This is a genomic window from Lacinutrix algicola (genome assembly GCF_001418085.1).
In the GTDB taxonomy this organism is placed as follows: Bacteria; Bacteroidota; Bacteroidia; order Flavobacteriales; family Flavobacteriaceae; genus Lacinutrix; species Lacinutrix algicola.
The window spans coordinates 1-57671 of the sequence record NZ_LIQH01000044.1; the positions used below are offsets into that span (position 1 = coordinate 1).

At 30.6% G+C, this 57671-nt stretch carries 64 protein-coding genes (1 of these 64 running past the window's edge); 2 read left to right on the plus strand and 62 right to left on the minus strand.

The annotated features are described in order from the left end of the window. Window positions 1-38: 38 nt before the first annotated feature. Together ASC41_RS15790 and ASC41_RS15795 are read right to left on the minus strand one after the other, a co-directional pair. A complete protein-coding gene (locus ASC41_RS15790; RefSeq protein WP_055437631.1) occupies window positions 39-701 on the minus strand; it encodes an ABC transporter ATP-binding protein in 663 nt (220 codons plus the stop codon). Window positions 702-760: 59 nt separating this feature from the next. Continuing rightward, the gene (locus tag ASC41_RS15795) at window positions 761-3199 is read right to left on the minus strand and encodes a DUF5916 domain-containing protein (protein ID WP_055437632.1); all 2439 of its coding nucleotides are present in this window, start codon (window positions 3197-3199) and stop codon (window positions 761-763) included. Window positions 3200-3386: 187 nt separating this feature from the next. Between ASC41_RS15795 and msrA the strand changes: the two genes are divergently transcribed. Together msrA and ASC41_RS15805 are read left to right on the plus strand one after the other, a co-directional pair. Beyond that, entirely contained in the window at window positions 3387-3929 is a 543-nt protein-coding gene (gene msrA, locus ASC41_RS15800; protein WP_055437633.1) for a peptide-methionine (S)-S-oxide reductase MsrA, read from the plus strand. Window positions 3930-4133: 204 nt separating this feature from the next. Beyond that, window positions 4134-4436: a hypothetical protein gene (locus tag ASC41_RS15805; RefSeq protein ID WP_055437634.1), complete on the plus strand. Its 303-nt coding sequence runs from the start codon at window positions 4134-4136 to the stop codon at window positions 4434-4436. A gap of 320 nt (window positions 4437-4756) precedes the next feature. Here the strand turns inward: ASC41_RS15805 and ASC41_RS16860 are convergent, their stop codons facing one another. From ASC41_RS16860 to ASC41_RS16105, 60 genes are all read right to left on the minus strand, one after another. After that, the gene (locus ASC41_RS16860) at window positions 4757-5077 is read right to left on the minus strand and encodes an integrase core domain-containing protein (RefSeq protein ID WP_152971497.1); all 321 of its coding nucleotides are present in this window, start codon (window positions 5075-5077) and stop codon (window positions 4757-4759) included. Next, on the minus strand, window positions 5064-5336 hold the full coding sequence (locus tag ASC41_RS16865; protein ID WP_055437636.1) for a DDE-type integrase/transposase/recombinase: 273 nt from the start codon (window positions 5334-5336) through the stop codon (window positions 5064-5066). Before ASC41_RS16865 ends, ASC41_RS16860 begins: the two co-directional genes overlap by 14 nt. Before the next feature lie 286 nt (window positions 5337-5622). Then, window positions 5623-5979, minus strand: coding sequence for a transposase (locus ASC41_RS15820; protein ID WP_083477103.1), 357 nt, complete (start codon window positions 5977-5979; stop codon window positions 5623-5625). Between the two features lie 183 nt (window positions 5980-6162). Next, window positions 6163-6678, minus strand: a complete 516-nt coding sequence (locus ASC41_RS15825) for a hypothetical protein (RefSeq protein WP_152971498.1) — start codon at window positions 6676-6678, stop codon at window positions 6163-6165. 790 nt (window positions 6679-7468) lie between these two features. Continuing rightward, window positions 7469-8125: a type II CAAX endopeptidase family protein gene (locus ASC41_RS15835; protein ID WP_055437639.1), complete on the minus strand. Its 657-nt coding sequence runs from the start codon at window positions 8123-8125 to the stop codon at window positions 7469-7471. A gap of 775 nt (window positions 8126-8900) precedes the next feature. Then, the gene (locus ASC41_RS15840) at window positions 8901-10157 is read right to left on the minus strand and encodes an FRG domain-containing protein (RefSeq protein WP_055437640.1); all 1257 of its coding nucleotides are present in this window, start codon (window positions 10155-10157) and stop codon (window positions 8901-8903) included. 919 nt (window positions 10158-11076) lie between these two features. Continuing rightward, a complete protein-coding gene (locus ASC41_RS15845; RefSeq protein WP_160318803.1) occupies window positions 11077-11892 on the minus strand; it encodes an IS3 family transposase in 816 nt (271 codons plus the stop codon). Between the two features lie 35 nt (window positions 11893-11927). Further along, window positions 11928-12299, minus strand: a complete 372-nt coding sequence (locus ASC41_RS15850; RefSeq protein WP_055434618.1) for a transposase — start codon at window positions 12297-12299, stop codon at window positions 11928-11930. Window positions 12300-12488: 189 nt separating this feature from the next. Then, entirely contained in the window at window positions 12489-13016 is a 528-nt protein-coding gene (locus tag ASC41_RS15855; RefSeq protein ID WP_055437641.1) for a hypothetical protein, read from the minus strand. A 231-nt stretch (window positions 13017-13247) separates the two neighbouring features. After that, window positions 13248-14219, minus strand: coding sequence for a hypothetical protein (locus ASC41_RS15860; protein ID WP_055437642.1), 972 nt, complete (start codon window positions 14217-14219; stop codon window positions 13248-13250). 226 nt (window positions 14220-14445) lie between these two features. Beyond that, on the minus strand, window positions 14446-14949 hold the full coding sequence (locus ASC41_RS15865) for a hypothetical protein (protein WP_055437643.1): 504 nt from the start codon (window positions 14947-14949) through the stop codon (window positions 14446-14448). 498 nt (window positions 14950-15447) lie between these two features. Next, window positions 15448-16302: a hypothetical protein gene (locus ASC41_RS15870; protein ID WP_055437644.1), complete on the minus strand. Its 855-nt coding sequence runs from the start codon at window positions 16300-16302 to the stop codon at window positions 15448-15450. Window positions 16303-16786: 484 nt separating this feature from the next. Continuing rightward, window positions 16787-17029 carry a hypothetical protein gene (locus tag ASC41_RS15875; protein ID WP_055437645.1) on the minus strand — a complete coding sequence of 81 codons (243 nt, stop codon included), beginning with the start codon at window positions 17027-17029 and terminating at the stop codon, window positions 16787-16789. Window positions 17030-17079: 50 nt separating this feature from the next. Beyond that, window positions 17080-17601, minus strand: a complete 522-nt coding sequence (locus ASC41_RS17035) for a hypothetical protein (protein ID WP_193786903.1) — start codon at window positions 17599-17601, stop codon at window positions 17080-17082. A gap of 1443 nt (window positions 17602-19044) precedes the next feature. Further along, the gene (locus tag ASC41_RS15885) at window positions 19045-19293 is read right to left on the minus strand and encodes a hypothetical protein (protein ID WP_152971499.1); all 249 of its coding nucleotides are present in this window, start codon (window positions 19291-19293) and stop codon (window positions 19045-19047) included. An 881-nt stretch (window positions 19294-20174) separates the two neighbouring features. After that, entirely contained in the window at window positions 20175-20588 is a 414-nt protein-coding gene (locus ASC41_RS15890; protein WP_055437647.1) for a hypothetical protein, read from the minus strand. A 4-nt stretch (window positions 20589-20592) separates the two neighbouring features. Next, window positions 20593-20907, minus strand: a complete 315-nt coding sequence (locus ASC41_RS15895; protein WP_055437648.1) for a hypothetical protein — start codon at window positions 20905-20907, stop codon at window positions 20593-20595. A 569-nt stretch (window positions 20908-21476) separates the two neighbouring features. Beyond that, the gene (locus tag ASC41_RS15900) at window positions 21477-22139 is read right to left on the minus strand and encodes a CPBP family intramembrane glutamic endopeptidase (RefSeq protein WP_055437649.1); all 663 of its coding nucleotides are present in this window, start codon (window positions 22137-22139) and stop codon (window positions 21477-21479) included. Between the two features lie 125 nt (window positions 22140-22264). Further along, a complete protein-coding gene (locus ASC41_RS15905; protein WP_055437650.1) occupies window positions 22265-23101 on the minus strand; it encodes a LytR/AlgR family response regulator transcription factor in 837 nt (278 codons plus the stop codon). Window positions 23102-23377: 276 nt separating this feature from the next. Continuing rightward, window positions 23378-23872 carry a hypothetical protein gene (locus ASC41_RS15910; protein ID WP_152971500.1) on the minus strand — a complete coding sequence of 165 codons (495 nt, stop codon included), beginning with the start codon at window positions 23870-23872 and terminating at the stop codon, window positions 23378-23380. Between the two features lie 566 nt (window positions 23873-24438). Beyond that, window positions 24439-24984, minus strand: coding sequence for an NUMOD4 domain-containing protein (locus tag ASC41_RS15915; RefSeq protein WP_055437651.1), 546 nt, complete (start codon window positions 24982-24984; stop codon window positions 24439-24441). 55 nt (window positions 24985-25039) lie between these two features. Beyond that, window positions 25040-25855, minus strand: a complete 816-nt coding sequence (locus ASC41_RS15920) for an IS3 family transposase (protein ID WP_160318803.1) — start codon at window positions 25853-25855, stop codon at window positions 25040-25042. A gap of 35 nt (window positions 25856-25890) precedes the next feature. After that, a complete protein-coding gene (locus ASC41_RS17215; protein WP_241489687.1) occupies window positions 25891-26094 on the minus strand; it encodes a hypothetical protein in 204 nt (67 codons plus the stop codon). A 13-nt stretch (window positions 26095-26107) separates the two neighbouring features. Continuing rightward, window positions 26108-26263: a hypothetical protein gene (locus ASC41_RS17220; protein ID WP_241489688.1), complete on the minus strand. Its 156-nt coding sequence runs from the start codon at window positions 26261-26263 to the stop codon at window positions 26108-26110. A 188-nt stretch (window positions 26264-26451) separates the two neighbouring features. Further along, window positions 26452-27024 (minus strand): hypothetical protein, encoded by a 573-nt coding sequence (locus tag ASC41_RS15930; protein WP_055437652.1) that lies wholly within the window; start codon window positions 27022-27024, stop codon window positions 26452-26454. A 165-nt stretch (window positions 27025-27189) separates the two neighbouring features. Then, window positions 27190-27549, minus strand: coding sequence for a hypothetical protein (locus ASC41_RS15935; protein ID WP_152971501.1), 360 nt, complete (start codon window positions 27547-27549; stop codon window positions 27190-27192). 270 nt (window positions 27550-27819) lie between these two features. Next, window positions 27820-28215, minus strand: a complete 396-nt coding sequence (locus ASC41_RS15940) for a hypothetical protein (RefSeq protein ID WP_055437654.1) — start codon at window positions 28213-28215, stop codon at window positions 27820-27822. Window positions 28216-28457: 242 nt separating this feature from the next. Beyond that, window positions 28458-28976, minus strand: coding sequence for a hypothetical protein (locus tag ASC41_RS15945; RefSeq protein ID WP_055437655.1), 519 nt, complete (start codon window positions 28974-28976; stop codon window positions 28458-28460). Between the two features lie 146 nt (window positions 28977-29122). Further along, window positions 29123-29737, minus strand: coding sequence for a hypothetical protein (locus ASC41_RS15950; protein ID WP_055437656.1), 615 nt, complete (start codon window positions 29735-29737; stop codon window positions 29123-29125). Window positions 29738-31102: 1365 nt separating this feature from the next. Beyond that, window positions 31103-31546, minus strand: coding sequence for a hypothetical protein (locus ASC41_RS15955; protein WP_152971502.1), 444 nt, complete (start codon window positions 31544-31546; stop codon window positions 31103-31105). Between the two features lie 153 nt (window positions 31547-31699). After that, the gene (locus tag ASC41_RS16870; RefSeq protein ID WP_152971503.1) at window positions 31700-32020 is read right to left on the minus strand and encodes an integrase core domain-containing protein; all 321 of its coding nucleotides are present in this window, start codon (window positions 32018-32020) and stop codon (window positions 31700-31702) included. Window positions 32021-32024: 4 nt separating this feature from the next. Beyond that, window positions 32025-32516 carry a DDE-type integrase/transposase/recombinase gene (locus ASC41_RS16875; RefSeq protein WP_055437658.1) on the minus strand — a complete coding sequence of 164 codons (492 nt, stop codon included), beginning with the start codon at window positions 32514-32516 and terminating at the stop codon, window positions 32025-32027. 35 nt (window positions 32517-32551) lie between these two features. Beyond that, on the minus strand, window positions 32552-32923 hold the full coding sequence (locus tag ASC41_RS15970; RefSeq protein ID WP_055434618.1) for a transposase: 372 nt from the start codon (window positions 32921-32923) through the stop codon (window positions 32552-32554). Between the two features lie 256 nt (window positions 32924-33179). After that, on the minus strand, window positions 33180-33476 hold the full coding sequence (locus ASC41_RS15975; RefSeq protein ID WP_055437659.1) for a type II toxin-antitoxin system RelE/ParE family toxin: 297 nt from the start codon (window positions 33474-33476) through the stop codon (window positions 33180-33182). Next, entirely contained in the window at window positions 33469-33717 is a 249-nt protein-coding gene (locus tag ASC41_RS15980; RefSeq protein ID WP_055437660.1) for a hypothetical protein, read from the minus strand. Before ASC41_RS15980 ends, ASC41_RS15975 begins: the two co-directional genes overlap by 8 nt. Before the next feature lie 210 nt (window positions 33718-33927). Further along, the gene (locus ASC41_RS15985) at window positions 33928-36330 is read right to left on the minus strand and encodes an erythromycin esterase family protein (RefSeq protein WP_055437661.1); all 2403 of its coding nucleotides are present in this window, start codon (window positions 36328-36330) and stop codon (window positions 33928-33930) included. A 260-nt stretch (window positions 36331-36590) separates the two neighbouring features. Then, entirely contained in the window at window positions 36591-37160 is a 570-nt protein-coding gene (locus ASC41_RS15990; protein WP_055437662.1) for a hypothetical protein, read from the minus strand. A gap of 169 nt (window positions 37161-37329) precedes the next feature. Next, on the minus strand, window positions 37330-37824 hold the full coding sequence (locus ASC41_RS15995; protein ID WP_055437663.1) for a hypothetical protein: 495 nt from the start codon (window positions 37822-37824) through the stop codon (window positions 37330-37332). A gap of 197 nt (window positions 37825-38021) precedes the next feature. Further along, window positions 38022-39068 carry a hypothetical protein gene (locus ASC41_RS16000; RefSeq protein WP_055437664.1) on the minus strand — a complete coding sequence of 349 codons (1047 nt, stop codon included), beginning with the start codon at window positions 39066-39068 and terminating at the stop codon, window positions 38022-38024. Between the two features lie 1301 nt (window positions 39069-40369). Further along, window positions 40370-40807, minus strand: coding sequence for a hypothetical protein (locus ASC41_RS16005; RefSeq protein ID WP_055437665.1), 438 nt, complete (start codon window positions 40805-40807; stop codon window positions 40370-40372). A gap of 393 nt (window positions 40808-41200) precedes the next feature. Further along, window positions 41201-41449 carry a hypothetical protein gene (locus ASC41_RS16010; protein WP_055437666.1) on the minus strand — a complete coding sequence of 83 codons (249 nt, stop codon included), beginning with the start codon at window positions 41447-41449 and terminating at the stop codon, window positions 41201-41203. A gap of 1210 nt (window positions 41450-42659) precedes the next feature. Next, the gene (locus tag ASC41_RS16015) at window positions 42660-43733 is read right to left on the minus strand and encodes a nucleotidyl transferase AbiEii/AbiGii toxin family protein (RefSeq protein ID WP_241489689.1); all 1074 of its coding nucleotides are present in this window, start codon (window positions 43731-43733) and stop codon (window positions 42660-42662) included. Between the two features lie 25 nt (window positions 43734-43758). Then, window positions 43759-44523 (minus strand): DUF6577 family protein, encoded by a 765-nt coding sequence (locus ASC41_RS16020; RefSeq protein ID WP_055437667.1) that lies wholly within the window; start codon window positions 44521-44523, stop codon window positions 43759-43761. 237 nt (window positions 44524-44760) lie between these two features. Beyond that, a complete protein-coding gene (locus ASC41_RS16025) occupies window positions 44761-45576 on the minus strand; it encodes an IS3 family transposase (RefSeq protein WP_160318803.1) in 816 nt (271 codons plus the stop codon). 35 nt (window positions 45577-45611) lie between these two features. Beyond that, on the minus strand, window positions 45612-45983 hold the full coding sequence (locus ASC41_RS16030) for a transposase (protein WP_055434618.1): 372 nt from the start codon (window positions 45981-45983) through the stop codon (window positions 45612-45614). A gap of 187 nt (window positions 45984-46170) precedes the next feature. Further along, window positions 46171-47019 (minus strand): HAD family hydrolase, encoded by an 849-nt coding sequence (locus ASC41_RS16035; RefSeq protein WP_055437668.1) that lies wholly within the window; start codon window positions 47017-47019, stop codon window positions 46171-46173. A 216-nt stretch (window positions 47020-47235) separates the two neighbouring features. Further along, window positions 47236-47709 (minus strand): hypothetical protein, encoded by a 474-nt coding sequence (locus tag ASC41_RS16040; protein ID WP_055437669.1) that lies wholly within the window; start codon window positions 47707-47709, stop codon window positions 47236-47238. Window positions 47710-47888: 179 nt separating this feature from the next. After that, the gene (locus ASC41_RS16045; protein ID WP_055437670.1) at window positions 47889-48227 is read right to left on the minus strand and encodes a hypothetical protein; all 339 of its coding nucleotides are present in this window, start codon (window positions 48225-48227) and stop codon (window positions 47889-47891) included. A 161-nt stretch (window positions 48228-48388) separates the two neighbouring features. Next, window positions 48389-49000: a hypothetical protein gene (locus ASC41_RS16050; RefSeq protein WP_055437671.1), complete on the minus strand. Its 612-nt coding sequence runs from the start codon at window positions 48998-49000 to the stop codon at window positions 48389-48391. Between the two features lie 139 nt (window positions 49001-49139). Further along, window positions 49140-49661, minus strand: coding sequence for a hypothetical protein (locus ASC41_RS16055; protein ID WP_152971504.1), 522 nt, complete (start codon window positions 49659-49661; stop codon window positions 49140-49142). Window positions 49662-49707: 46 nt separating this feature from the next. Then, window positions 49708-50523 (minus strand): IS3 family transposase, encoded by an 816-nt coding sequence (locus tag ASC41_RS16060; RefSeq protein ID WP_160318803.1) that lies wholly within the window; start codon window positions 50521-50523, stop codon window positions 49708-49710. Between the two features lie 35 nt (window positions 50524-50558). Further along, the gene (locus tag ASC41_RS16065; protein WP_055434618.1) at window positions 50559-50930 is read right to left on the minus strand and encodes a transposase; all 372 of its coding nucleotides are present in this window, start codon (window positions 50928-50930) and stop codon (window positions 50559-50561) included. A 187-nt stretch (window positions 50931-51117) separates the two neighbouring features. After that, window positions 51118-52359 (minus strand): hypothetical protein, encoded by a 1242-nt coding sequence (locus ASC41_RS16070; RefSeq protein WP_055437673.1) that lies wholly within the window; start codon window positions 52357-52359, stop codon window positions 51118-51120. Window positions 52360-52512: 153 nt separating this feature from the next. Next, window positions 52513-53088: a hypothetical protein gene (locus tag ASC41_RS16075; RefSeq protein ID WP_055437674.1), complete on the minus strand. Its 576-nt coding sequence runs from the start codon at window positions 53086-53088 to the stop codon at window positions 52513-52515. Between the two features lie 161 nt (window positions 53089-53249). Then, window positions 53250-53942, minus strand: a complete 693-nt coding sequence (locus ASC41_RS16080) for a hypothetical protein (protein ID WP_055437675.1) — start codon at window positions 53940-53942, stop codon at window positions 53250-53252. Window positions 53943-53981: 39 nt separating this feature from the next. Continuing rightward, window positions 53982-54797, minus strand: coding sequence for an IS3 family transposase (locus ASC41_RS16085; protein ID WP_160318803.1), 816 nt, complete (start codon window positions 54795-54797; stop codon window positions 53982-53984). Between the two features lie 35 nt (window positions 54798-54832). Then, the gene (locus ASC41_RS16090) at window positions 54833-55204 is read right to left on the minus strand and encodes a transposase (RefSeq protein WP_055434618.1); all 372 of its coding nucleotides are present in this window, start codon (window positions 55202-55204) and stop codon (window positions 54833-54835) included. A gap of 161 nt (window positions 55205-55365) precedes the next feature. Next, complete coding sequence (locus tag ASC41_RS16095; protein WP_152971506.1) at window positions 55366-55887, minus strand: hypothetical protein; 522 nt, start codon at window positions 55885-55887, stop codon at window positions 55366-55368. A 152-nt stretch (window positions 55888-56039) separates the two neighbouring features. After that, the gene (locus ASC41_RS16100) at window positions 56040-56741 is read right to left on the minus strand and encodes a hypothetical protein (protein WP_055437677.1); all 702 of its coding nucleotides are present in this window, start codon (window positions 56739-56741) and stop codon (window positions 56040-56042) included. A 900-nt stretch (window positions 56742-57641) separates the two neighbouring features. Next, window positions 57642-57671 carry the 3' end of a hypothetical protein gene (locus tag ASC41_RS16105; protein ID WP_241489690.1) on the minus strand. The gene runs 285 nt beyond the window's last position, so 30 of the gene's 315 nt are visible here — the last part of the coding sequence; the start codon falls outside the window, past its right edge — the gene reads right to left on this strand; the stop codon is at window positions 57642-57644.

The window sequence follows — 57671 nt, forward strand, 5'->3', positions numbered from 1 at the left end:
CTTTTTTTTTATATTAAAATTAGGATTGAATTAATCTGTTAATTACTAATAACACCATCTACCATCACTAATTTTCTATCTGCTAAATCTGCCAGTTCTTCGTTATGAGTTACAATAACAAAGGTTTGTCCAAATTCGTCGCGTAGTTTAAAAAATAAGCTGTGTAGGTTTTCTGCACTTTCACTATCCAGATTTCCCGAAGGCTCATCGGCAAAAATAAGACTAGGGTTATTAATTAATGCTCTAGCAACCGCAACACGCTGTTGTTCTCCACCAGACAATTCGTTTGGTTTGTGGTTATATCTATGAGATAAACCTAAGAAGTCTAATAGTTCTTTAGCACGTTTTGTAGCTTCAGCTTTAGGTGTTTTTTTTATAAATGCAGGAATACATACATTTTCAATAGCTGTAAATTCTGGTAATAATTGATGAAACTGAAAAATAAAACCAATATGCTCATTCCTAAATTTTGCTAATTGTTTTTCAGAAAGCGAACTAATGTTTTTACCATTAATTATTAGTGAAGAATCATCGGTTTTCGAGATGGTATCTAAAGTTCCTAAAATTTGTAATAAGGTTGTTTTTCCTGCTCCCGAAGAACCAACAATAGAAACTACTTCACCTTTTTTAATGTGCACATTTACACCTTTTAAAACGTGTAAATCGTCGTAATACTTGTGGATGTTTTCAGCTTTAATCATATAAAAAAATAAGAAGTTGAAATTACCACTTTACAAAGTAATGTACAACTTTATAGGGTTTAAGATTTTCTTTTAAATACATTTTTTAAATTACTGTAATCTATAAAGTAAACCATTTTAAGAGAGAACGTGTTGCCATTTGGTTGGTCGAATAGGTCTTCTAAACTGTCATTAAATGCCTGTGCACCATCATTACTATAATTAAAAATACGGTTACGGTATTGTGCAGTTAAAAAGCTTCCAGGAGCAAATTGTAAAGAGTAGGTTAAGTTTAAATTCCAAGTACTAAAGTTTACATCTGGATCGTCTATATCGTCTTTTGTGTAATTATCGTCTCTATTTAGCCTTCCATTATCACCCAATCCATAAATATCATTTTCATATTGTACAGCACTCCAATAGTTTCTAAAACTTAAGGTTAAGCTATTCATAGCATTAAAATTATAACTTGTAGAGATGCTATTTTCTATAGTAATTTGGTCGCGTTGACCATAAATAATATCGTCACCAATAAAATCTATAAAACCTCTTTCTCTAAGTTCTTGATCCCAATCAAAAGAATAAATAACTATAAAATTCTCGTTAAATTTTACTCTAGGACTTATGCTAAAAAACACACTTTCATAATTTCGTTCCTCTTCAAATAAGGTTTCGTAACCAAGGTTAATATCTAGAGCAAAAGTTTTGTTGTAGTTTGAAGATATATAAACTCCAGTATTTAGCCAATCTTCTGTAATAAAATAACGACCATCTACTCGTGGTCCAAAATAATCGAATTGTTTACCAGGTTGTACATTAAAATTACCACCATAAGACATTAAACTCTTTTTTCCAACGGCATTTACTTGCCCTCCAAAATTGAATCCTGTAAAAGTGCCGGGTCTGTATAAGCTATTGTAGTTTGTCCAAGCATTAAAACTGAGGTTGTTATGTTTCTCGGTAGGTTCAAAAATTTGGTAGCCAAAATCGGCACTAAAATTATTGTAATTATTTTTAAATTGGATTCCCATATCATTAATATCATAATCCTTGTCTGCTAATTCATGACTAACACTCCAGTTATATTTTCCGCTTATTTTACCAAAACCGGCACGTGTACTAAGTCCTGTTTGTGTACCATCTAATAAATTAATGTTACTCATTTTTACTTCAGCAATAGCTCCGTAAGTATTTTTTTTATTCTTTAGATCGAATAATAGACCTGTTACATTAGCGTCTCTAAATCCAGAACCATTTCTTGTCACATTAGTATTAATTAAACTTACTGAAGAGTTTTTATTAAACTGTTGGTCTACCACAAGAATATTGTAGTTTGTAATAGGTTCTACAGTTTCTCTACGTTTTTCACCAGTTACAGTATTTAAAATATCTACATCAGTTTCCTCGGTAACAGCATTAAAAAATCCAATTCCTAAACCATTTTTTGTTCTTCCGGAAACTTTAACGGCATTTAATAATGCAGTTTTTTGAGGGAATTTGCCATTAATCTCTTCGTTAATTCCTAGCGTTGGATCTCCTATTGGAGCGCTACCAATACGTCTTGTGTAAAATAAGTTTCCTTTGGTAAATAAATCAGTTCCTTCTGTAAAAAATTGTCTTTGCTCAGAAAATTGTTGCTCAAAAGGTCCTAGATTTAATTGTACATCGTCGAAACCAACTTGACTAAAATCAGGAATTAAAGTAGCATCTAATGTGAAATTTTCTGTAATTCCGTATTTTATATCTAATCCTGCATTAAAATCATTAATTTTCTTATCATCAAAATGATCGGCTACAAAAGAAGCGAAAGGATAAAAGCTTAAACGTGTTGGTGGTTCTAGATTTTTTAATCCGTTTAATTCTCCGTTAAAATAACCAATACCAGCACCACTAGTAATATCTACCGCATTCCAAGTTGCTTGTTCGCGTGTATCTCTATAATGCCTATGAAACTGGATTCCCCAAGTTGGGTTTTCTTGTTGCGTAAAACGTAAAGCTCTATATGGAATTTTCATTTCAACTATCCATCCATCTTCCACCGTTTTAACTGCGCTTTCCCAAACAGCATTCCACCCAAAATCTTCTCCGCTAGTTGGATTTTCGGTTGCGTCTGCTTGAGTCCCAGAGCTGAAAACAAAAAATTCAGTGTTATTTTGGGCATCGTTATTCGGATTAAAAATAGCTTCAAAAAAATCTGATTGTCCAAAATCATCACGCTGTGTAAATTGCTTCATCATGTCTTCTGGATTGTCGTATAAATAAGCCGAAATATAAATGCCAGAATCGTCGTAAGTCATTTTAACTTCAGTACGCTTATTCTCAGGCATTGTTTTACCAACTGTGGGTCTAAATTCTACAAAATCTGTAGCTATTTGTGCCGTTTTCCATGCCTCGTCGTTTAATATGCCATCAATTTTTGGTGAAATCTCCGTACGTTCAATAGTGTATGATTTCTTGTCTTGAGCGGTAACTTGAAATGCAAATAATAGCGTTAAGGTTAATAGAGAAAAGAGTTTCATTAGTTTAGTCGTTAAGGTAGGCAGTTAGTAAAATACAGTCTAAAGACTTTAATAGTTTTGGTTTGTTACAGTTTTTTTTGACAAAACTACTTTTACAAGCCCTTTTTTATCTTAATTTAAAGTTAAAATAGCTGTCTTATGTAAGGAAAACCTTAGTAAATGGACTTTTTTTAAGTAAATTTAAATAATGGAAAAGAATAATTTAAAGATTGCGACTTTCGCAAATGGATGTTTTTGGTGTACAGAAGCTGTATTTAATAGAGTAATAGGTGTAGAAAAGGTTGTTTCTGGTTTTACAGGAGGTAACATTAAAAACCCAGCTTATCGCGAAATAACTACAGGACGTACCGGTCATGCCGAAGGAATACAGATTCTTTATAACGAAGCACTAATTAGTTATATTGAATTGCTTGAAATCTTTTTTGCAACTCACGATCCAACAACATTAAATAGGCAAGGTCATGATGTTGGTACACAGTATAGATCGGCAGTTTTTTATCATTCTGAAGATCAAAAGCATCAAGCTGAAGCTTTTATTACACATTTAGATTCAGAACATGTTTTCGATAGTAAAATTGTAACCGAGGTTACAGCTTTCGATGTTTTTTATAATGCTGAAGCAGATCACCATGAGTATTACGAACGTAATTCGGGAAATTCGTATTGTCAATTTGTAATTCACCCAAAGCTTAAAAAGTTGAATACATATTATAGCGATAAGTTAAAGTAAGATACCTAAAACTCAAAATAGTATGTTAAGCTAAAACGATGTTGTGTTGCGTAAAAAAGTAAATGATTTGAGTTTTTTTTGTAACAAAACACCTAAAAGACTTACTTATAGTTAAATAGTGGTTTTTGTTTTAGAATAAATTTTTAAAATTCTAAAAAAAATGGAACGCTATTTGCTTTATAAAAAGTATTAACACACAACACAATGAATTTAGAAAACACAAACAAGTACAAAATATTAGCCGCTAGTATCATTTTTGATGCTATAGGTTATGCTAGCTTTATAATACCAGGAATAGGAGAGGTAATAGATGTAGTTTGGGCTCCTGCCTCGGCTTATTTAATGACTAAACTTTACAAAGGTACAGCAGGTAAAGTAGGTGCTGCTGTTTCTTTTATAGAGGAAGCAATGCCAGGATTAGACGTAATACCAACGTTTACATTAATGTGGTTATATACATACGTTTTTAAAACAAAAGAAGAAGAAACAATTATTGAAGTAAATTAATTTTACTTATAGTTCTAAATATAAAAAAGCACTCGTAAGAGTGCTTTTTTGTTTTGTACGTTTTTATTTTAGTAGGAGTTTCTTTTTAAACTTTTCAGGATATTTATACATTTAACATATGCTTGATGAAAATGTTTCAAGTACTATTAGAAATGGAAATAAAAAATACAATTTAGATTTTAAATGCTAAATTCTTTTCAGCATAGTAATTTTTTACACCATAACTTCTTGTTTGTAAATGTAAATTAGGTTGGTTTAGCTTATTTTATAAGGCTTAGTGTGTGTCTTGTCCTGAAATATGGCTACAGGTTAAAATTGAATTAAGCTGATAATTTATATACCATATTAGGTGTTTTATAATCTAAAGATAAATGTAATCTTACTTCATTGTATAAATTAATTGCATTTTTTGCAGCTCTCTTAGCGTGACTCACGTTATCAAAGGTTTGGTCTAAATAAAATTCATCTTTTAAAATTCCATTTACACGTTCAGCCATGGCGTTTTCGTAACAATGATTTTCTTCTGTCATACTAATATCTATCTTTTTTCTTTTGAGTATTTGTGTGTATACATTGCTACAATACTGTATTCCTCTGTCTGAATGATGAATAAGTTGTTTAATATTTTTAGCTTGATAAATAGCGCTTTTTAAGCGCTCTTACACATCCATTTAACTCTAAACTATCACTTAGATCATAACCGACTATTTTTCTGGAATGCATATCTGTTATTAAAGCCAGATAACAAAAGCCTTTTACTGTTCTAATGTATGTGATATCAGATACCCAAACTTGGTTAGCTATAGTAACTCCTAAGTCTTTTATGATGTTATTATATTTATAAAAACGATGATAAGAGTTCGTAGTTCTAGCACTGGTTTTCTTTCTAAGTGTAAGCATGTTATATTTTCTAAGTACTTTAAATAGTGTATCTCTACCAACTTTAATGTTAGCTTTAACAAACTCTTTATCTAAGGATCTGGTAAGTTTACGAGCACCTTCTCTAGGAAGGGATTTACGTCTTTTTCTAACAATATCTATAATCTGTTGTTCTAGGTTTAAACGCTTATCAGCTCTATTTTTATGCTTGTAATAAGCATTGCGTTTAAGTCCAAAACAATGGGTTATAGTTGTTAAAGAAGCAAATCCCTTAGATCTCTTTTTAGCTTTAATTAAGGCTTTATACTTAGCTTTTTTTTAGTTCATTAACTGATTTATAGCCAAGATCTTCAGCAGCTACTTCAAGATAACAATCCTGTACCATAGCATCGAGATCCTTTTTAAGTAGTAGTTTTTTAAGTTGTTCAACCTCTTTTTGAAGTGCTTTAATTCTAGATATTTCGTCTTTAGTTTCCACTTTTACTCTGGTGTTCATTAAGTCTTTACGATTATACTTTTTAATCCACACATTAACTGTTGTAGGTGCAATAGAGTAGAGTTTACAAAGTTCACTCTTTGTGTGTTTCCCAATTGTAAGTTCGGCTAAAATTTTTAATTTAAAAGGTTCACTGTAACGTCTAATTACTTTGTCATTTCTATACATAATGTTTAAAATTATGTAGCCTTATTTCAGGACGGGTCATAATTGCTGGTAACGTTGTTGTATAAGCTTTGTTGCGTTGTTTAAGCAGTGAATTTAGTAAATAAAACACGAACGGCGAAATTCCGAAGGAATTTCCCAAGTGAGCCAAAACCAGCAATAAATTTTATACGGTGTTGCCAGCAGTTATTTTATAAATTCCAGATATTTATTCAATAGTTTATGGTCTCTTCTGTAACCTAAATAATAATCTTTAAAAATATGATTGTATGAATTAATTATACTTTCCAATTGACGATATTCTAATCCACATTGAACAAGTATTTTTCCATATTCTAGTGTAATTGCTAATTCAGAATTTTCTCTATTTAACTCCAATAAAGGTAGAACTAAATTGTTATATGAATAAAAGTGATGAGTTCTAATTTCTCCTAAATCTTGCCATAAAAACCAAATTTCATTTTCTTTTTCTAAGAATAGTTTTGTTTCGATATCTTTTCCGTTTCGAGAAGCAGATTCAGTTCCGTACTTATGATAGTTTCGTTCTTTAAGTTCTCTATATTTTTCCAAATTAAAACTATATTTATCTAATTGCTGACTATGAGATTTTACTAAATTATCTAAATTCTCCATTATACGTTGTTCATAAAATTTATATTTTCTCAATAAAGACCAAATTTTATGAAATGCTTTAGATTTCATTTTTTTGTTTATAGAAAAAGAAAATTGTTTCCCAAAAGAGTTATAAATATCCATAAAATTGGTCAGACAAAACCAATCATTGATATAATTATCCAAGTTGATTTTGAACCATTAAACTTATTGGTTAAAATAAGAAATATTGCTCTAAAGGAAGTTATTACTGACCAAAAGCATAAAACGATAAATGATAATATTAATATTTGTTTCATTCAATTATTCAATTCAGTTCGGGTTTTTCTCAAATTATTGCCAACGGTTACGTATAAGGATTGTGCGCTTTTGTTTGCTGGGATTTTCCGTAGGAAAATCAGAAGCTAGCAAAAGAAGCACTTCCATAGTTTCGGGACTAAATTAAGCATTATTTTTATACAATGTTAGCGCACGTTATTATTAAACCGTTTAAATTAAGCGTTCCTAAAATCATTAGCACGCAACAGTTGCACTTTGCTTTGGTCAGAAGTTCGAGAGTGAGTTTTTTGTAATTTATTTTTTTACCGTTCCGATTTGCCGTTTCAATAATCAGTCGTACGCAACAGTTGCGCTTTGCTTTGGTCAGAAATAGGTTGAGTGAGAAATATAGGAATCTATTTTTACTTTTTAAACCACTTTAGAACGATTTAATTTTTTTTGAGACGAGTGAGCAATGTGCGCTAACGTTTATGTATATGGAAAGTTGCGTGTTTGCGTGCGAGGATTTTCCGAAGGAAAATCAGACGTAGCAAACGTGCAACGACCTTTTGTTTAGCCTAAAATAAGCAATTTTTTATATACGGTGTTGGCATGTCGTTTATTAAAAAACAAAACTTGTTAAATTCCAAAATACATGAAATATTATTGATGGAATAATTGACTTTGATTTATAAAATAATACTCCAGATATAATTCCGCCAAATAGAGCGATATAAGCTTGATGTAAGCTAAAATCAAAATTCTCAAAGAATAGTGCAGCAAACGGAATATGGATAAAAGCAAATAATAAAGATGATATAATTATTGCAATTAATGGTTTATAGTTTTCTATTAAGTTTCCAAGTATATATTTTCGAAAAAATAACTCTTCAGTTACTGGAACAATCATTATGGAAGCTATTGCATTCATTGAAATCAATCGCTCAAGAGTGAAATCATAATCAAAGAATTCAGATGATGTTTCTTGATGATAAATAACATTTAGAATGGACTGAAAGAAAACGAATCCGATTCCTAATGTTAATGCTATTAGATAATATTTTGAATCAGCTTTTTTTAATTTTAACAAATCAGTTTGCTTAATCAATTTGAATATAAATAGTAGGAAGATTAAAGTAGCAACTGAGTTAATTAAATGAGAAGTCTTTAATAACTCTAAAGATGTCATTTCACGAGGAATTAGAAGAATCCAAAGTTCAACTAAAACTAAAAAAGCGTAGTATAAAATTGAAAGAAAAATAGCTTTTTGTAATTTCATTCTCAAATGCATGCCAACGTTTATGTATAAGGATTGTGCGTTTTTGCTAGCTTCTGATTTTCCGTAGGAAAATCAGAAGCTAGCAAAAGAAGTACTTCCATTGTTTAAGGACTAAATTAAGCATTATTTTTATACAATGTTGCCGTACGTTACAGGAATTATTTTATCTGCTTAAGAGTTGCGCAAAGCTTGGTAAATCCGTTTAACAAAGATTGCGTGGGAGTGAGGTCAGTCGTACGCAAAGATTGCGCAATTAATGGATCGGAAACCGTTATTACTTTAATCGACTTTTGAGTGAACTACCGTTTTTTGAGCCGAGTGAGCAATGGACGGCAACGGTTAGGTATAAGGATTGTGCGTTTTTGCTTGCGAGGATTTTCCGTAGGAAAATCAGAAGTTAGTAAAAATGCATAATCCGTTGATTCAGGACTAAAATAAGCATAATTTTTATACAATGTTGCCGTACGTTACAGGAATTATTTTATCGGCTTAAGAGTTGCGCAAAGCTTGGTAAATCCGTTTAACAAAGATTGCGTTGGAGTGAGGTCAGTCGTACGCAAAGATTACGCAATTAATAGATCGGAAACCGTTATTACTTTAATCGACTTTTGAGTGAGTTATTGTTTTTTGAGCTGAGTGAGCAATGGACGGCAACGTTGTTGTATATGGTTTGTTGCGTGTTTTAAGCAACTAATTTAGTAAATAATTACCGACCAAGAAAGTCCGCTAGGACTTTCGTAAGTAAGCTAGAACTAGCAATAAATTATATACGGTGTTAGCAACTGGCTTTTGTTTCTTCAAAACTATTTTTTGCTATTAAATTAGGGTCAGGATAAATGAATTCTGAATTAATTCCCTCTTTTCTAATTTTATCTTTCACATAGTCAGTTAGTTTTTTGTTTATGTTATAGCATTTAGAAAATCTATAAATTACATCTTCTTTATTTCCAAATTGTTCGTTTCCAACTTGTTCTATTGGTTTAAAAGGGTTTGAATTCCAAATAAAAACTCCTTCTTGATTTATAATATTCATACTATTATTAAGTGAAAACTGTATGTCATTTTCTTCATTAATATCTGAGAAATAAGTCAATGGGAACGTAATCAGTCTTTCTATTTTCGTTACGAATTTTATAAGGCTATTTTGGTGAAGCATTTTTGTTGCCATTTTTAGTCTATCTCTTCCAAAGAATTTTTCCATTTCAGTTTGTTCTATTCCTTCAGATTGTCCATTTTGGATAACATTATCTTTTACGTGTTTTTCCATTTCTGAAATTCCTTTTTCAACGAGAGATACTAAACTAGTTGAAATTAAATCCTTTTCCTCAATGTGATAAATGCTAAAATATTTATCTATTTCTCTAGAGTCGTCTTTATATTCATTTACATTTTCGGTGGCAAAATATAATGCGTTTTTAAAGTTGTTGCTCCAATCAACTAAAGGTGTTGGGCAACCATAGTGTTGTAAAAAACTTAAAACTGCAATATCATTCTCTGGGCTTATTCCATTATTTTTAAAGAATTTTTCTAAAATTCCACCATTTTGTTTTTTCGCATTGCTGATAGTTTTTTCTATGAAAGTTTTATAGTCTGTACCATTTTCATATAACTTTTCATTTATCCAATATCTTTGAAGTGAACTGTAAATTCTCCATTTTGCTTCCGTTACACCACGATAAAGAGTTGATTCCGAATTTTTATGTTCTTCGTAAATAGAATCAAAATCCTCTTTAGTGTCAATCATTACTTGTTCAAAAAAGAGAGCTTTCTGTAAAGTTGTTTCATATTCAGTCATTAGCTCAATTGAAGAATGTGGTGGTGTCCATTGTGTTCCTTCGTACGCTAAGAGAGCAGCTCTTACAACTGAACTTACTGTAGATTCATCTACTGTTCCATCTGTTCTGAATTTGACTTTTATTAAGTCTTCTAGCAAGTGATTTGACCAAATAGTTTTGACACCACCATTATTCAACCAGTCAGCGAATAGTTTGATTCTAGAATTCAAATTTGATGATGTATCAACTTCTTTCATTTAGTTCGGATTTTAGCTTGTTGCTAACGGTTAGGTATAAGGATTGTGCGCTTTTGCTTGCTGGGATTTTCCGAAGGAAAATCAGAAGCTAGCAAAAGAAGCACTTCTATTGTTTAAGTACTAAATTAAGCATAATTTTTATACAATGTTGCCGTACGTTACAGGAATTATTTTATCTGCTTAAGAGTTGCGTAATGCTTGGTAAATCCGTTTAACAAAGATTGCGTGGGAGTGAGGTCAGTCGTACGCAAAGATTGCGCAATTAATGTATCGGAAACCGTTATTACTTTAATCGACTTTTGAGTGAATTACCGTTTTTTTGAGCCGAGTGAGCAATGGACGGCAACGTTGATGTATAAGAATAGTTGCGGGTTTGTATGCGAGGATTTTCCGAAGGAAAATCAGACGTTACAAACACGCAACGACCTTTTGATTAAGCACCAAACCGCAATTATTTTTATACGGTGTTGTAATGCGTTATTTTTTCTTTAATTCCACTTTATTTATCCAAAAAACTCCACAATCGTAAAACTCCAAAATTCCATTTTCAACCTTTGCTTTAGTTTTATCAAAGTCTAACTTGTAGGTTTCGTCAATATCAATTTCTTTATTTACTTGAAAGATAATAATTTTATTTTCCGTTGCCCATTTTCCTTTTGCTTTATCGTCATCAGTATAACAGATTTGGTCTTGGTAAAAATGAAATACAAATGTTCCGTCTGAATTTAATGCAAGTTCATAGTTAATTACAATTCCATCTTCCTATTCAGTTTTATTTTCATAATTCCCAGAATATTTTTCGGACTGCGAGTAAGTACTCAATCCGAAAAACATAAATATAATTATCTGAATGTTTCTCATTTAATCTCTATGTTTTTTAATGTCTTGTCCTGAAATATGGCTACAGGTTAAAATTGAATTAAGCTGATAATTTATATACCATATTAGGTGTTTTATAATCTAAAGATAAATGTAATCTTACTTCATTGTATAAATTAATCGCATTTTTTGCAGCTCTCTTAGCGTGACTCACGTTATCAAAGGTCTGGTCTAAATAAAATTCATCTTTTAAAATTCCATTTACACGTTCTGCCATTGCATTTTCGTAACAATGATTTTCTTCGGTCATACTAATATCTATCTTTTTTCTTTTGAGTATTTGTGTGTATACATTGCTACAATACTGTATTCCTCTGTCCGAATGATGAATAAGTTGTTTAATGCTTTTAGCTTGATAAATGGCCTTATTTAGCGCTCTCACACATCCTTTAAGTTCCAAGCTATCACTAATATCATAACCAACTATTTTCCTGGAATGCATATCTGTTATTAAAGCCAGGTAGCAAAAACCCTTTATGGTTCTAATGTATGTGATATCAGATACCCAAACTTGGTTAGCTCTAGTAACTTCTAAGTCTTTTATGATGTTATTATATTTATAAAAACGATGATAAGAGTTCGTAGTTCTAGCACTGGTTTTCCTTCTAAGTGTCAGCATTTGATTTTTTCTAAGCACATTAAATAAAGTATCTCTACCAACTTTAATATTGGCTTTATTAAAATCTGCATTTAATGATTTTACAAGTTTTCTCACGCCTTCTCTAGGAAGGGATTTGCGTCTTTTTCTAACGATATTAATAATCTGTAGTTCTAGGTTTAAACGCTTATCAGCTCTGTTTTTATGCTTGTAATAAGCATTACGTTTAAGTCCAAAACAATGGGTTATAGTTGTCAAAGTAGCAAATCCCTTAGATATCTTTTTGGCTTTACTTAAGGCTTTATACTTAGCTTTTTTTTTAGTTCATTAACTGATTTATAGCCAAGATCTTCAGCAGCTACTTCCAGATAACAATCCTGGACCATAGCATCGAGATCCTTTTTAAGTAGTAGTTTTTTAAGTTGTTCAACCTCTTTTTGAAGTGCTTTAATTCTAGATATTTCGTCTTTTGTTTCCACTTTTACTCTGGTGTTCATTAAGTCTTTACGATTATACTTTTTAATCCACACATTTACTGTTGTAGGTGCAATAGAGTAGAGTTTACAAAGTTCACTCTTTGTGTGTTTTCCGATTGTAAGTTCGGCTAAGATTTTTAATTTAAAAGGTTCACTGTAACGTCTAATTACTTTGTCATTTCTATACATAATGTTTAAAATTATGTAGCCTTATTTCAGGACGGGTCACAATGGACGGCAACGTTTATGTATAAGAATAGTTGCGGGTTTGTATGCGAGGATTTTCCGCAGGAAAATCAGACGTTACAAACACGCAACGACCTTTGATTAAGCACTAAACCGCAATTATTTTTATACGGTGTTGTAAGCAGTATTTTATCAGAAGTTAATTTCATCTCTTTTACAATACCAATTTGGGTCGCAACCTGTTGTCATACATCCACCAGATTTATATTCTTTTTCTTTTTTCTCTTCTCCTTTTTTTGTTCTTTGGATTATAAGTCCATAAGAAATCGGAATAACTTTGTCTTCTTTTTTACATACTGGACAAGTTTTGATTTCTTTTGACTGGTCATATTTACAAGACAATGAGTATGGGATTTTTAATTCTACCGTGTCATCTGGTTTTAAAAATCCGATAATTATTGTATTCCGCAAATATGAGTGAGGTTCAGTTCTAATTCGGATTGAATCAGATTCAAGATTACGAAATGAGAAATTCAGATTTTTGTCAAGAACTGTGCTTTTTTCAATTCCGCTTATCTCAAGAATTACTTTAGTGTTTTCAGCAATCAATTCGGCTTCTTTAGGAATTTCCGCAATTATTTTTCCGTTAATAACTCCGTTTTGAGCAATACAGAATGAAATTCCTAAGAAGATTAATATTATGCTGAATGTTTCTCTCATATTGCTTACAACGTTTAGTATAAGGAACGTAGGGCAGTTGATATGCACTCCGTTTCGGTTTGGCGGACTTTGTAAATAAACACAGAACTTTGGAGTTTACACAAAAGCCCTATGTTTTTTTATACATTGTTAGCAATAGTTTTTTTATTTTTTCTAGAAATTAAAAAAATAATCCTTTCATTTTTCATGAGAGGATTATGATAGTAATTGTTTCATTATAATAATCTACTTCTATTGATTTAAATAGACTATTTCATGTAAACCATCTGTATGATACGTTTTGGTAACACCATTTCTAGTTACAATTAGTTTTTCTTTTGCAAGGTATCTATAAGCGTCTTCACCTTTATCTATTTTAGATTTTTCGATCATTACAATCTTTTCCAGTTTGATATTTGCTATAAAACTGAAATCACCTTTTGATCCTTTTAATGTAAAGTCTTTGGCAAAGGTATATCCCATTGTTTCTTCTGTCATAGTCTCATGTATAACACCTTCTACTTTACATGCATTGGGTCCTTCAGGTGCATCAATAGGTGACATTAATAAACTGTTTTCGTCTGTAACAACTGCTCCTGATGTAGCGATATCGCCATTTAAACCTATCATCATTGAATAATCAACTGAGATGTCTTCAGTATGGATTTTTCCCCAATACCAATTTTTAAATACACCTGCTAATCTTTTATCTCCCCAGTTATGGTCATGATATCCAATACCTTTAACTTTAATCGCTTTTCCTCCTTTATATAGCTCTCCTTCTATTGGTCCAGATGGAACAGCTACTGTCCAATGCATTGGCACTGGATATCCTTCTGTTGTAAATGGATGATTCTTTTTCTTTAATTTTAATTTAGCACCATACCCATCAATCATAGTATAAAGCTCATAATGATCGCCACAATCTTTACAATACTCTTTACCAAGTGTAACATCACACTTTTCATAACTAGTGGTCACATCCTCCTCTTTATATAGTTTTATCTTACTAATTTCTGGTTGTCCGTGTGGATATATATTTAATCTAACAGACGGTTGTCTTGGGTTTAACCTAGTATCGTTAAGAGAATACATTACTACAAAGTGATCTCCGTTATCAAAATGTGCATCAAAGTACCACCAATCAAAATGTTCTTCTCTGTTTGTTACAGGGAAATCAATATGTGTTGCGTCTGCTTTTGTGTAATCAATTTTTTTTTCCATAATATTTAACTTTTAAATGGTTGTTAATAATTTCATATTATTCAAGAGGTTAATTTTTGTACTAAGCTTTTGAGTAGAGCAAGTGTTGTTCTAATTATTGCTAACGTTTGTATGTAAGATTAGTTGCGTGTTTTAAGTAGTGAATTTAGTAAATAAAACACTAACCAAGAAAGTCTGAAAAGACTTTCGTAAGTTGGCTAAAACCAGCAATTAATTTTACACGGTGTTAGCTGTAGTTATCTTTTTTCCTTCCTTTATTAAATGAATATATCATTCCAATAAATAGTAAAATTAAAGGAATAAGTATAACTATAATTTCAAGAGTTCCAGTTCCATTTATTCTGGAAACTCCTATTATTTCTCTAAATCCAGCGATTGCAATTAAATATCCTGCAATACTTATTAGTTCCTCTACAGTATTAAACCCATTAGGTGTTTTAATAAATCCATAGAGTAATAAAGAAGTTAAAAATAAGAAAATAATGGAACTAATAACAATTGTTGCTTTCTCTGTAGTTGAACGTGTTAAAATGATATTTCGTTTATTCCCTTTTTCAAATGTTAGTAATCTTCCTGGAATCCTTTTTTGAACTTTTAAATTAAATTCAGAATATTTATTATTAATAAAAAGAGAAATATTGTGTCTTATTTGAAAATCATCAAAAGGAAACCCATTTATCGTTGGTGCAACAGGTATTGTAAAAGTATTTGATTCAAATCCTGAATTCATATATCCATAATCTTGTTTGTTTACATTATCCTTAAACGTAGATTTGAAAATTATTCCGCTTGGATTGTAGTAATAACTATCTGAATATATTGCTACTAAATTTATAGAATCACTCTCACTTTTTTTAAATATAGAACTGTGATTATAAGTTACAGCTAATGTTGCCTCAACCGAATTTTCCTCAACTAAATATTTTTAATGATTAAAGTTATATTTGGCTTTTCATTATAAATTTTTGATGAAATGTCTTTTGTTTGAATTAATCTACCATATAAATCATCATTTATAATATTGACAAACGCGATTATTGAGACGAAAACAATAATTGTTCCTATAAATATCTTTAAAGCTGTTTTTATTTTGTTCAATTTATTTAAGTTCAGATTGGTTTTTAATTACAGCTAACGGTTTTGTGTATGGAAAGTTGCGTTTTTGTGAGCGAGGATTTTCCGAAGGAAAATCAGACGTAACAAAAGTGCAACGACCATTATTTAAGCACTAATGTAGCAATTTTTTATACACGTTGTTGTATGTAGTTATATATTTCCATATCATAATTGTATCGTTTTCAATGTCGTTAATTATAATTTTTTCAAGATTTCCCGAACTATTATATTCGTAAATATATTCTACAGAATTTATTAAACTATCTTTTATTTTCTTAAAAGTTTTTTTAGATTTGACATCTTCGTTGATACTATAATCATAAACATCTAACATAAATGGTTCTTTATATTCATGAGTTGATTCCGTAATCTTTCTGTTAAGATATTTCATTCTGCTTTTCTCAATAGTATCATTGTCGATAATTCGATATTTGAATTCAGTTTTTTCGTTATCGTTATATTTTACAAAGCTCAAAGAACCAATAGAATCAGATAAAGAAGTAATTGATAGCGTTTCTTTTTTGCCTTCACTATCGTAAGAATAATTATATTTCATGAAAATTGTATCACTTTTTTCAGATTCAATATTTATCATTTGAGCCTTATCAATTACTTTGTCTTTATTCACAAACGTTTGGTATTCTGTTCTCCAATCACTAAACCCAAAATCAGTTGCTTGATAAAACAAATCCTCATTACTTCTAAAATATGACTGTTTTGAAGTACCATATTTATTTCTATATTCTTTTAACTTATAAAGCACAATATCATTTTTACCCATTTTGATTTTCTCAATCGAAAGAGTGTCAATTATATTTTCGTTTTCGTCTACAGAAACTTGAAATATTGTTTTGCTAAAATTCAGTTTGTCGATTTTATCAATAATTTGTTTGTTATCAATTAATAGACCAGATTGACAAGATTGAAGTATTATAAGAAAGAACAATAAAGCATGATTTTTCTTCATAGGTTGATTCTGGGTTAATTACATACAACGGTTAGGTATAAGGATTGTGCGCTTTTGCTTGCTGGGATTTTCCGCAGGAAAATCAGAAGCTAGCAAAAGAAGCGCTTCCATTGTTTAGGTACTAAATTAAGCATTATTTTTATACAATGTTGCCGTACGTTACAGGAATTATTTTATCTACTTAAGAGTTGCGCAAAGCTTAGTAAATCCGTTTAACAAAGATTGCGTGTGAGTGAGGTCAGTCGTACGCAAAGATTGCGCAATTAATGGATCGGAAACCGTTATTTACTTTAATCGACTTTTGAGTGAATTACCGTTTTTTGAGCCGAGTAAGCAATGGACGGCAACGTTGTTGTATATGGTTTGTTGCGTGTTTCAAGCAACTAATTTAATAAATAATTACCGACCAAGAAAGTCCGCGAGGACTTTCGTAAGTAGGCGAGAAGCAAGCAATAAATTATATACGGTGTTGGCAACTGGCTTTTCATTTAATGTTTTCTCTATTCTTCAAAATGGACTTGACATTCCTATATCCAGTTTTCCATTTTTCAGTTTGTTTAAAGTAAACCTTAGACTCGTCAGTTAAATCTGGATTTTCAGTTAAGTCAGACAATTCAAATGATTCTTCACATTTATGAAGTCTTTTCAAATAACCCAATAGTTCCTTTGTTCTCTTTTTTTCCATTTCTGGAATTGAAAGAACAATAGGTTTTGATTTTTTTGACATTTCAGATTTTCATTTATAGATGACTGCCGAACGTTATTGGCAATTGGTTTTTATTCAACAATATCGTATCCAATTTCTTTAATTCCTAAAAAACCTTGTTTAGATTTTCGTTCAGTTAGTATTCCACTTTCTCCTAATTCGCTTAATATTTTTTTCAATACTTTAATTCTCGGTTTTTGACTTAGCAACCAAGTTTGGTCAGAAACAGGTGCTCCATTCAATTTCATTAAATTTATTGGCGTAATAACTATTCTTTTGTCAGATTTTTTAAGAGCGTTTATTAATTTCGATACTAATTCTGTGGCTAGTTCTTTATGGTCAATTCTGGAAACATTAGGATATTTTTCCCAATCAGGAATACTTTTCAGTTCTTGAGTTTTTAAATCGGCTCTGTTTTCGAAATTCAATAATCCTTTCAATAATTTTTCGTCTTCAATATAAAACACTTCTGGACAAGGTTCTTTTGGAATCGCTCCAGCAACAATTAATTGACCTAATCTAAAATCAGGATTAGCTTTCCAAATTCGTTCAAGTTCATTTAATATTTTCGGTATTCGATTCTTATCTCTCAATTTCGTATTCGTGGTTTTTTAGCTTGTTGCCAACGGTTAGGTATAAGGATTGTGCGCTTTTGCTTGCTGGGATTTTCCGCAGGAAAATCAGAAGCTAGCAAAAGAAGCGCTTCCATTGTTTAGGTACTAAATTAAGCATTATTTTTATACAATGTTGCCGTACGTTACAGGAATTATTTTATCTACTTAAGAGTTGCGCAAAGCTTAGTAAATCCGTTTAACAAAGATTGCGTGTGAGTGAGGTCAGTCGTACGCAAAGATTGCGCAATTAATGGATCGGAAACCGTTATTTACTTTAATCGACTTTTGAGTGAATTACCGTTTTTTGAGCCGAGTAAGCAATGGACGGCAACGTTTATGTATAAGGATAGTGCGTTTTTGTTTGCTGGGATTTTCCGAAGGAAAATCAGAAGCTAGCAAAAGAAGCACTTCCATTGTTTAAGCCCTAAATTAAGCATTATTTTTATACAATGTTGCCGTACGTTACAGGAATTATTTTATCGGCTTAAGAGTTGCGAAATGCTTTGTAAATCGGATTATTAAAGATTGCGTAATTAATAAATTGGAATCCATTTTATTTTATCGGCTCAACAGTTGCGCAATGCTTGGTAAATCGGTTTAATAAAGATTGCGTAGTAGTGAGGTCAGTCGTACGCAAAGATTGCACAATTAATGTATCGGAAACCGTTATTTACTTTAATAGATTTTGAGTGAATTACCGTTTTTTGAGCCGAGTGAGCAATGGACGGCAACGGTTACGTATAAGGATTGTGCGTTTTTGCTTGCGAGGATTTTCCGAAGGAAAATCAGAAGTTAGTAAAAATGCATAATCCGTTGATTCAGGACTAAAATAAGCATAATTTTTATACAATGTTGCCGTACGTTACAGGAATTATTTTATCGGCTTAAGAGTTGCGCAAAGCTTGGTAAATCCGTTTAACAAAGATTGCGTGGGAGTGAGGTCAGTCGTACACAAAGATTGCGCAATTATTGGATCGGAAACCGTTATTTACTTTAATCGACTTTTGAGTGAATTATCGTTTTTTAGAGTCGAGTGAGCAATGGACGGCAACGTGATTGTATAAGATTAGTTGCGTTGTTTGCTTGCGAGGATTTTCCGCAGGAAAATCAGATGTAACAAACACGCAACGACCTTTAAGTTTAGCCTAAAATAGCAATTAATTTTATACGTTGTTGCCATTTCGTTGTTTTTTCAGAGTTCAAATTATCATACTAAATTCTGTTTTCCACTTTTCAGCGTTTGAGTAAATTCAGTCAGCGTTTTATTCCGTAATATTTTTCAATATAGATTGAGTGAGCAATTCCGCAACTTGCTAAATTCCGCACACAGTTCAGTTTCAAATTAAATATTCGAATATTAAACTCGGAAAAGCAACAATGCTCATAATTATTAATAATAATGATATTGAAATTAATATAGTTTTAATTTTTTTTAATAGGTGGTTTACTTTTGTAACTAAAGTATAGACTAAGCGAACCAAACCCTATAGCAATTAATTTAAACCAAATTGTCTCATATTTTCCGCTTCTTGGAGCTAGAATGAATATTCCGCCTTTGAATTGTTCCCAAAAGTCAATATGATTCAAGTAACTTATTGAGAAAAAATATAGCCATCCAAGTATTAAAAGAACAATTGAATAAATTAAATATTTTTCTTTCTCTATTTTCATTCTTTTTAATTCCTGATTTCCATTTAGAGTGCGTTCCGCAATGAATGGCAACGGTTAAGTATAAGGATTGTGCGTTTTTGCTTGCTGGGATTTTCCGCAGGAAAATCAGAAGCTAGCAAAAGAAGCACTTCCATTGTTTAGGGACTAAATTAAGCATTATTTTTATACAATGTTAGCAGTCGTTATTTTTTAGTTTTACAAACAGTTAGCCGAACAGAGCATAAATCCGACACAACAGTTACGAACTGCTTTGTAAATCCGTTTTATAATATTTAGATAGGAGTGAGGTTTGTCCGAAGCAACAGTTGCGTTTTGGGTAAATCCGAATTTTTACTCATAATATTGAGTAATTTAAACCTTTGCATTTCTATTTTAAACAACTTTAGAGTGATCTAATTATTTTTTTTTGAGCAGAGTGAGAAATGACTGCTAACGGTTACGTATAAGGATTGTGCGTTTTTGCTTGCGAGGATTTTCCGAAGGAAAATCAGAAGTTAGTAAAAATGCATAATCCGTTGATTCAGGACTAAAATAAGCATAATTTTTATACAATGTTGCCGTACGTTACAGGAATTATTTTATCGGCTTAAGAGTTGCGCAAAGCTTGGTAAATCCGTTTAACAAAGATTGCGTGGGAGTGAGGTCAGTCGTACGCAAAGATTGCGCAATTATTGGATCGGAAACCGTTATTTACTTTAATCGACTTTTGAGTGAATTATTGTTTTTTGAGCCGAGTGAGCAATGGACGGCAACGTGTTTGTATATGGTTTGTTGCGTGTTTCAGCACCTAATTTAGCAAATAAAAACCGAATAGAAAATCCGCAAGGATTTTCGTAAGTAGGCTAGAACTAGCAATAAATTATATACGGTGTTGGCAGTAGTTATATTATATGTGAAATATGAGATATATCTATCCCTTCATTTTCTAAAGCATCTACTTGTTCTTGTGTCAAATTACCTTGAACTAAGTTTCTTAATCTGATATTACCATAGGTGTTAATTTGAGGTGTAGAAAGTGCATTTTGTACTAAGCCTTCTAATTCTTCATTTTCACTAACGGTTACTGTAATGTTATATCCATAATTATTATAGGAATCTGTTGTTGGAATAAAATGAATTCCTAGAGCTCCTCTATTCATAAATGAATTTTGTACTAAATGTTCTCTTGAATACCTAGTATTATTTCCTATTCGAGATTGTAATTCTGCTTCCAATGCGATTTTTAATTCCAGATTATCACTCAATCCGAGGTACATATCTGATAATGTTTCCATATCTAAATTCTCTAGTTCCATAATCTTAATTATTCTGGTATATTTTGTTTAATTGATCTCTAAATTCTCTTAATTTGGAAATGTCATTAAGTTTAAATTTGTTTGATTTCACGATTTTTAAGTATTCAATATAATATGTAACAAAAGATTCAAGAGGTGCGACTCTCTTTCCTGGACTATTTGCTATTATTGTTTCATATTCCTTGACTGCCATTTCATACGCAATTCTTGTTAAATCTCTATTTATTTGGCTTCTATGTTGTATCCAAGTTGTCAAAATAGAAATTGAGCCTCCTATTAATGCTCCTAAAAGCAATGCTATTTCAGTTGTTAATTCCAAATTTTATAGTTTAGTTACGATCTGTTTTAATTACTGCCAACGGTTAGGTATAAGGATAGTGCGTTTTTGTTTGCTGGGATTTTCCGTAGGAAAATCAGAAGCTAGCAAAAGAAGCACTTGCATTGTTTCAGGACTAAATTAAGCATAATTTTTATACAATGTTGCCGTACGTTACAGGAATTATTTTATCGGCTTAAGAGTTGCGCAAAGCTTAGTAAATCGGTTTAACAAAGATTGCGTGGGAGTGAGGTCAGTCGTACGCAAAGATTGCGCAATTATTGGATCGGAAACCGTTATTTATTTTAATAGACTTTTGAGTGAACTACCGTTTTTTGAGCCGAGTGAGCAATGGACGGCAACGTTGTTGTATATGGTTTGTTGCGTGTTTCAAGCAACTAATTTAGTAAATAATTACCGACCAAGAAAGTCCGCGAGGACTTTCGTAAGTAGGCGAGAAGCAAGCAATAAATTATATACGGTGTTGTGCTTTCGTTATTTTAAGCAACTTATTTTTTTTAACAACACTTACATAGATTAAGTAAAAATCTTAGCGGTACTTTTAGTTATCGTTAAGCCAAACCAAAGTAAAAACTCAAAATACCTAGTGTGTTAAAAAAACCATGTATCATAATCAAAAACCACAAATCATATTTGCGAATGTAGAATATTATAGATAAGAGTGCTCCGATAATTACTACGACTAGTTGTCCAGTAATCCCTTGCTGCATGTGCATATATCCAAAAAAACCACAAATTATTAGAATATTTATAGCAAGACTGATTTTACTATCTCCAAAGAATTTGACGAACTGTCGCATAAGATAACCTCTAAAAATAATTTCTTCTCCAAATCCAGCAGTAGCCCACACTATCAATAACCAGATGATTGTGTTTCCAAGATTTCCTTTCAATTGGCTCATGCTTGAATAATCAATAGTAACTCCTGTTAGCATCCCGATTCCAGGAACGACTGCAAAAACATAAAAAATAAAGAGGCCTAGTGCAACTAATGGAGCATGTACAAGGAGGTTTTTTGCATTGAATTTTTTACGTTTAAAACCAAGCGCTGAAAATGGTTTTCCTTGGTACTCTATATAATTAGCTATAATAATGATAATAGAGATAATTATATTTTCAAAAGGTGTTCTAGTGATTGGCCCAAAGTACATGAAACAAATAAATGCTAGGGTAAATAATGGTATTAATGTATTTCGTAATGTAATTTTGTTCATTGTTATTTGATTTTAAATTCAAAGCGAAATAATGAACAAAACTTCTGAAAAACCCTTTAAATACTCATTCTTTTACTGAATAGTCCCAAATTAATATCTGAATAGTCGTTAGTTTTTTTAATTTTTTATTGAAACCAATCCATAAATTCTTTTCGTTTATAACGACTGATGTTGATTTTGGCAATCGTATCATTTTCAATAGAAGTTTTTAACCTAATTCGTAATTTGCCATTTTCAATCTTTTCAACATGGTCTACCGCATCTTTATGAATGATAATTTGACGATTGGCTCTAAAAAACAATTGGTCGTTTATTTTTTCTTCGAGTTCATTCAATGTAAAATCTGTGGTGATTGTGGTGCCATCATTTTGAACAGTATATACAATTTTGTTTTCGCTATAGAAACATGCAATTTTTTCGTAGGTAAGCTTGGTTATTTTCGCACCACTTTCAATAGTAATTTCATAACCTTTTATAGATAGCTTATATAAATTGTAGATGTCTAGGGAATATGCTAGTCCTATGAGAATAAAACTTAACAACAAGGTAATTAGCAATCCAATTAATAAATAATAGAATTCTGTTTCTCCACCAGCAATTATATTTAAGGCAATACCTAACGGAATATACATAACGGTAATATACCCAAGAGTAGTAACCATATACCATGAGATAGAGGCGATTTCTACTTTTTTAGAGAAATACTTTTTCTTGTAAAATTTGAAATTAAGCTCTGCTATGATTCCAATAAGAATACACAAAGCAATAGTGGATAGAAAACCTTCTATTGGAAATCTATACGATTTACCATCTGGAAAACTCTCAGGAGTTGATAAATGATTTACAACTAAAGAGAAAATTATAAAAACAATTAATTTCTGAACCCAACTCCAAAGAGAACTATGATTAAATTTAAGCGATACTGTTTTTAATGCATTCTTGGTAGGCTGTTTAATAGTCATAAGTTAGTAACTCTTTTTTGTAAGATTCAAACGTGAAAAATAATTTCTTCAAAAATAGGTTTAATATATTTTTCAATTTTACTCCAAGAAGTAAGTTTTGTCTAATTTTTCTAAAGAGTTTCATTATTGGTTAGCGGTTTATGGTAATGAAGCACAACGTTTATGTATAAGGATAGGTGCGTGGTTGAGCAACTAAATTAGTAAATAAATACTGGATAGAAAATCCGAAGGGATTTTCGTAAACAAGCTAAAACTAGCACTTAATTTTATACGGTGTTAGCTACAGTTTTTTCCTTTTTTTATAATATTTCCTTCATTATCATATACAGTTGTGTAGTCGTCATTGTATTCACGATTTGTTATGCCGAGCTTGTCCAATAGTTCATTTGCTTTTTTTCTTATCTCAATCCAACTGTCGTGATTGTCTATAAATTCCCAATCCCAAATTTCCGCCGGAATTTCATCTGTCCTTTTCTTAAAGGAAATCAATTCATTTTTAAATGACTTTTCTATTCTTTCATTCCTGAAAATTGTATCGAAGCACACTGGTGTATATGCGTAGTCAATTTCTGATTCAAGTTCAGATATTGGATTGAATACAGGACCCGCTAATTTCTCAAGTTCGTTTGTGGTAAAAGTAAAAAGTATTAATGAATTTATAAGATTCGTGTAATAGAAGTCGATCTGTTTGTCATAGTAAGCGTCATTGAATTCTTCTGATTCTACTTTTACCGATGACTTATTACTTCCAAATATTGATTTCCAATTCATTTTCACGATTCTGTTTTCAAATTGTAGCTAACGGTTAAGTATAAAGATAGTGCGTTTTTGTTTGCTGGGATTTTCCGTAGGAAAATCAGAAGCTAGCAAAAGAAGCACTTCCATAGTTTCGGTACTAAATTAAGCATTATTTTTATACAATGTTAGCGCACGTTATTATTAAACCGTTTAAATTAAGCGTTCCTAAAATCATTAGCACGCAACAGTTGCACTTTGCTTTGGTCGGAAGTTCGAAAGTGAGTTTTTTGTAATTTATTTTTTTACCGTTCCGATTTACCGTTTCAATAATCAGTCGTACGCAACAGTTGCGCTTTGCTTTGGTCCGAAACCGGTTGAGTGAGAAATATAGGAATCTATTTTTACTTTTTAAACCACTTTAGAACGATTTATTTTTTTTGAGCCGAGTGAGCAATGTGCGCTAACGTTGATGTGTAAGGAACGTGGCGTTTTTGTATGCGAGGATTTTCCGCAGGAAAATCAGAGTTAGCAAAAAAGCAATAACCTTTCGGTTTAACTAAAATAAGCAATGTTTTTTACACGGTGTTACCCAACGTTTTTTATTCCGTTACAGAACTCCAATTTTCTCCTGTTTTTATCCTATGAATTTGCGTATCAGATACTCCAAAACGTTTCGCAATCATATTAATTCTTGTTCTATTATTTTTTAATTGACGTTTAATTATTTTTACTTTTCCCTCACTTAATTTACCAATATTTTTACTTCTTTTTTCAACAATTCCTTTCCAATTTGGATTACTAAATTGATGAAGTTCTTTTTCTCTTTTGTCAGCCCATTTTAGATTTTCAATTCGATTGTCGGTTTTATCATAATTCAAATGGATAACACAAATTCCATTATTTTTATCCAGAAAATGTTCCGCAACAAGTTTGTGTACGTATCTGCTCGTTTGTTTACCGTTCTTTTTTTGTTTAAGTGGTAAGTTTTGATATCCGTTTATAAAAGATTCTTTTACAAGAAACTCTTTGTCGGTTTTGCAGTTTATAATTCTGCCGTAATTTGATATTTTATATTTTTCGTTTTCAGAAATTTTGTCATCAAATTGAATCTCTTTCCATTCCTCTTTCCAATAATCTCTTATCATTCTCTATTTTTTTCAAATGTCTTGTCCTGAAATATGGCTACAGGTTAAAATTGAATTAAGCTGATAATTTATATACCATATTAGGTGTTTTATAATCTAAAGATAAATGTAATCTTACTTCATTGTATAAATTAATCGCATTTTTTGCAGCTCTCTTAGCGTGACTCACGTTATCAAAGGTCTGGTCTAAATAAAATTCATCTTTTAAAATTCCATTTACACGTTCTGCCATTGCATTTTCGTAACAATGATTTTCTTCGGTCATACTAATATCTATCTTTTTTCTTTTGAGTATTTGTGTGTATACATTGCTACAATACTGTATTCCTCTGTCCGAATGATGAATAAGTTGTTTAATGCTTTTAGCTTGATAAATGGCCTTATTTAGCGCTCTCACACATCCTTTAAGTTCCAAGCTATCACTAATATCATAACCAACTATTTTCCTGGAATGCATATCTGTTATTAAAGCCAGGTAGCAAAAACCCTTTATGGTTCTAATGTATGTGATATCAGATACCCAAACTTGGTTAGCTCTAGTAACTTCTAAGTCTTTTATGATGTTATTATATTTATAAAAACGATGATAAGAGTTCGTAGTTCTAGCACTGGTTTTCCTTCTAAGTGTCAGCATTTGATTTTTTCTAAGCACATTAAATAAAGTATCTCTACCAACTTTAATATTGGCTTTATTAAAATCTGCATTTAATGATTTTACAAGTTTTCTCACGCCTTCTCTAGGAAGGGATTTGCGTCTTTTTCTAACGATATTAATAATCTGTAGTTCTAGGTTTAAACGCTTATCAGCTCTGTTTTTATGCTTGTAATAAGCATTACGTTTAAGTCCAAAACAATGGGTTATAGTTGTCAAAGTAGCAAATCCCTTAGATATCTTTTTGGCTTTACTTAAGGCTTTATACTTAGCTTTTTTTTTAGTTCATTAACTGATTTATAGCCAAGATCTTCAGCAGCTACTTCCAGATAACAATCCTGGACCATAGCATCGAGATCCTTTTTAAGTAGTAGTTTTTTAAGTTGTTCAACCTCTTTTTGAAGTGCTTTAATTCTAGATATTTCGTCTTTTGTTTCCACTTTTACTCTGGTGTTCATTAAGTCTTTACGATTATACCTTTTTAATCCACACATTTACTGTTGTAGGTGCAATAGAGTAGAGTTTACAAAGTTCACTCTTTGTGTGTTTTCCGATTGTAAGTTCGGCTAAGATTTTTAATTTAAAAGGTTCACTGTAACGTCTAATTACTTTGTCATTTCTATACATAATGTTTAAAATTATGTAGCCTTATTTCAGGACGGGTCAAAATGTTGGGTAACGTTTATGTATAAGAATAGTTGCGGGTTTGTATGCGAGGAATTTCCGAAGGAAATTCAGACGTTACAAACACGCAACGACCTCTGATTAAGCACTAAACCGCAATTATTTTTATACGGTGTTGGCAAATCGTACTTTTATTCCGATTGAAGCATTTTTTTATGTTCTTTGTTCGCTATTCGTTCTAATTCTTTATTCATTGGGTCGAGCATTAGATTTTTTTCAGCCTCAACATATTCTGGAAAATCTTGATATTGCATTTCCAATAGGGTTTCATTTTTCGTAAACAGCAATAAAATTCCAAAAAATCCTATTATTAATATTCTACTTAATAGATTTTTATAAAATTCAGCTTTAGTTTTTGAAAACTTATAAATTACAATTATCAATATCGGTATTAACCATAAAAGGCTTTGCTTTAACATCCAACTTCCATTTGGCCATCTCATAAATTTAAATAAAATGCCAAGAACTACAAGTGCTAAAGTAATTCCGGTTATTATAATACCTGTTTTTCTGAGTAAACTTGTTTTATCTGTTGGGTCTTTCTTAGTACTTTTAAAAAGTTCAAAGCTCAAAAAGAAATAAATTAATGACAAAACGAACGCAAAAAGAGTAATTATTTGACCTGAATAAGGATAGTTAATTATAAGTCTAAATATGCTTAGGATTATTAATCCAAAACCTAACATTTTTTCAATTTTGTTCATTTACTTGATTTCGTTTTGGGTATGTTTGCCAACGTTTATGTATAAGAATAGTTGCGGGTTTGTATGCGAGGATTTTCCGCAGGAAAATCAGACGTTACAAACACGCAACGACCTTTGATTAAGCATTAAGCCGCAATTATTTTTATACGGTGTTGTGCATAGTATTTATTCTAAGCAAATTATTCCTTCTTGTGAAATTTTTTGTCCTTCATTCGTTGTCATTGTAGCATCGTAAAATAAACATTTTCCTTCAATTTTAATTTTAGAAACAACAATTCCGTTATTTTCATTTACCCATTTAGTCATTTCGTCCATTTCTCCTTTGGAAGAATCGTAAGTTAGTCGATAAGTACAGTCATCAATCCATTCAAGAATTTCATAAGTTGGGTTTCCGTTTCCGATTCCGTTTTTCCATTCGGTTTGAGAGTTTTTTTCTCGGATAACAACATAACGATTAACATTTAGGTCTCTTTCGACTGTCATTTCACTTATACTGTCATTTGAAGTAATTTTATATTTTTTCATTTCATCACTCGTTGGAATGTAGAAAGTTCCGATTTTAAAATCCGAACAAGTCAATTTTTGCGCATTGATTTTAAGTGCGATTAGAAGAAATATTGTGATTAAGATTATAGTTTTTTTCATTCAGCGATCTGTTTGTCTATATTATGCACAACGTGTTTGTATATGGTTTGTTGCGTGGTTAAGAACGTAATTTAGCAAATAAAAACCGAATAGAAAATCCGCGAGGGTTTTCGTAAGCAGGCTAGAACCAGCAATAAATTATATACGGTGTTAGCCACTGGTTTTATTCACTATTATTTTCCTATCTGGCGAATTTTTCCATTCTTGAGTCAATTCGTAATCGCTCAATTCTTTTTTAGGATAATTTCCGCTAAACGACCAGATTTCAAGATTGTCAATTAATCCATTTTTAAAAAATAAAGTACAATCTGCACCAATTTCTAATTCAGTCGATTTTATTCTAACTCCATCTAAAATCAAGTCGCTTTTATCCGCTTTAAATTTTTCAATTCCGTTTTTATGCTCAAATCCAATAAAAACTCCTGAACCTGTATATTCATAATCTGATTCTGTCAAGTATTCCAATTGCAATTTTGCGTCAATTCCTTCTTTATCTCCATCTAAAAGAAGTTCTAAAATGTTAGATATAAATTCCGATTTCAGCATTTTTAAAGATAATTTTACGTAATATTTTTCATTCCGATTTCGTTTTCTTAAAAACTAAAAACTTGAATTAAACTCGATTTTCGTTGGTTTGGTTAACTTGTGGCTAACGTGTTTGTATATGGTTTGTTGCGTGTTTTAAGCAACTAATTTAATAAATAATTACCGACCAAGAAAGTCCACGAGGACTTTCGTAAGTGAGCGAAAAGCCAGCAATAAATTATATACGGTGTTGCCCACAGTTATTATTCATTATCTATTATTCTAAAACTTTGTTCCGCTTTTTTCTTAATCATTAGTTTTCCTATTATATGACTAAATTCTCCATCAAATTCGATTTGGTAACCACCAGAATTATTAGAAATCATTTTTGACTTTCCTTTAACTCGTCCCATAATTCGGTCGCCTTTTTTGAATTCAGTCGCATTTATTTCCAATTCATAAAATTCCAGTTCGACATCCAAAGTATTTTTTCCGTCATATTCCCCATAATCAGACCAAAGAGTGAGTTTAACTTTTGGCTTTTTGTGTTCGGTTAAATCAATCTTAATCGCTGTAATACTTGTTCCAATATTTCCGATTGTTACAATTAATGAATCAGTTTTTCTGTTGTCAAATGTACTATATGCGTAAAATTCAAAATCCGATTGAGTGATTTTCAATTCAGTTGAATCGATTTTGATTTCCGATTCAATAACTACTTCTTGAGCTGATAAATTCAGTCCAAAAGTTAGCAGAATTAATATTTGTAGCGTTTTTCTCAAATTGTTGGCAACGTTTATGTATAAGAATAGTTGCGGGTTTGTATGCGAGGATTTTCCGAAGGAAAATCAGACGTTACAAACACGCAACGACCTTTGATTAAGCACTAAGCAGCAATTATTTTTATACGGTGTTGTAAGTAGTTTTTTTATAATTCAACTTTTGATATTTTCTCTTTCCCATAATAGAATTCCAAATCAGGATTTTCAGCGCTTTTACTAATTGGAAAAAAGAAAAGAGATTTAAATTTATGAAAATTATTAGGTCTAAAATAGACTACAGATTTTTTTGGATTCTTTTTTGTTCCGAAATTAAATGGTACTTCTACATCAGTATATCCTTCTATAGTATATTCAACGTAGCTATCTTTTATTTCAGGTTTATAGGCTAATCCAGCTTGATGTTTATACATGCTTCCAAGTTTCAGTTTAGATTTTAATAGTTTAGGGTATGCTAAGTATCCCATTACTGGTTGAAAAGATATATCCATAGGTCTATATCTTAGCTTATTTTTGTGATCTACTAATGAAAATTTATTAATATCAATATCTTCTTTATTAAGCGATTTAATTTTACACTTTATACTTATTTTTATAAAACTCTCAGATTTTAGTTTTGAAGATGAATTCAAATTAAAAGTTTTAGATACTTTTTTCGCTTTCTGATAATCTACGGTCAAGTTTCCATTTTCAAATTTTTGTTTTGATTGCGAATAGCTGCTTAAACTTATAAGAGATAATAATAAAATGATTCTGAAATTCATGTTTCCTTGGGTTTTTAAATTACTTACAACGTGTTTGTATATGATTAGTGGCGTGTTTCAGCACCTAATTTAGCAAATAAAAACCGAATAGAAAATCTGTAAAGATTTTCGTAAGCAAGCTAAAACTAGCCATTAATTATATACGGTGTTGTAAGCAGTGCTTTTTTCCAAAACCCTAATTATTATTATAATTCCAAAAGCATAAAGTGAATAATTATTAAATTTTTCATTTTGAAGTAAAACTTCTTCTTCAAGGGAATCATCATAAGCTAAATGAATTAAAAACTCTTTAACTTCTTTTGGTGAATACTTATCTTTATCTTATAATTATTTTTAATTAGATTAAATTCTGTTGCTAATTGTTTATAATTTCCAGAATTTATAATTTCCGCGTATTTTTTGTTTTTTTTATTGCATTTGGCATAGACCACTTTCCTTTCCCTTGCCATTCATTTAAATAAGATAAGTTTCATAAAGTGTGAATTTTCTTCTTCCTTTAAAGTTATTCTTAAGAAAGAATTTTTTCAAAATGTTTATTAAAGGTGTTTTTAGATAAATTGGTTAGAGCGTAAAGAACATTTTTACCAATTTTCTCTGGATAAATTTGTGATAGAATATTTATTATTTCTAAATCGCTATACTTACTAGATTCTTTTTCTCTTAAATTTAGAAATTCACAATAGTGAAAATATAAATCAAAAACTCTTAAAGGAATGAAAGTTGTATTTTAATATACAAGCAATAATGAATGCTAAATTCGGTTCTCTTTTATATAAATGTTCTATTTCCATAATTTAAATTCTGCACTATTATCTTAATAGTGCAGAATAAGGGTTTTATTATTTTTTTGGAGCTGGAGGAGGAGTTTTTCCTGGTTTAGGTTGATTATTTCCTCGTCCTTTTCCAGAAGGGTTTGGAGTTTTACTTGGTCCGTTTGGTGGTGTCTTTGATTTTCCCATTTAAAATTTTTTTAAATTAAACATATGCAAATATAAAACACAAAATTCGGCAGTATCTAAATTTTAATCGTTAGCGTTTTTCGCGCATTGCTTACAACGTTTATGTATAAGAATAGTTGCGGGTTTGTATGCGAGGATTTTCCGCAGGAAAATCAGACGTTACAAACACGCAACGATCTTTGATTAAGCACTAAAACCGCAATTATTTTTATACGGTGTTAGCTAACGTTTTTTATTAGTTTAATATTTTCTTCTGTCTTTGTCAAGAAACTAAACTTCTTGTTTTCTTTTTCTATTGTTCTGTCGATAATCATTATACTGTCGTTCAGTTCTTTAATTTTCCACAATTTCTCAACTTTGTCAAAATCACTCCGCAATTTCATATTTATGAATTCAGCTGAATTACTTATATCAATATTTGATTTAGAAACTTGGTAAAAATAAGTAGAAGAAATAGTATCTCCTTTAATTTCGTAAAATGGTGGATATTGAAAATCACTTTCAGAAATTCCTGGTGGTGCAGGTGGTGTGGTATTTCAGGTAAACTATCATTCAAGTATAAATCATAGTTTTTTTCCTCAATCCAAATTCCGTTTAGTAGCTCTTTATTCCAATTAGTTTTTCTTTTCTCAAGAGTTACTTTATAATCCTTTTCCGAAATTAGTAGTCCTTTAAATATATTTTTGTCCGTTTGCTTTATAGCAATTACTTGTCTGTCAAAAACTAGAATGTCGTTATTGTCAAAAGATGCAATTCTCCAAGGTAAATTTCTGTCGCTATACTCAAATATAGTATAAGTTGAATCTTTAAATTCGACAGTCAAAGTGTCTTTTTCTCCAATTGAGGTCATATCATAAGTATTTCCTCGTAATTCATTCGCAATGTCAATCCGTTCAACGTTTTTTTGACAACTAAACAGCGTTAAAATCAGAAGTAAAATTATTGTCGGTTTGTTCATTTTCAAATGTCTTGTCCTGAAATATGGCTACAGGTTAAAATTGAATTAAGCTGATAATTTATATACCATATTAGGTGTTTTATAATCTAAAGATAAATGTAATCTTACTTCATTGTATAAATTAATCGCATTTTTTGCAGCTCTCTTAGCGTGACTCACGTTATCAAAGGTCTGGTCTAAATAAAATTCATCTTTTAAAATTCCATTTACACGTTCTGCCATTGCATTTTCGTAACAATGATTTTCTTCGGTCATACTAATATCTATCTTTTTTCTTTTGAGTATTTGTGTGTATACATTGCTACAATACTGTATTCCTCTGTCCGAATGATGAATAAGTTGTTTAATGCTTTTAGCTTGATAAATGGCCTTATTTAGCCGCTCTCACACATCCTTTAAGTTCCAAGCTATCACTAATATCATAACCAACTATTTTCCTGGAATGCATATCTGTTATTAAAGCCAGGTAGCAAAAACCCTTTATGGTTCTAATGTATGTGATATCAGATACCCAAACTTGGTTAGCTCTAGTAACTTCTAAGTCTTTTATGATGTTATTATATTTATAAAAACGATGATAAGAGTTCGTAGTTCTAGCACTGGTTTTCCTTCTAAGTGTCAGCATTTGATTTTTTCTAAGCACATTAAATAAAGTATCTCTACCAACTTTAATATTGGCTTTATTAAAATCTGCATTTAATGATTTTACAAGTTTTCTCACGCCTTCTCTAGGAAGGGATTTGCGTCTTTTTCTAACGATATTAATAATCTGTAGTTCTAGGTTTAAACGCTTATCAGCTCTGTTTTTATGCTTGTAATAAGCATTACGTTTAAGTCCAAAACAATGGGTTATAGTTGTCAAAGTAGCAAATCCCTTAGATATCTTTTTGGCTTTACTTAAGGCTTTATACTTAGCTTTTTTTTTAGTTCATTAACTGATTTATAGCCAAGATCTTCAGCAGCTACTTCCAGATAACAATCCTGGACCATAGCATCGAGATCCTTTTTAAGTAGTAGTTTTTTAAGTTGTTCAACCTCTTTTTGAAGTGCTTTAATTCTAGATATTTCGTCTTTTGTTTCCACTTTTACTCTGGTGTTCATTAAGTCTTTACGATTATACTTTTTAATCCACACATTTACTGTTGTAGGTGCAATAGAGTAGAGTTTACAAAGTTCACTCTTTGTGTGTTTTCCGATTGTAAGTTCGGCTAAGATTTTTAATTTAAAAGGTTCACTGTAACGTCTAATTACTTTGTCATTTCTATACATAATGTTTAAAATTATGTAGCCTTATTTCAGGACGGGTCAAAATTATGCACAACGTTTCGTGTATTGTTAGTGCGGGAATAGAAAGTCAGCAGACTTTCAATTTAGCACGAGGCAAAGCATTTTGTTTGCCTTTATTTTTTCTGTACTAAAGTCAAATCAAAATGATTTGACGGACTTAGTAAATATACACTAAACTTTGATAAAGCACAAAACCCCGTATTAATTATACATATTGTTGTGCTTAGTGTTTGTTTCTCTAAAATTTCAATTTATGAGGGTCTTGTCGTGAATCAAAAATTCTTACTATTTCAAGTTTTCCAGATTTCTCTCTATAATATAATGTGTTCTGTTTTGAAATCACACTTTTCCTTATTTGAAGCTCTTCGTTAATTACTGGGAATATCTTATAGTCTTCAAGTATCAGGCTAATATTATCATCCACTTTGTTAATGAATCTATTTATTATTCTTTCATTCCAATGTAACTGTAGATAATCTAAAATTGATTCAAAATCATTCTCCGCTGAAGGAGACCAAATAACTTCTTTAAGCATTTGTATATCTTTTTCTAATATCAGACATTACTTTACTATGCTTTTTTCCCTCTCCGTTATCAAGTTGTTCAACACCGAATCTAATTCCGTCTTGTTGCTCTTGAGTCAGACTTTGCCAATCGTCAAGTTCGTTCTTTCCATTAATATAGTTCAACAACATACCATAAGCTTCTTCTAATCGGTTTCCCTTTAGTGAATCTAATTTTCTAAACAAGTCTATTTTTATTTCTGCTGAATTCATAATAAATATTTACAGTAAAGATAATTATAAAAATTCGAGTTTTATAATTACTACGTTTTTTTTACATTAAGCACAACGTTGTTGTGTAAGATTAGTTGCGTGTTTTAAGCACTAAAGTTAGTAAATAAATCACAGATAGCGAGTCCGCGAGAACTTTCGTAAATTGGCTAAAACCAGCAATTAATTTTACACGGTGTTGGCAATAGTTTTTTATTCAGTCTTTTCTCCTTTCTTTCGTTTGTAAAATGAATTCCAAAATATTTTGTCATATTCTACACGATTCAATACTGTTTGTTCCATTTTACGAAATTCATATTCTATTTCTTCAAGATTATTTAGCTCAAAGTCATAAAGCTCGGAATCCATTTCTAAAACTCTATTCTCTATTTTGTCATCTATATTTTGTATTTCTTCATAAGATCTATTAAAATATTTTGTTGCGTAATATTTTCCATCATTAAAAATATTAGAATAAGTACAAGTATTTTCCTCTTTAATGGTAATTTGTTTTGCCTTTATAAAGCGTTTATAGCTTTCGTATTCTTTAAAGTGTTTTTCAATTTCTTCAGATTTTAAAGTTGTTTCCCAATTTTCTACAACCTTTACAATAGCAAATGTTTCTTTATCAATATAAACTCTGCCAGAATACTCTGTTGGATAAGGTTTATTTGTGTAATTCCATTTATTCCTTTCTGTTTGGAATGAAATAATATATGTAGTTTCATCTATTGGATTGTCCGATTTTACAAATTTTAAATTGAATTTTTTATATTTTCTTTTGTGTAAGATATTTGCGTAGCGAATAGCATTCTGACGATAAGAGAAAAAATCAGAAGAGTATTTATATTTTTTCGGGTTATTATTCTTGTTCCATTTTATTTGTTCGACTCTTTGTGTTATAACGAAAGGAGATAAATAACCATCGTCATAGTCTTTTGTTATTAACTCCAAATCTAATTCGTTTGTGTCATTTTTGTTTATCAAAACTTTGCCATATCTGTAAAAATTAAAAGGCTTGGTTGGATGATTTATCTTTTTATTTAAAATTGCTTTCTTTAATACTGTTTTTGGAGATAAAAAGCCAGTTATAACAACTTCATTTAACGTTTGAAACTTTTGATTAAAATAGGTTTTATCTTTTAGCTCTTTTAATCTAATAGTGCGAGTTTCAAAACCCATTGATGAAATTTCAACACTTGCGTTTTCTATCATAGTTTCTTTTATTGGCAATTCGTAAAAACCATTTTCATCTGCTACTCTGTAAATTTCTTCTTTTTTTAGTATTAAGGTAGCAAACGGAATAGGTTCTTTACTTTCTTTGTCAATAAGTTGACCTTTTAGAATGACATTCTTACCTATTTCAATTTGTTCTATTTTTTCCTCAAAATCTTGTTGTTTGTTAGAAACATTTACGCTGTCAATTGGGGTTTCTAATTTTGGTAATGTCGCATTTTTAAAAAATATATAACCATCGTGTAATTGGTCTAATCGAGCATTTGTAAAATCGACAAAGTTTAATAATCTTGTTTCTTTTATTGATTGCATTTCTTCTTGATTTGAAGTTACAAACAAGTAAGGTTTATTTAAATTACTCAACTCATATTCAAATGAACTTTTTTTAATAGATGTTGAATGCCATTTTTTAGTACCTAAGTCAAAAAGAGAATCATTTGCGTGTATTGTAGCCAAACTATATGATTTGTCTTTTAATGTTTTATGAAAATAAGAACCCATTGAAATAAACTCTTTTGCAATTGGTTTTTTTATACTTGAATTATCGTTGATAATATGAACATTATCTGCCCAACAAATAATTTTTTCATTCGGATTTCTATTGATGTAACTCAATAAGTTATCAGCCATTTGTTTATCTCTTATATTGTCATTTTTGTTGCCAAAATCGGTGGTGAGAATTTCTTTTTTATTGTAATAAGATTCTTGTGAACAAGCTAAAAGACTTTTAGTAAACTGTTTCCAATAATAATTAGTTTCATTAGGTTCTAATTTTTCTATTTGCTTTATAATTCTATTGACCTCCTTTTCGTAAACTTTATATTTTATATCATCTTCCTCAATGGTTACATTTTCTAAAACTCCCTCGATGATAATGCCTAAATCATCTTCGTCTAATTTTAAAGTAATATTTTGACTTTCCAAATAATCATAAAAATCTTCTACAAATTGTGAAGTATTATTTACTTGAGAATCGAAACCAATAACTTTTAAATTGTTTTTTTCTATATATTTAACAACTCTTTGAAATTCTAAAGTATTAGACCAAACTCCCCAAACTGCGGTATTAAAATCTTTGGAATTAAAACCGTTTTTGTTCATTCTCCAAATGTCGTACATTGAAGATTCCATTGCAATAGTTGTAAATCCTAACTCTTTATGAAGGTATTCCAAAACTCGTGCTTTCATCTCAAATATGTTTCCATACATATGAGTTTGTTCTCCAAGCATCACAAGTTGTTTTCCTTGTAATTCATTTTTTAGAAATCCTAAATCTGTGTATTCTTTAGATTCAGGAGGAAGAAGTTCTTCTATTTTTAATTCTTGTGATTGTATTAAGTTTACAAAAAGTATAGAACAAATAATAATTAAGTTTTTCATAAAAATATTGCATTTAAAATACAATGATAATAATCCATTTTCAGTAATAGGTTTTATTATTTTTTCTTAACAAAAGTTTATAAAGAATAACAGGTTTTGAGGTAGGCGTGTTAAATTATTGCCAACGTTTATGTATAAGAATAGTTGCGGGTTTGTATGCGAGGAATTTCCGAAGGAAATTCAGACGTTACAAACACGCAACGACCTTTTGATTAAGCATTAAACCGCAATTATTTTTATACGGTGTTGTGCATAGTATTTTATTTTTTCAATTCCTTTTTCAGAGTTAACAATTCTTTTTCATCCAGAAAATAAGGATTTCTATTTTTAAATTTTTTCTTATACTCTTTTAATGAAAAGTCAAAATTGGCAACTATAATTCCATTTTTAATTTCAATTAATTCATACTGATTATGAGTAATTCCGTGTCCATCTTCGTAATCAATTGGTTCGCCAATAGGCAGTAAAATCAAATCGTTAATCCACTTTATTAAATAACGGTCACTGTTAGGTGAAAAATCTTTATATACGCTTTTCCATTTAGTAGCAAACATTTCATTTGATGATTTATCTTGAATTTGTATTTGTAAGTCAGTTAAATAAATTTGGTTACCATATACAGTAAAAGTTGCGATATATCCTCTCCATAATGCAGAGGACCTTATTTCGGTTTTCGGCTTTTTCTCAGGATGCTTTTCAAAATAATCCTCTAAATAATAATCTTTTAGCCCATAAGCTTCTCCATTGTAACATAGAAAATCTTTATGTTGTATCGTAGAATAACAACTGAAAGAGCTTAAAATAATTAATAAAGTTATTATCGGTTTCATTTCAAGTTTAATGTTTGGTGATATTATGCACAACGTTTATGTATAAGAATAGTTGCGGGTTTGTATGCGAGGATTTTCCGAAGGAAAATCAGACGTTATAAACACGCAACGACCTTTGATTTAGCACTAAACCGCAATTGTTTTTATACGGTGTTGTGCATAGTTTTTATTATTTCAATTGTTTTTCTGTTCTGTTCATATTTGGATATTCTTTGACGAATTTAATCAAAACAGAATCTCCCAATTTAATTTTTTCAAATTCTCTTGAGTCAGATATTGTCAACTGTGATTCATAATTTACGCCTTTATAATTAAATTCCGTTATAACATACGGCGACGTTTTCGCACCATACTTCTTTTTTATTATACTTCCATTTGTTAAGATTCCATCTTTGTCAATCCAATTTAGAACTCGGGAAGCATTGAAGTAAAGAATCAAAAAGAAAGATATTCCAATACCTATTGATAAATTCACTATCAATTTTCTTTTCTTTTTTGGTAATGTTTCAGTTAGAATTCCGAAAATAATCGCAGTATTTGCTAAATGACAAAGTCCAAGCAAAACAAAGAATTTCATAAATTCTAATTCTTTATACCAGAAAAAGTATAGAGTTAATTCTAAACTAATTACAATAATTCCAAAAACAATTAATACTCTTTTCAATCAGTTCAGATTATGGTTGGGTCAAATTATGCACAACGTGTTTGTATATGGTTTGTTGCGTGGTTTAGCACGTAATTTAGCAAATAAAAACCGAATAGAAAATCCGCGAGGATTTTCGTAAGTAGGCTAGAACTAGCAATAAATTATATACGGTGTTGCCATTTCGTTGTTTTTTCAGCTTTCTATTTCATTTGGACTTATTTTCTTGTTTTGTCAAATATATGAAGTGAATTATTATTATCTAATTGAAACAATTTATTATGTGTCATTTTTGGAATATGTGTTCCAAGGTTTTGTTTTTCAAATTTATATATCCAATCTATTTTTAATGTATTTCTGTTTAAGGCAAACAAACAGTCGTATGACCATTTTTTATCATTCAAAGTTTGTTCCATCATAGCTGTTAAAAAAATATGTACTTCAGTAAAAGGATTATCATTTAACTGTTTGATGAAAATGATATGATATTTTTTTAGTTCAGAAGTAATATCGATGTAATTTATCTCATGACTTATTAAATCTATGTCTATATAATATTTGTGAAAGGCACCTATTAATTTAGATTGTTTTTTATCTAAAACGAAACTTTGTGATTCCGGGATAAGTCCCTCCCATTTAGAACCTTTATTTATATTTGGTAATTCTCTCCATTTATGAACTATTTTACCTGTAGGTATATTGATAGATAAAATTGTATGATTTTTCGTTGGAAGTAATATAAAGTCATTAAATATTCCTAAAGTAGCATTGTGTGCGAATTCATTATTATACTCCCATAAAACAGCTCCATTATTAACTTTATAGCACCTTAAAATATTCATTTCTTGAAAAATAATCAACTCTTCATTAAAAAAAATAGGATTACAATAATTTGTCTTAATTTTAAGGTCTTTAATAAGGGTATTTGTTTTGAAATTATAAATGAGCCAGTTACATATAATGCTACCATCCTCATTAAATAAGGTGTCTATAGAAGCTATTCTAACTAAAGAGTCCTGAAAAACTATATCATTTATTAATACATTGTTACTAAAATCATTTATTAATTCGGAATCCTTGTCAATGATTAACTGTCGGTTGTTTTCATTTATTAAAATATGTTGGCTTCCCAAAAGACTGCCTCCAATCACATTTTGTGGAAAAATTAAATTAAAGTTGAAATACAAGTTATCTGTAAAATAAAGTAAATTTTCGTTTACATAATAATATTCTACTTTCTCAATTTCGTTTTTCAGTTTATACATTGTTTTCTTAATTCTCCAAATTTAGTTTTTTTCGTTTTTGAGTGCGTTTCGCCAATGAATGGCAACGGTTACGTATAAGGATTGTGCGCTTTTGTTTGCTGGGATTTTCCGTAGGAAAATCAGAAGCTAGCAAAAGAAGCACTTCCATAGTTTCGGGACTAAATTAAGCATTATTTTTATACAATGTTAGCGCACGTTATTATTAAACCGTTTAAATTAAGCGTTCCTAAAATCATTAGCACGCAACAGTTGCACTTTGCTTTGGTCAGAAGTTCGAGAGTGAGTTTTTTGTAATTTATTTTTTTACCGTTCCGATTTGCCGTTTCAATAATCAGTCGTACGCAACAGTTGCGCTTTGCTTTGGTCAGAAATAGGTTGAGTGAGAAATATAGGAATCTATTTTTACTTTTTAAACCACTTTAGAACGATTTAATTTTTTTTGAGACGAGTGAGCAATGTGCGCTAACGGTTAAGTATAAGGATTGTGCGTTTTTGCTTGCTGGGATTTTCCGCAGGAAAATCAGAAGCTAGCAAAAGAAGCACTTCCATTGTTTAGGGACTAAATTAAGCATTATTTTTATACAATGTTAGCAGTCGTTATTTTTTAGTTTTACAAACAGTTAGCCGAACAGAGCATAAATCCGACACAACAGTTACGAACTGCTTTGTAAATCCGTTTTATAATATTTAGATAGGAGTGAGGTTTGTCCGAAGCAACAGTTGCGTTTTGGGTAAATCCGAATTTTTACTCATAATATTGAGTAATTTAAACCTTTGCATTTCTATTTTAAACAACTTTAGAGTGATCTAATTATTTTTTTTGAGCAGAGTGAGAAATGACTGCTAACGGTTACGTATAAGGATTGTGCGTTTTTGCTTGCGAGGATTTTCCGAAGGAAAATCAGAAGTTAGTAAAAATGCATAATCCGTTGATTCAGGACTAAATTAAGCATTATTTTTATACAATGTTGCCGTACGTTACAGGAATTATTTTATCTACTTAAGAGTTGCGCAAAGCTTAGTAAATCCGTTTAACAAAGATTGCGTGTGAGTGAGGTCAGTCGTACGCAAAGATTGCGCAATTAATGGATCGGAAACCGTTATTTACTTTAATCGACTTTTGAGTGAATTACCGTTTTTTGAGCCGAGTAAGCAATGGACGGCAACGTGTTTGTATATGGAAAGTTGCGTTTTTGGTGACGAGGATTTTCCGAAGGAAAATCAGAAGTTAGTAAAAGCGCAACCAACTTTATTTAAGTACTAATCTAGCAATTTTTTATATACGGTGTTGGCACCAGTTTTTATTTCCTTAATATATATTGTTCATTTTCAGATAAAGACAAAGTCAGTTCCAAATATTCTTTTTGATGTTCGAAATTCATTTTGTATTCCGAGTTTTTTAAATAATGTTCAGACATATTATCTCCAATAAATTCTATTTTCAAAATTCCTTTTTCACTATTCCATTTATAACTTTCATTTTCTCCTGAAGGTAAAGTTAAAGTTGCAAAATTAGAGTCATTAAATACTATTCTTGGACAAACATTGCAATTTATTCCTAAACCGTTCACAACTTGCACATAAATTCCCCAATCTCCAATAAGTCTATTTTCCAATTTTTCAGTTTCGGAATTAAACTCATTTTCAGTTTTCTTTTCGTTCGCATCAAACTGTTTAGTTTTTTCAGTTTTACACGAACTTAATGTGATTATAGTTAAAAAGATTAATGTCAGTTTCATCGTTTTTTTAATTGGTGCCAACGTGATTGTATAAGATTAGTTGCGTTGTTTGCTTGCGAGGATTTTCCGCAGGAAAATCAGATGTAACAAACACGCAACGGCCTTTAAGTTTAGCCTAAAATAGCAATTAATTTTATACGTTGTTGCCATTTCGTTGTTTTTTCAGAGTTCAAATTATCATACTAAATTCTGTTTTCCACTTTTCAGCGTTTGAGTAAATTCAGTCAGCGTTTTATTCCGTAATATTTTTCAATATAGATTGAGTGAGCAATTCCGCAACTTGCTAAATTCCGCACACAGTTCAGTTTCAAATTAAATATTCGAATATTAAACTCGGAAAAGCAACAATGCTCATAATTATTAATAATAATGATATTGAAATTAATATAGTTTTTAATTTTTTTTAATAGGTGGTTTACTTTTGTAACTAAAGTATAGACTAAGCGAACCAAACCCTACAGCAATTAATTTAAACCAAATTGTCTCATATTTTCCGCTTCTTGGAGCTAGAATGAATATTCCGCCTTTGAATTGTTCCCAAAAGTCAATATGATTCAAGTAACTTATTGAGAAAAAATATAGCCATCCAAGTATTAAAAGAACAATTGAATAAATTAAATATTTTTCTTTCTCTATTTTCATTCTTTTTAATTCCTGATTTCCATTTAGAGTGCGTTGCGCAATGAATGGCAACGGTTACGTATAAGGATTGTGCGCTTTTGCTTGCTGGGATTTTCCGCAGGAAAATCAGAAGCTAGCAAAAGAAACACTTCCATTGTTTCAGGACTAAATTAAGCATTATTTTTATACAATGTTGCCGTACGTTACAGGAATTATTTTATCTGCTTAAGAGTTGCGCAAAGCTTAGTCAATCCGTTTAACAAAGATTGCGTGGGAGTGAGGTCAGTCGTACGCAAAGATTGCGCAATTAATGGATCGGAAACTGTAATTTATTTTAATCGACTTTTGAGTGAATTACCGTTTTTTGAGCCGAGTGAGCAATGGACGGCAACGGTTACGTATAAGGATTGTGCGTTTTTGCTTGCGAGGATTTTCCGAAGGAAAATCAGAAGTTAGTAAAAATGCATAATCCGTTGATTCAGGACTAAATTAAGCATTATTTTTATACAATGTTGCCGTACGTTACAGGAATTATTTTATCTACTTAAGAGTTGCGCAAAGCTTAGTAAATCCGTTTAACAAAGATTGCGTGTGAGTGAGGTCAGTCGTACGCAAAGATTGCGCAATTAATGGATCGGAAACCGTTATTTACTTTAATCGACTTTTGAGTGAATTACCGTTTTTTGAGCCGAGTAAGCAATGGACGGCAACGTTTAGTATAAGAAACGTAGGGCAGTTGAAAAGTACTTACGTTTCGGTTTATTACTTAGCTAAATATAAATATTTTACTTTTATTTTTTATTCTATAAACGCCAAATTTTATATTTAGCGGACTTCATTAAAACTCACAGACCTTTCGGTTTAGCACAAACGCCCTATGTTTTTTATACATTGTTAGGTGTCTGGCTTTTCTTTCCACAAACTTGCTAGCGTTGGCGTGAAAGCTCTTTTAAATTTGTGAGGCACGAGCAAACTTTAAATGTGCTTGAACTTGCGTTGGCTTTATGCTGTCTTATATAAATACTGCTGAAATTCAATAAATAAATTCCTAATTTTTAATGGGTCTCCGCCTAGTTCTGCAATTCCGTCTGCTTGTGATTGAAACATACTTGAAAGCAAAGTAGGAAGCTTGGTTTGGTCTAATTCACTTCCACATCCTGTATCTTTATGTAGTATGTCGTCTATATTTTTAAAACTTTGTTAAAACATTTATTTAGTTTCTATTTTATTCTTAATTAATCAAATTCATTACTTCTAGGGCTTTGTGCCAATAGTAAAAACCTGATTTGTCTGGTTGTTTTTTGAGTCGGTTCAAGAAATTCCAATCTTGATTTTCAATATTCCATTCCTTTATGTCTTGTTCTTGAAAATGTTCGATAGGTGATAAATCTTTATGCAATATTTTAGCACACAAATAAGCAATTCGTGCAGCAGCAGGAACAGCATCGTCAATTCTGAAATTCCCGTTCATCAGAAAACCTGTACCAAAAGCTCTTATTCCTTTTTGGAGTTCAGTGAATTTTTGTTTTTCATCTGCTGAGCCTTTTCCTTTTTTAGCGAGAATTGCACAAGTGTCTATGGTGTCTTGCAACACTTTTTCTGGAGTTAAATCTGATGTTTCAGTCTTGCGGTATTCAATTTCTTGTATGGCAAAGGCCTCAAAACTTTGAGCAACAATTTCCATATTTTCTATTCTTTCGAAGAGTTTACTTAAATCAAATAATTGTTTGCAAATCTCCATTGAGAATGGCTGTTGGTCTTTTCCTTTAAAATATGGAATACCAACAGTATTTGGAGCAAAAGCCGTAAGCTTATCTCCTGTAATAGCATCAATAGTGGGTACTACAATCTTTGTTTCGTTTTCCGTTTCAATCCATTTGGTTTGAACCGGTTTTTCAGTTAATTCAGGGTAAAGAGAATCTTCAATTAATACATCTAAGAGTATGGTTCCAGAATATTTCCCTTTCGTAGCAGAATCAAAAGCAAAAGAATAATGAGCTTTTGGAACTCCTTCCTTATAACTACGGTGTTCATCTAGTTCAAATAATTTAAAGTTTGATGAATCAATAACCTTCTTCAATATTGTTTCAAGGGTTTCCCTGTCGGTATTACAGATGATATCTATATCAATAGAGAATCTATTTCCTTCTTCCAATAAAAGCACAAGACTAGTACCGCCTTTGAAAACAAAATCAAGACCATTGGTTTTGATACGTTCTAATAAATGCAAAGCATAAATCATTTTTTCTAGAATAGCTTTGTCTATTCGTTTATGCTCCTTCTTTTTTTGAAGGAGTCTAGCCACTCATCTGTAAAGCAATGTTCTTTTATCATTCGATTATGTCTTTTACTAGATGATACATATTGTTGGTCATAAATTGCTTAATATCTTGTTCTCGGTCTCTGCGTTTGGCATAACTGAATAATTTGGTATAATTAAGCGTATAGTTCTTTAAAGCATTTTCATATACGTGCATCAGTTCAGCACCTTGGTAGAAATAGAATAGTTTGTTTTCTGTAAAAAGGTCTACTAATATTTTTTCAAGTAGGGGAGTGTAGAATTTAACTTTCTTTTCTACTCTTTTTGAAATTGGTGATCTGGTGATGAGTTTTTTTATTATAACAGGCTTTTGACTCTCTGAGATATAAAAGTCAATTGCTTTTTCATCTGGATTTAGATAGAAGTCAAATTTAAAGTTGTCTTTCAATTCGTAGTAGAGTGATTCAACAAAGTCTTTTTCAATTTCAATGATGATTAATTTTTTACCTGATTGATGTTGCGCAAATTCATTTATCCAATCAGTGTCCCATATACAATGTTTTACATCTTCAAAACGTTCAGAAATTACTTTAGCGAGTTTTAAAATCTCTCCAGAAATTTCAGGTTTGTATTTTGGTTTGTACGAAATGGTGTAATATCCTCTTTGAATTGATTTAATGATATTCTTATTCTTAAGGTCATATATTCTCCATCCAAAGGTGCCTTCTTTCAGATTTGGCTCGAAATACCTAAAAAAGTCAAATAGCTCTTCTCTCGAGAAAGCATCTCTGTCTTTAAACTCCTCTATAAGTCTATTTTCAATGATTTTCGGCATTACAAATCTAATTTATGCCAAATATAGTAATAATTGGCGAATATTAGAAATCAAAAATACGCCAATAAATAGAATAACTGGCAAATATTTGAAAATTATACTGTGGAGCGCTGGGAAAGTGAAAGCTCTTTTGATTTTGTGAGCTACGAGCAAAATTAAATGTGCTTGAACGTGCGGTGGCTTTTTCTTTTTTTTCAGCTGTCTTGTCCTGAAATATGGCTACAGGTTAAAATTGAATTAAGCTGATAATTTATATACCATATTAGGTGTTTTATAATCTAAAGATAAATGTAATCTTACTTCATTGTATAAATTAATCGCATTTTTTGCAGCTCTCTTAGCGTGACTCACGTTATCAAAGGTCTGGTCTAAATAAAATTCATCTTTTAAAATTCCATTTACACGTTCTGCCATTGCATTTTCGTAACAATGATTTTCTTCGGTCATACTAATATCTATCTTTTTTCTTTTGAGTATTTGTGTGTATACATTGCTACAATACTGTATTCCTCTGTCCGAATGATGAATAAGTTGTTTAATGCTTTTAGCTTGATAAATGGCCTTATTTAGCGCTCTCACACATCCTTTAAGTTCCAAGCTATCACTAATATCATAACCAACTATTTTCCTGGAATGCATATCTGTTATTAAAGCCAGGTAGCAAAAACCCTTTATGGTTCTAATGTATGTGATATCAGATACCCAAACTTGGTTAGCTCTAGTAACTTCTAAGTCTTTTATGATGTTATTATATTTATAAAAACGATGATAAGAGTTCGTAGTTCTAGCACTGGTTTTCCTTCTAAGTGTCAGCATTTGATTTTTTCTAAGCACATTAAATAAAGTATCTCTACCAACTTTAATATTGGCTTTATTAAAATCTGCATTTAATGATTTTACAAGTTTTCTCACGCCTTCTCTAGGAAGGGATTTGCGTCTTTTTCTAACGATATTAATAATCTGTAGTTCTAGGTTTAAACGCTTATCAGCTCTGTTTTTATGCTTGTAATAAGCATTACGTTTAAGTCCAAAACAATGGGTTATAGTTGTCAAAGTAGCAAATCCCTTAGATATCTTTTTGGCTTTACTTAAGGCTTTATACTTAGCTTTTTTTTTAGTTCATTAACTGATTTATAGCCAAGATCTTCAGCAGCTACTTCCAGATAACAATCCTGGACCATAGCATCGAGATCCTTTTTAAGTAGTAGTTTTTTAAGTTGTTCAACCTCTTTTTGAAGTGCTTTAATTCTAGATATTTCGTCTTTTGTTTCCACTTTTACTCTGGTGTTCATTAAGTCTTTACGATTATACTTTTTAATCCACACATTTACTGTTGTAGGTGCAATAGAGTAGAGTTTACAAAGTTCACTCTTTGTGTGTTTTCCGATTGTAAGTTCGGCTAAGATTTTTAATTTAAAAGGTTCACTGTAACGTCTAATTACTTTGTCATTTCTATACATAATGTTTAAAATTATGTAGCCTTATTTCAGGACGGGTCAAGCTTGCACCTAACGTGATTGTGTATGGTTAGTTGCGTGGTTAAGCACGTAATTTAGCAAATAAATCACATATAGAATATTCCGCAGGAATGTTCGTAAGTCGGCAGTGACCAAGCAATTAATTATACACGGTGTTGTAAAACGTTTTTTATTCAATTCCAATTACTATCGGAATTCGTGATTTAACTTCTTTTTCATTTACACAAGCAGGATACCATTCTGTGAATTCAATCAATAATTCTTTAACTTGATTTTGCGTTTCATTATCTAAATGCCCAAATTCTCCTGTTAGCCTAAAAGGCTCTCTTTCAATTTTTCCATTTTTATTGATTACGACAAATGCTCTTAATCTTTTAGGTTTATATCCTTTCAGTTCTTTTATTTTTTTGGTCAGAACTTTGTAGTTAGATTTCAATGAGGGCATTTTATCAGGTCGCAAGTAAACTCCGTTTTCGTTGGTTATTCCATAAAATATTTTGTTTTGCTCCAAAGCCCATAAGTATTCAGTCGAAGTTTTGTCAGCTTCTTTAAAAGACTTAAATTTTCCTTTAAAAGTATCAGTTTTTGTCAAAGAGTCGTTATAAAAGTGTTGAATTTCTAATACGTAATTTCCACGTAATCCGTTTATTTTTTTAAATGGGTTTTGGTTTAAGGTCAATTCTACATTTTTTACTTTATAAGTTCTTGTGTTATCTAAATCTATTACATCAGTCCAATAATTGTATTTTGTCTCGATTATTTCCAAACTCTTGTTAATCTTGAATGAAATGTCATTTCCAGTAAAACCAGAACTATAACTGTTTTTTATTTCTAATGCCGAGTTTGATTTGAATTCAATTTTTAGACTTTCATAGTCATTTTTAGGATTTCCAATATCATCGAATCGATTGAATTCATCCTTGATTTCATATTTCACAGCATTTTGGTCAATCGTAACTTTTTCTTGTCCGAAAGCAAAATTTGTGATTAAAATCAGTATGATAAATTGTATTCTCAATGTATGTCTTAAATGTTTTACAACGTTTAGTATAAGGAACGTAGGGCAGGTGATAAGCACTACATTTCGAGTTTAACACTTAGCCAAATATAATATTTTGTATTTATCTTTTTTATTGAAAATGTCAAATTTTATATTTGGCGGACTTTGTAAATAGACACAAGACTTTGGAGTTAGCTCAAATGCCCTATGTTTTTTATACATTGTTGTATGCAGTTATTTTTTCCATTTATAATTTTCCAATTCAATTGCTTCATCAAAATATTCTTTAAATTTATCCGACATTTTCTTTTCAGTAAATTTTACAATCGTGTAAGAACTGTCCCAAGCAATTATTTCAATTATTGAATTCTCAACTTGTAAATTTCCGTTTTTCCATATTTCTTCATTTCCCTCTGCGTAAGGAAATTCAATTCGGTCAGTTTTTAATTCCGCATTTTTGTCAATTCCAGAAAAAGCTCCCCAAACAATTTGAGTATCAGTTTCACAAATTTTTTTCATTTCTTGAGATGAAATGATAAACCAATATTTTTCGTGATTAATTGGCAGTTTTTCCATTTCAGATGTATTTATTTCTAAATCCGAAATTAACCATTTCAAATTCTGAATATCATTTTCAATTGGTTTGAGTAGGATATTCAAATTCGTATGATACTGTAATTTGCTTTTATTTCTTAATATCCAATTCAATTTTCAAGAGTTCGTTTTAATTGCATACAACGTTTATGTATAAGAATAGTTGCGGGTTTGTATGCGAGGATTTTCCGAAGGAAAATCAGACGTTACAAACACGCAACGCCCTTTGATTTAGCACTAAACCGCAATTATTTTTATACGGTGTTGTAAGCAGTTTTCTATCAGTTTATATTTTATTCAGAAATTGGTTTTTCCAAAATCAGCTCACTATTTTGAAAAGAATTGTCCGAATAAATGACTTTAAATTTGTCTCCAATATTTATTAATTCCTTTTTTATTGTCAATTTTTGAGTGTCATTATAAGTTTTGTTATTTACTTTATAATCATAATGAATGAAATAACCTCGACTTGTCCGATGTTCTATTTCCGTAATAATTCCGATTGTGTTTTTTGAGTTTTTTAATTCATTTTTATCCGAAATACTTTTATAAAATCCGAAAGAAATAGCCATTAGTACAATCAGAATCAAAGTCAGAAACTGCCACTTATTATTTTTTATTTTCGATGTCAATTTTTCTCTTTATATTTTAGTTCGTAACGTTTCTCAAATTGCTTACAACGTGTTTGTGTAATGAAAGTTGCGATTTTTGTGAACGAGGAATTTCCAACGGAAATTCAGAAGTTTGCAAAAATGCAACAACTTTTAGTTAAGCACTAATTTAGCAATTTTTTTTACACGGTGTTGGCAACTGCTTTTTTCAACACAATTTCATATTTCAATTCTTCTTTTCCTGTATTACAATTTAGTTCAAAAATTCCACCTTTTTTATTTTTCATTTCCCATAAAACAGATGGAATATTTTCTTTAATAACTTCAATATTCAGATTTTTAGAATTCACAAAAATTAAATTTGTTTCAGCAGTTTTAATTGAATTCCATTTTTGAAGAAAAAAACCATTTTCAGTTTTAAAAAACCAATTCCCATAAATTTCATTTTCCACATTCTCAATTTTTGGCTCAGTCTTTATTTTAATATATTCAGGTCCAAATCGGATTTCGTCTATTAGTTTTTGATAAATTATAATTTCGCCATTACTTGAAAGTACATTCCAATTGTTCTTCGCTATTTCTCTCAAATTGATTTCATTATTTGACGTTTCCTTTTCATCTTTTCCAAATAATTTTTGATAAAATGAAGCTAATATTAAAAACAAAAAAAAGAAAATTCCATATATAATTATAAAGGGAGCTTTTATTATTCCAAATAATTTTGACAATTCAGATTGATTGTCAATCTCAATTGGATTTTTTGTTCTTCCTTTAAATTTTATTTCAGAATTCAATTTGGAGTTCAGTTTTTGGTTGTTGCCAACGTGTTTGTATAAGAATAGTTGCGGGTTTGTATGCGAGGATTTTCCGAAGGAAAATCAGACGTTAAAAACCCGCAACGACCTTTGATTAAGCACTAAACCGCAATTATTTTTATACGGTGTTGTATGCAGGCTTTTCATTCAGTAATTCAATTATTTTCGGTTGTATTATCCATATTCCAATTGGAAACATCCAAAATCCTAACATATACCAACCATATCCTTCTTTTTTATCTCTCAACGTTGTTATACATCTTGAAAGAAAATAGATTGTGTGAATCATTGAATACATTAAAATCAAATGCAAAGGAATAATTACCCAAGCTTTCCAGCCATATTCCGCAATATTTTCATTATTTATTTCATATCCGCCTCCAGAAGCAAAAACAATTATCAAATAAATAATAACAAAAGCTATTTGAATTTTAAATCGTTTTAGGTTTAATATGGATTTGTCATTCAGCTTATTGTATAATTTTTCTCCAACTCCTAAAGTCCAATAAGTGAATAACAATGACCAAATTATCATTAATATTATTCCGATTATTGATTCAGAGAAAATCGAGAGAACGATTATAGATAAAAATATTATCCAAGGTTTTATTGTCAGTATTTTATTCAATTGGTTTTTCATTTTTCAGCTGTCTTGTCCTGAAATATGGCTACAGGTTAAAATTGAATTAAGCTGATAATTTATATACCATATTAGGTGTTTTATAATCTAAAGATAAATGTAATCTTACTTCATTGTATAAATTAATCGCATTTTTTGCAGCTCTCTTAGCGTGACTCACGTTATCAAAGGTCTGGTCTAAATAAAATTCATCTTTTAAAATTCCATTTACACGTTCTGCCATTGCATTTTCGTAACAATGATTTTCTTCGGTCATACTAATATCTATCTTTTTTCTTTTGAGTATTTGTGTGTATACATTGCTACAATACTGTATTCCTCTGTCCGAATGATGAATAAGTTGTTTAATGCTTTTAGCTTGATAAATGGCCTTATTTAGCGCTCTCACACATCCTTTAAGTTCCAAGCTATCACTAATATCATAACCAACTATTTTCCTGGAATGCATATCTGTTATTAAAGCCAGGTAGCAAAAACCCTTTATGGTTCTAATGTATGTGATATCAGATACCCAAACTTGGTTAGCTCTAGTAACTTCTAAGTCTTTTATGATGTTATTATATTTATAAAAACGATGATAAGAGTTCGTAGTTCTAGCACTGGTTTTCCTTCTAAGTGTCAGCATTTGATTTTTTCTAAGCACATTAAATAAAGTATCTCTACCAACTTTAATATTGGCTTTATTAAAATCTGCATTTAATGATTTTACAAGTTTTCTCACGCCTTCTCTAGGAAGGGATTTGCGTCTTTTTCTAACGATATTAATAATCTGTAGTTCTAGGTTTAAACGCTTATCAGCTCTGTTTTTATGCTTGTAATAAGCATTACGTTTAAGTCCAAAACAATGGGTTATAGTTGTCAAAGTAGCAAATCCCTTAGATATCTTTTTGGCTTTACTTAAGGCTTTATACTTAGCTTTTTTTTTAGTTCATTAACTGATTTATAGCCAAGATCTTCAGCAGCTACTTCCAGATAACAATCCTGGACCATAGCATCGAGATCCTTTTTAAGTAGTAGTTTTTTAAGTTGTTCAACCTCTTTTTGAAGTGCTTTAATTCTAGATATTTCGTCTTTTGTTTCCACTTTTACTCTGGTGTTCATTAAGTCTTTACGATTATACTTTTTAATCCACACATTTACTGTTGTAGGTGCAATAGAGTAGAGTTTACAAAGTTCACTCTTTGTGTGTTTTCCGATTGTAAGTTCGGCTAAGATTTTTAATTTAAAAGGTTCACTGTAACGTCTAATTACTTTGTCATTTCTATACATAATGTTTAAAATTATGTAGCCTTATTTCAGGACGGGTCAAGCTTGCATACAACGTTGTTGTATATGGTTTGTTGCGTGTTTCAAGCAACTAATTTAGTAAATAATTACCGACCAAGAAAGTCCGCGAGGACTTTCGAAAGTAGGCAAGAAGCCAGCAATAAATTATATACGGTGTTAGTGGCAGTTTTTATTCAGACGTTGATATTATAATCTTTTCTGCAATAAATTTTAACATTGGTATTTGATTTTTTACAACATCCATACTTGTTTTAGAATATGGTATAAAACGATCATTTCTTTCGTGTCTATCAGAAGAATGTACAAGAGCATTTCTTACTGCCTTAATATGTTTTGATATAGGTCCAAAAATGTGTCCAGATTGTAAGTTTGTTCCATTTATATCAGTCCCAAACACTGTTTTTTTCTTAGTATATAAATTTATTCCAATAAATGTTTCATATTCCTTGATGAACTCTATTAGTTCATCTTCATTAATATATTTTATTAAAACACTTTTTAACATTTCGGTTTCGTCATTCTCAGTCTTATGAGAATTCATATCTTTTATTAATTTGTCCAAATCTTTTGATGTAGTTCTAAATTTAGGGTCATTAATTCTTCGGGAAAGTTTTTGATATAAATTTTGGTCAGAAACTGATAAAAAGAAATATTCAAGAATGTGATAAAATGATAAAAACTTATGTGATTCAAATTCTGTACTTGAAGCTAATTGATAAAATTTTAATAAATGAGGATTAATCTTAACTCTTGGTATATTAAAACTATTACTTTTCTGTATCTCAAATACATTTTCTTTTTGTTCTCTAAATCTGCGTCTTTTAGGAAAAAACTCAATTACTTTAATTGTAGTTTGTTTAAGTGAAGAAAATGAAAATATGCAAGAGTCAATTATATGATTAGTAAATTTTAAATTATCTACAGCAGAGCTTTGATTAGAGTTGTAAATTTTGATTGTAAAAAGCCTTTTAGTAAGTTGAATGAAATCATTGTCTCCTCTCATTCTGAATCTTTCGAGGAAATAATTCAAAAAGTTTTCATTTTCAAGTTTACTCCAAGCATAATTATCAGAGCAATTGTCAATGGTAGCAAATAATTCAGATTCATTTTTTGTTCCGAAAACGTATTCTTCATCTCTCCAAAATACAGGTCGTGAGTTAATTGGATTGATAACATCTATCAATTCTTCTCTATAATTTTTTGATATTAGGGTTGTTTCAAAATGAAGGTTTTCAAATTCATTCTTATTTTCCAAATATTTTTTTAACGAAACTAAGTTTTCTTCCGTAAAATTAACTACTAAAAATGATCTTCGTTTAAATTTAATCGAACTTTCAGTTTCTTCTTCGACTTCAAGTTTCTGTTCTAAAAATATCGTTTTTAAATAGTCCTTTTCTGTATTATAATTCATTACGTAAAGTTGATTTTAAATTGCCACTAACGTTGTTGTGTATGATTAGTTGCGTTGTTTAAACAGTGAATTTACTAAATAAAGCACGAACGGCGAAATTCCGAAGGAATTTCCCAAGTGAGCTAAAACCAGCAATTAATTATACACGGTGTTCTACGCAGTTTTTATTTCCGATAATATTTTTCCTTCAGCATTCAGTTCATATTTATAACCTTCCCAATCTATCAATTCAATTCTGTTTTCGACAATTTTAAATTCCGTTTTTCCGTCTGGATTTACAAAAATATCTCTCGCACTAAAATTCCATTTAGTTTCTCCATTTTTATCAATTCGGCTTATTTGAATTTCTCCGTGTACAATAAAGTCATCGTCAAATTCATAAATTCCGAAACAAGTTGCAACGTCATATTGATTTTTCCAATTAGCTGATAAATCCGTTAAATTCAGAGAATATATTTGGTCAGAACAGCAAATATAAAGTCGGTCATTTTTAATTAAAAACGAATTTTTAGAAATTCCAGTTGCTCCTCCAGATTCCAATAATAATGCGCTACACTTTTCAATTCCGTTTTCTGTTATTCGAATTCCGTGTTTTGATGAAGCTTGATATTCCAATTTTTGTCCTAAATCGGCTGGATATTGTATTTTAAATTTCTGACCATATTCCGCTGAATCCAAATCAGATTCATTTGTTATTTCAATTACGGAATTTTTATATTTTACTATCATTTTCTTGGTTTGGTCAAATTGCGTAGAACGTGTTCGTGTATGGCACGTTGTTTTGGTTTAGTACTAAATTAGCAAAAGAAAACGAACCAGAGGGAAATCCGTAGGATTTTCCGAGTACACACAAAGTAAACAATGGGTTATACACGTTGTTGTACCACGTTTTATTTAAAATTTTTATAATTCCGACTCCAATAATCTAACATAAAGTCCCATTTTCCATCCCAATATCCTTCATCACGTTTTATAAACTTCACTTGTTCAACTTTATCACCATTAACATTATTTATGTAAATTCCGTTTTCTTGTTCGTTTCCGCAACCTATTCCACGTATGTTTCCGATTCGTATAGCTTTATAATCAACAATTTTGAATAAGTCACTATCCCAATTATTATCAGCACAACCACTTTTATGGTATGAGAAATAATAATCAGTATCTCTTATTTTGAGCGATAAAGGGAATTTAATAAAGTCTTCTACTTTCACAAAAGTATTGTTATCTGAATTAAAAAGTAATAGTTCTTCTGTTCCAGGAGTATTTGTCAAGTATTCCAATATTAAATCAGAGTTACCATCTTTGTTATAATCACGAAATTCAAATTCTGACGGATTTTCGTCATGAGTATAAGTTATATTGTTATTTAAATTTTTAACTTCAAAAGTTCCAGGTCTACTAATACAAGCTTCAAATTCTATTTGATTTATCATTTGTTTTTTACAATCAAAATAAAATTGTTCTTCTTCTATAGTTTTGTCTTGAGCAGGATTAATCGCATCCAATTCTTTACCTTGATATTTACAGGAATTGAATAAGATGATGAAAATTATAAATGCTATTTCGGGTGTTCTTCTCAAATGTCTTGTCCTGAAATATGGCTACAGGTTAAAATTGAATTAAGCTGATAATTTATATACCATATTAGGTGTTTTATAATCTAAAGATAAATGTAATCTTACTTCATTGTATAAATTAATCGCATTTTTTGCAGCTCTCTTAGCGTGACTCACGTTATCAAAGGTCTGGTCTAAATAAAATTCATCTTTTAAAATTCCATTTACACGTTCTGCCATTGCATTTTCGTAACAATGATTTTCTTCGGTCATACTAATATCTATCTTTTTTCTTTTGAGTATTTGTGTGTATACATTGCTACAATACTGTATTCCTCTGTCCGAATGATGAATAAGTTGTTTAATGCTTTTAGCTTGATAAATGGCCTTATTTAGCGCTCTCACACATCCTTTAAGTTCCAAGCTATCACTAATATCATAACCAACTATTTTCCTGGAATGCATATCTGTTATTAAAGCCAGGTAGCAAAAACCCTTTATGGTTCTAATGTATGTGATATCAGATACCCAAACTTGGTTAGCTCTAGTAACTTCTAAGTCTTTTATGATGTTATTATATTTATAAAAACGATGATAAGAGTTCGTAGTTCTAGCACTGGTTTTCCTTCTAAGTGTCAGCATTTGATTTTTTCTAAGCACATTAAATAAAGTATCTCTACCAACTTTAATATTGGCTTTATTAAAATCTGCATTTAATGATTTTACAAGTTTTCTCACGCCTTCTCTAGGAAGGGATTTGCGTCTTTTTCTAACGATATTAATAATCTGTAGTTCTAGGTTTAAACGCTTATCAGCTCTGTTTTTATGCTTGTAATAAGCATTACGTTTAAGTCCAAAACAATGGGTTATAGTTGTCAAAGTAGCAAATCCCTTAGATATCTTTTTGGCTTTACTTAAGGCTTTATACTTAGCTTTTTTTTTAGTTCATTAACTGATTTATAGCCAAGATCTTCAGCAGCTACTTCCAGATAACAATCCTGGACCATAGCATCGAGATCCTTTTTAAGTAGTAGTTTTTTAAGTTGTTCAACCTCTTTTTGAAGTGCTTTAATTCTAGATATTTCGTCTTTTGTTTCCACTTTTACTCTGGTGTTCATTAAGTCTTTACGATTATACTTTTTAATCCACACATTTACTGTTGTAGGTGCAATAGAGTAGAGTTTACAAAGTTCACTCTTTGTGTGTTTTCCGATTGTAAGTTCGGCTAAGATTTTTAATTTAAAAGGTTCACTGTAACGTCTAATTACTTTGTCATTTCTATACATAATGTTTAAAATTATGTAGCCTTATTTCAGGACGGGTCATTATAGTGTACAACGGTTTTGTGTATGAATAGTTGCGGTTTTGTATGCGAGGATTTTCCGAAGGAAAATCAGACGTAACAAAAATGCAACGACCTTTGGTTAAGCACTAATTTAGCAATTTTTTATACACGGTGTTGTAAAACGTTTTTTAATTTCGGTTTCCATTTTTTCAATTCCGCTAACATTTCATTTTTAGTATTTTCCAAATGTTTCTTATCAACGTTTAATTTATCTAACGAATCGTAATATTCAACAAAAAGTCCGTAAATATTTTCAAATCCGACGCTATCATAACAAAATTTATCCGATTCTGAGTAAAAGTCATAGCAAGAAAATGCATTACTTTTAATTTCAGAAACTCCTTTTATAATATCTTTTTTATCGTCCAGTATTTCGTCCATTATTCCGCTTGAATAGAGTAGTCCTGCTTCTCTTTTTGCTGGAATTTCAATATTCAATTCTTCTATTGTCCATTTTAGATATTTTCTCAATTCAGATATTTCGTCAGTTCTTTTCATTGCTGCTAAAATTCCAAGATATTTTGAATCATAACCATCTAAAAGTCCTGCAATTGCAAGTTCAGGATATTCCATTTCAGAGAGATATCCGCAAACGTATTTTCCTAAATATTGATTGAAGTTCATTGGTTTCGCAAATGTTTTACAACGGTTATGTATATGGTTTGTTGCGTGGTTAAGCAACTAATTTAGTAAATAAAAACTGACTAGAAAATCTGAAGGGATTTTCGTAAACAAGTAAAAACTAGCAATAAATTATATACTATGTTGTAACACGTTTAATATTCAGGGCAATAATTAATTGGAGAATTAAAGCCTTCCTCTATTCCAATTTTATCAGTATCATATTTAAAACAGCTTAAATATTCTCCTCCTTCAATTCCAACACTCCAATCTTTAAATAAACCATATGATGCTCCAATTCCTTCATAAAAATATTGATTATTGCTTAATTTATACCTTGTAATATATTTACTGCCAATTTCTATTGAATCAATTTCAGTAACCGTTTCATCATTTCCATTCCATCTATAATTTAAAATGTCTCCAAGATTAATATTAAAATCTGCATATAATTCTTCTGTATTTTGATTACGAAAGATGTTATAAACCAAATCAGAATCTTGTCGCATAGCACTAATATATTTTAAATCATTAAATGTTGATATAAATTGATTAGAGCCTCCAGAAAAAGGTTGATTAAAAATTGAGTCTAGTTGTTTATAGTACATTTTTTTATATTGTAATCCATTAATAAGAGTATCTCCTTCATAAAAGTATAATAAGTACCTTCTTGTGGTTTCAATAGTAGCTGTAGCTCCATTTAGCCATTCTGAACTGCCATTTTGATACCATTTATTTAATTCGGAAACCATTTCTATAGGTTCATCTACAATAATTTGATTAGTAGATTGGGTAGTATTATCACTACTACAATTCATTAGAGAAATAGTTAAAAATAATAGAATAATTTTTTTCATGATTTTAATTTATGTTTTGTGTTAAAATGTTTTACAACGTTTATGTATATGGAAAGTTGCGTGCTTGTGTGCGAGGATTTTCCGAAGGAAAATCAGAAGCTAGCAAACAAAGCAACTGACATTGGTTTAGGATAAAACTAGCAATTTTTTATATACGGTGTTGCCATTTCGTTGTTTTTTTTCTTAAAATTTTTGGACAGTTGTCAAATTTTTTTTGCGTTTCGCTAATAAGTCCGCCGCAACAGTTGCGTATTGCTTTGGTCAGTCAGATGTTTTTTGAGTTTTTGTTCCGCAACTTGCTCAAATCCGATTTCAAAAGAAACTTCCGATTGTAATGATAGAACAAATAGCTAATAATAAAACGCTAATTATTATTAAGGAATTCTTTTGATTTTTTATTAAATAATTTATTCCGATGACTAAAAATACAATTTGTGCAATAAGAAATGGTATTGTCAACATTTCTCTAAAAACTCCAATTAATACAAAATCTATTTTATAAAAGTTAATCAGCCCAATCAGTATAAAGTAAGATACAATTGCAAAATTCACAATTATCAAGTTTCTATTTGTTATTAATTTGTTCATTTTTTTCGAGTTTGAGTGCGTTCCGCAATGAATGGCAACGTTTTTGTATAAGCTTAGTTGCGTCGTTTAAGCAGTGAATTTACTAAATAAAGCACGAACGGCGAAATTCCGAAGGAATTTCCCAAGTGAGCTATAAATAGCAATTAAGTTTATACTGTGTTGGCATTTCGTTGTTTTTATTCAGCTTAATTCGTTTTTTTATTTTTCGTGGATTTGAGTAAATTCGGATATTTATTTATTCCGCAAACTTTTTCAATTCCGATTGAGTTTGTAATTCCGAAACTTGCTAAATTCAGAATACTGTTCGATTTTTTATTCGTTTTGTTCTTCGATATTTTCTGT

Bases quoted from the DNA above. Each gene is read 5' to 3' on its own strand.
- ASC41_RS15790 (WP_055437631.1), bottom strand. From the start codon at position 701: ATGATTAAAGCTGAAAACATCCACAAGTATTACGACGATTTACACGTT.
- ASC41_RS15795 (WP_055437632.1), bottom strand. From the start codon at position 3,199: ATGAAACTCTTTTCTCTATTAACCTTAACGCTATTATTTGCATTTCAA.
- msrA (WP_055437633.1), top strand. From the start codon at position 3,387: ATGGAAAAGAATAATTTAAAGATTGCGACTTTCGCAAATGGATGTTTT.
- ASC41_RS15805 (WP_055437634.1), top strand. From the start codon at position 4,134: ATGAATTTAGAAAACACAAACAAGTACAAAATATTAGCCGCTAGTATC.
- ASC41_RS16865 (WP_055437636.1), bottom strand. From the start codon at position 5,336: ATGCTTACACTTAGAAAGAAAACCAGTGCTAGAACTACGAACTCTTAT.
- ASC41_RS15820 (WP_083477103.1), bottom strand. From the start codon at position 5,979: ATGTATAGAAATGACAAAGTAATTAGACGTTACAGTGAACCTTTTAAA.
- ASC41_RS15825 (WP_152971498.1), bottom strand. From the start codon at position 6,678: ATGAAATCTAAAGCATTTCATAAAATTTGGTCTTTATTGAGAAAATAT.
- ASC41_RS15835 (WP_055437639.1), bottom strand. From the start codon at position 8,125: ATGAAATTACAAAAAGCTATTTTTCTTTCAATTTTATACTACGCTTTT.
- ASC41_RS15840 (WP_055437640.1), bottom strand. From the start codon at position 10,157: ATGAAAGAAGTTGATACATCATCAAATTTGAATTCTAGAATCAAACTA.
- ASC41_RS15850 (WP_055434618.1), bottom strand. From the start codon at position 12,299: ATGTATAGAAATGACAAAGTAATTAGACGTTACAGTGAACCTTTTAAA.
- ASC41_RS15855 (WP_055437641.1), bottom strand. From the start codon at position 13,016: ATGAGAGAAACATTCAGCATAATATTAATCTTCTTAGGAATTTCATTC.
- ASC41_RS15860 (WP_055437642.1), bottom strand. From the start codon at position 14,219: ATGGAAAAAAAAATTGATTACACAAAAGCAGACGCAACACATATTGAT.
- ASC41_RS15865 (WP_055437643.1), bottom strand. From the start codon at position 14,949: ATGAATTCAGGATTTGAATCAAATACTTTTACAATACCTGTTGCACCA.
- ASC41_RS15870 (WP_055437644.1), bottom strand. From the start codon at position 16,302: ATGAAGAAAAATCATGCTTTATTGTTCTTTCTTATAATACTTCAATCT.
- ASC41_RS15875 (WP_055437645.1), bottom strand. From the start codon at position 17,029: ATGTCAAAAAAATCAAAACCTATTGTTCTTTCAATTCCAGAAATGGAA.
- ASC41_RS15885 (WP_152971499.1), bottom strand. From the start codon at position 19,293: ATGAAAATAGAGAAAGAAAAATATTTAATTTATTCAATTGTTCTTTTA.
- ASC41_RS15890 (WP_055437647.1), bottom strand. From the start codon at position 20,588: ATGGAACTAGAGAATTTAGATATGGAAACATTATCAGATATGTACCTC.
- ASC41_RS15900 (WP_055437649.1), bottom strand. From the start codon at position 22,139: ATGAACAAAATTACATTACGAAATACATTAATACCATTATTTACCCTA.
- ASC41_RS15905 (WP_055437650.1), bottom strand. From the start codon at position 23,101: ATGACTATTAAACAGCCTACCAAGAATGCATTAAAAACAGTATCGCTT.
- ASC41_RS15910 (WP_152971500.1), bottom strand. From the start codon at position 23,872: ATGAATTGGAAATCAATATTTGGAAGTAATAAGTCATCGGTAAAAGTA.
- ASC41_RS15915 (WP_055437651.1), bottom strand. From the start codon at position 24,984: ATGATAAGAGATTATTGGAAAGAGGAATGGAAAGAGATTCAATTTGAT.
- ASC41_RS17215 (WP_241489687.1), bottom strand. From the start codon at position 26,094: ATGAACACCAGAGTAAAAGTGGAAACAAAAGACGAAATATCTAGAATT.
- ASC41_RS17220 (WP_241489688.1), bottom strand. From the start codon at position 26,263: ATGTATAGAAATGACAAAGTAATTAGACGTTACAGTGAACCTTTTAAA.
- ASC41_RS15930 (WP_055437652.1), bottom strand. From the start codon at position 27,024: ATGAACAAAATTGAAAAAATGTTAGGTTTTGGATTAATAATCCTAAGC.
- ASC41_RS15935 (WP_152971501.1), bottom strand. From the start codon at position 27,549: ATGAAAAAATATAAAATTACTTCAAATGACAGTATAAGTGAAATGACA.
- ASC41_RS15940 (WP_055437654.1), bottom strand. From the start codon at position 28,215: ATGCTGAAATCGGAATTTATATCTAACATTTTAGAACTTCTTTTAGAT.
- ASC41_RS15950 (WP_055437656.1), bottom strand. From the start codon at position 29,737: ATGAATTTCAGAATCATTTTATTATTATCTCTTATAAGTTTAAGCAGC.
- ASC41_RS15955 (WP_152971502.1), bottom strand. From the start codon at position 31,546: ATGACCTCAATTGGAGAAAAAGACACTTTGACTGTCGAATTTAAAGAT.
- ASC41_RS15970 (WP_055434618.1), bottom strand. From the start codon at position 32,923: ATGTATAGAAATGACAAAGTAATTAGACGTTACAGTGAACCTTTTAAA.
- ASC41_RS15975 (WP_055437659.1), bottom strand. From the start codon at position 33,476: ATGCTTAAAGAAGTTATTTGGTCTCCTTCAGCGGAGAATGATTTTGAA.
- ASC41_RS15980 (WP_055437660.1), bottom strand. From the start codon at position 33,717: ATGAATTCAGCAGAAATAAAAATAGACTTGTTTAGAAAATTAGATTCA.
- ASC41_RS15985 (WP_055437661.1), bottom strand. From the start codon at position 36,330: ATGAAAAACTTAATTATTATTTGTTCTATACTTTTTGTAAACTTAATA.
- ASC41_RS15990 (WP_055437662.1), bottom strand. From the start codon at position 37,160: ATGAAACCGATAATAACTTTATTAATTATTTTAAGCTCTTTCAGTTGT.
- ASC41_RS16000 (WP_055437664.1), bottom strand. From the start codon at position 39,068: ATGTATAAACTGAAAAACGAAATTGAGAAAGTAGAATATTATTATGTA.
- ASC41_RS16005 (WP_055437665.1), bottom strand. From the start codon at position 40,807: ATGAAACTGACATTAATCTTTTTAACTATAATCACATTAAGTTCGTGT.
- ASC41_RS16010 (WP_055437666.1), bottom strand. From the start codon at position 41,449: ATGAAAATAGAGAAAGAAAAATATTTAATTTATTCAATTGTTCTTTTA.
- ASC41_RS16020 (WP_055437667.1), bottom strand. From the start codon at position 44,523: ATGCCGAAAATCATTGAAAATAGACTTATAGAGGAGTTTAAAGACAGA.
- ASC41_RS16030 (WP_055434618.1), bottom strand. From the start codon at position 45,983: ATGTATAGAAATGACAAAGTAATTAGACGTTACAGTGAACCTTTTAAA.
- ASC41_RS16055 (WP_152971504.1), bottom strand. From the start codon at position 49,661: ATGAAAAACCAATTGAATAAAATACTGACAATAAAACCTTGGATAATA.
- ASC41_RS16065 (WP_055434618.1), bottom strand. From the start codon at position 50,930: ATGTATAGAAATGACAAAGTAATTAGACGTTACAGTGAACCTTTTAAA.
- ASC41_RS16070 (WP_055437673.1), bottom strand. From the start codon at position 52,359: ATGAATTATAATACAGAAAAGGACTATTTAAAAACGATATTTTTAGAA.
- ASC41_RS16075 (WP_055437674.1), bottom strand. From the start codon at position 53,088: ATGATAGTAAAATATAAAAATTCCGTAATTGAAATAACAAATGAATCT.
- ASC41_RS16090 (WP_055434618.1), bottom strand. From the start codon at position 55,204: ATGTATAGAAATGACAAAGTAATTAGACGTTACAGTGAACCTTTTAAA.
- ASC41_RS16095 (WP_152971506.1), bottom strand. From the start codon at position 55,887: ATGAACTTCAATCAATATTTAGGAAAATACGTTTGCGGATATCTCTCT.
- ASC41_RS16100 (WP_055437677.1), bottom strand. From the start codon at position 56,741: ATGAAAAAAATTATTCTATTATTTTTAACTATTTCTCTAATGAATTGT.